Source organism: Acetobacter fabarum (assembly GCF_011516925.1).
GTDB lineage: Bacteria > Pseudomonadota > Alphaproteobacteria > Acetobacterales > Acetobacteraceae > Acetobacter > Acetobacter fabarum.
This window is the reverse complement of sequence record NZ_WOTG01000004.1, coordinates 56,910-113,959: the sequence shown is the minus strand read 5'-3', so window position 1 is coordinate 113,959 and position 57,050 is coordinate 56,910. Positions and strand designations below refer to the sequence as shown.

The window sequence follows — 57,050 nt, the reverse complement described above, 5'->3', positions numbered from 1 at the left end:
CACTTCTTCCAGCGCTTCTACCCCACCGGTGGATGAGCCAATGGCCACAAGGTCCACCGAGTTGCCCCACGTGGTCTGCGCGTGGCTGACCGGGGCCGAAGGCGTGCGCCGCTGAATGCGTGAAACCGGCTGAGAGCGGGCCGCCAGCACAACCAGCCGCCCAAGGCCTGCAAATGCATCTTCCCCCGGAGCCACGTTGTGTTTGGGGTAGCAGTCAAACGCCCCCATCTGGAGCGCCGTAATGGCCGTATCCGCTCCCTTGGCTGTCAGGCTGGACACCATGACAACGGGGATGGGGCGCATCCGCATGATTTTTTCCAGAAACTGCAGGCCATTCATCCCCGGCATTTCCACGTCCAGGGTAATCACGTCCGGCTGGTCTTTAATAATCAGGTCGCGGGCTTCCAGCGGGTTTGCCGCTTCACCACAGACTTCAATATCAGGGTTCTGTGCAAAGGAACGCTTGATCAGCGCGCGGATCGTGCGTGAATCATCAACAATCAGAACTTTTACTGGCTGGGCCATTAATCAGCTTGCTTTCCGGTAAATGGTCGGAGCCACCTGCTCCAGGCCGCACTGGCGGGGATTGGCCACTTTTTCGGAATGACCAACATACAGGAACCCACCGCTTTCCAGCTTGTCGGCCAGACGGCCCCACAGGCGCTCCCGCGTGGGTTCATCAAAATAAATCACGACGTTCCGGCAGAAAATAACCGAAAACTGCCCCCGCATTGGCCAGTCGGCATTCAGGTTGAGCACCTTGAACACCGGAAGCGAGCGGATATTGCCGACAAAGGTCAGGTTTCCCCGGTCATCGGCCTGCATGAACTGGTTTTTCTGGGTCGTGGAAATCCCATCCGTCTCGCTGGCAACGTAGGTTCCCGCAGCGGCCTGCGCCACCACGTTGGAATTGATGTCCGTTGCCAGAATACGCATGTCATACGATGCGGCCTCTGGAAAAGCCGACAGAACAGACATGGCAATGCTCCACGGCTCCGGGCCAGTGGAACATGCGGCAGACCATATGCGCCCACGCCCGCCACTACGCAGCTTGGCTGCAAGTGCTGGCATGACATTCTGTTCCATATGCACAAAATGCGGCCGCTCACGGAAAAAGCTGGTGACGTTGGTTGTTAACGCACAGACCAGCTTTTCCATTTCCGCCCGGCCAGAGGGGCTTTGCACATAGTTAAGGTAAGCGTGGAAGCTCTCCATCCCGCTTTCGCGCACACGGCGGGAAACGCGTGAATACACCAGCGTACTTTTGGAATCGGGTATAAAAATCCCGGCTTCCTGCTTGGCGATCCGCCGCACCATCTGGAAGTCGGCGTCCGTATACTCCGGTTCGGCAGTAGAACGCGCGTCAACCATCAGGAGGTCATCCCGCCTACCAGCTGGCCGACCACAACTTCCAGCCGGAGCACGCCAATCATGCGGTCCGCAATCATGACCAGACCGCTCAGGCTGCTATCTTCCTCCGCCACGGCCTGAATATCGGCCAGATTAACGTCAGCCATGTCGATCACCCGGTCCACCAGCAGGCCACACACGGTGCCATTGCGGGATTCCACAATAATCACCACGCGGCGCGGGTTGTCGGGCTGCGGTTCCACGTTCAGGTACACCGCAAGGTCGATCACGGTCAGGATAATGCCGCGCAGGTTGATTGCACCGCACACATAATGCGGGGCAAACGGCAGGGCTGTTGTTTTTTCAAACCCACGAATTTCGCGCACGCTCAGGATAGGAATACAATATTCCTGATCACCCACCGCAAACACGATCATCTTGACAAGTTTGGCGTCCGCGCCGGCTTCGTCCGTCATATCCATTTTCCTACTCAAATACAGATCGGCTGATGTGGTGTTGGGTTTTATGCCGCAAGCCCTGTGCGAACATCCGACGGTCGTGTGTCAATCCGCCCCAGAGCATTCGCAACCAGTGCGGGAACATCCAGAATAAGGGAAACGCTCCCATCGCCCAGAATGGTGGCAGCGGAAACACCGGCCATCTGCCGGTAGTTTTTCTCGATGCTCTTGATCACCACCTGTGCCTGATCGCGAATATCCTCCACAATCAGGGCCGCACGTGCGCCGGACTCGTTTTCCACAACCAGGATCACGTCCTCCTCGGACAGGCTGGCTGTGCCGCCGCCGCCAAGCCCCAGCTCGGAGGCAAGCGGAATAAGCGGCATACATGCCCCGCGGATAGACACCACATTGGCGCCATCGGGCAGCATGTAAATGTCCTTGTGGTTGACCATCATGGTTTCCACCACGGAGGACACGGGAACAACCATGGTGGACCCGGCCGCAACAATCAGCATGCCATCAAGCACGGCCAGTGTGAGCGGCAGGCTCAGGCAGAAGGTTGTACCCTGCCCTTCCACACTGCTGATTGTCACACGCCCGCCAAGACCCAGAATGGCCTGCTTGACCACGTCCATCCCCACCCCACGGCCCGAAAGGTCGGACACGGTCGCGGCGGTGGAAAAGCCCGGAGCAAAGATCAGGTTATTGATCTCATCATCCGTCAGCACGGCATCGGGGGCAATAATACCGCGCTTGACCGCAGTGGCCAGAACGCGCTCGCGGTTGATCCCGCCCCCATCATCCTTGATGGTGATGAGAATACGGCCAGAGCGATGCCCGGCAGAAAGCAGGATCTGCCCCGTGGGGGATTTGCCAGCGGCAATCCGGGCCTCGGCACTTTCAATCCCGTGGTCCACGGCGTTACGCAGCATGTGGGTCAGCGGGTCGGACAGTTTTTCAACCAGAGTGCGGTCCACTTCCGTGTCCTCACCCTCCAGCGTCAGCACCACGTCCTTGCTGGTCATGGAGCAGGCCTCGCGCACAACGCGCTGCATGCGCTGGAACACGCTGCGCACAGGCTGGGCCCGCACGGCCATGACAGCGTCCTGAATATCTCGCGTCAGGGCCTTCATGCTGGCGATGCGCTTGATCATTTCCTGCTGGGCATCGTCTTCACGCTGGCCAATGGATTCCAGAGCGGCCTGTGCAATCACCAGTTCGCCCACAAGGTCCATCAGGTCGTCCACGCGGTGCAGGTCCACGCGGATGGTCGCCTGTTCTACCGGGCGGCGTGTGGCCGCAGCATTACCAGCGGCAATAGGCGCCGTAGCGGCGGGGGTTGGCGCGGGCGGCATTTCCGCCATAATTTTTTCCGCAACCGTACTGGGCGCAGGCGCAGGGCTGGCCGCCACAGGGGCCGGTGCGGGGGCTTCTGCCACGGGGGCGGGCTGTTCGGGCTCGGCCGGGGCAGCCTGTTCCTCGGCGGGCTGTTCCCCGCCGCTAGGACCGGGGCCACCGTCGCGCGTGATGGTAACATCACACACATCGCTCACCCAGTCGAAGACCGTGTGCACGCTTTCCTCCGGCACGGCGGCGGGCAGAACCACACGCCATGACAGGTAGGATTTTTCGGTTTCCAGAGCGTCCAGCGCAGGCAGGGCCGCGGTTTCGCAGGTGACCGTGCTTGCCCCACCGTGGGCCACGGCCACATCGGCCAGACCGATCAGCAGGTTACGCGCGTCATCCCCACGGTCATACATGGCGGTATGGGGGCTGAAGGTCACAACAAGCGATGCCGCTTCTGCCGGAGTTTCTTCCTCAAAGCCAAAATCGCCGAAGTCAAAATCGGCCATGACCGGCTCAAAATCCACCGGAACAGGCGTAAAATCAGCCGGGACGGTTTCTTCTTCCTTCTGCCCTGCAGTGCCGCTGCCTTCGCCAATAATGGCCTGAAGTTCAGCGCGGCTTTCGTCTATGCGGGCCGTATCAACCGTGGCGCCACCCTGAGCCTCGGCAACCAGATCGCTCAGAACGTCCATGGCCTTGAGAAAGGTTTTGACGATCTCTGGCGTTGGGGCAACACGGCCGGAGCGCAGGCCGTCAAGGGAACTTTCGAACACATGCGCAAAGCGGACAAGGTTTTCCAGACCGAACGACGCGGCCCCACCCTTGACCGAATGCACGGCACGAAAAACGGCGTTGATTGTCTCCTTCCCGGATTCACCATCCGAAAGGGCCGACAGACCACGCTCCAGTTCCTGAAGCTGCTCTTCACACTCCTGGAAAAAAACCAGAAGGATATCGTCCATGTCACCACTCATGCTGGTCTCTCTCCTTCAGGCGGTCACCCGGCGGATAGCCGCCACAAGGCTGTCTGTGCTGAACGGTTTGACAATCCACCCTGTCGCGCCAACGGCACGGGCACGGGCTTTTTTCTCGGGATCGCTTTCCGTTGTCAGAACGATCATTGGCAGATGTTTGTACTGCTCCAGCGCCCGGACTGCCTCGATAAACTCAAAGCCATCCATGCGGGGCATGTTAATATCCGTAATGATCGCATTGGGCGTGGGGTCAGCAGCCTGAAGGACTTCCAGCCCTTCCACGCCATCCCCACCCTGAATAACGTCGTACCCCGCCCCTTCCAGGGCTTTGCGGAGCATACCCTGCATGGTGCGCGAGTCATCAACAGTCAGGACACGAATGCCCACTTTTTCCACCATAGTCCTCATTACTCCTTCAATGGCGCCAGCGGCTCAGTCAGATACGCACTTACGCCAAAAAGGCCGTACGCCTCCACGACTGGCTCCGAAGGCGCCACAAGGGGGCATCTGCTGGCGAGGAGAACCTGCAAGCACAGACCTCCGAGGTACGTCACGCCAGAGGCATCCAGAGAAACCTGCTCGCCTCCCGCATTTTTAACAGCCTGTTCGATCTCACTCTTCAGGGCAAACGCCGCAGAGGTGTCCAGACGTTCAGGTAAGGTCACACTAGCCAACGGTCCGCTCCCTTGTCAGCCGCACAGGCAGGGGCCGAGCGGCCCCTGACATGCTGGAATAATGGCCATTAAAATTCTTCCCAGCCTGCATCGGAAGATGTGGTGGGCATGGACAGCGCGGGGGCAGCCGGGGCCTGGGGCGCCGGAGCCGCCACACGGGCCGGGCTCGCGGGTTTGGGCCGGGGGGCGGCAGAGCGCGGTGCGGCAAGGGCCGGACGGGACGGGCGGCTTGCGCGCACGCCGGACGTATCCATTTTAAAGCGGCTGAGGGTTGCTGCCAGTGTCCGGGTTTCGGCGGTCAGGTTGTGGCTGGCTGCCGTGGTTTCTTCCACCATGGCGGCGTTCTGCTGGGTCACCTGATCCATGCCGCCAATGGAGGCGGTTACTTCGGACAGGCGCTGGGCCTGATCCTGTGTGGAGGAGGAAATTTCCTCAACACGGATGGCAATGTTCTGGGTGCTGCCGGCAAAGTCGCTCAGGTAACGCCCGGTCTGCTGCACCAGATCCACACCCTTGGCCACCTGCTCGGCAGCAACGGAGATCAGGCGTTTGATCTCGCTGGCGGATGTGGCGGACTGTTCGGCCAGCGAGCGCACTTCCTGCGCAACCACGGCAAACCCGCGCCCGGCTTCACCCGCACGGGCGGCTTCCACGCCTGCGTTCAGGGCCAGAACGTTGGTCTGGAAGGCAATGCCGTCTATGACCGAAATAATTTCACCAATCGCATCGGAGGAGCTTTTGATCCCGTCCATGGCCTTGGTGGTCTCGGTCATGACCGTTGTTGCGGCCTTGACCTTTTCCAGCGCCTGCTGGCTTTCGGCATTGGCATCGGCACAGGCTTTGGCGTTGCTCTGCACACCTTCGGTAATGGTCCGCACGGAAGATGCGGCCTGCCCAAGGTTGGCGGCCTGCTTTTCTGTCCGTTTGGCAAGATCGTCCGACGCGGTGGAAATTTCTGCCGCACCGGTGGAGATCAGGTCCGAGTTGGAGGCAACGGCACTCAGCGCTTCGTTCAGGCGGGAAGCGGAATGGTTGAACGCATCACGCAGGGGGGCGAACTCGCCATCAAAAATCGGGTCTTCAATGCGTGCGCGCAGGTCACCTTGCGCCATGTCGGCCAGTGCCTGACCCAGACGTTCGATAACCAGATGGGTGTGCTTGTCGCGTTCCTGGCTGCCGGTCAGGGCGCCCTGAATTTCGGACGCCATTTTTTCCTGCCGCTGGCGGGCTATGGCCTGCTCTTCCACCATACGGGAGAAGCGCGCCATAATGCGGGCAAGGCGGCCAACGCAGTCTTTGTTTTTGAGGAAGGGAATGTTGTTGTGGGCGACACCGTCGCCGAGTTCTTCGCCCATCGTGGCCAGTTTTTCAACCGGCTCGGTGATCAGGCTTGTGAACCACCGCCAGATCTGCAGAACAACCAGCTGCCCGAAAACAAGAGCCGCCATGTTGATGATATACGTGTAATGCGCTGGCGCGTGCCAGAAAAAGCCAACTGTCTCCACAATGATCTGGAACATGAAGTATGCTTCCAGACACAGCATAACAACCCGAATCTTCTCGCGGAACGGAGCGTCCTTGTTCAGCCATTGCAGCATATCAGTGCAACTTCCTTCATATTATTGGGGCACCTTGCGCGGCAACTCCTGACCATTCTTCCCGCACATGGAAAAAACGCCAGCCAGCCGTGGCCTTAATGGCCCCCCTTGCACATTTACAAAAACCAGGAAACGCCAGTGGACGCCCCTTGAGATAAAAAGCAGATAATCTGTTCTCATCCAGACACACGGACCAGACAAGCAAGGGTCTTCATACCGCGTTCGTGACTAGATGTCTTTACAGAAGATCGTATGATCCGCAGACAATCGGCTTTGCGCTCCTGATAGATAAAATACCTAAAAACAATACCATAGCGGCCACCACCCCCGTTCCGGCCATAAAGCCGGGCGGAACAGGTGCCTGCCCTGCGAGAAATGATAGCTTTTTCTTGACAATGAGCAAGCCTGTAACCGCACTGCGGTTTCTAAAAACCTTGCAATATTAAAGGCTCAAACGCTCTACTTGCGACTATTTATTATTATGGGGAAACAAAACCGGCAGACTCCCCCCGTGCCGGAACACAGGGGCTGAGCAGCACCCCTGCTCAGCCGCCAAAACTGCGGACAAGCCCCCCGGCCACCATCTGCCAGCCGTCAACCAGCACAAAGAAAATCAGCTTGAATGGCAGGGATATGGTTGCAGGTGGCAACATCATCATCCCAAGGCTCATCAGCACACTGGATGTGACAATATCAATCACCAGAAACGGCAGGTACAGCAGGAACCCCATCTCGAACCCGCGGCTGAGTTCACCCACCATAAAAGCGGGCATCAGCACACGCCACGGCGTATCTGCCACGTTTGCAGCGGGGGTTACGTTGGCCAGACGCTCAAACGTAGCCAGATCAGCCGACCGGACATGGGAGAGCATGAACGTGCGAAAAGGCTCCGCTGCCGCCTTCAGCCCTTCCATCTCCTCCACCTGTCCGTCCATCATGGGGGCAATCCCCTGATCCCATGACTGCTGGAACGTGGGCTGCATGACAAAAAAGGTGAGGAACAGAGCAAGCCCGATCAGCACCGTGTTGGGCGGTGTCCCCTGCGAGCCAATAGCCCCGCGCAGCAGCGAGAGCACCACAATAATACGGGTAAAAGCCGTCACCATAACCAGCAGGCTGGGCGCAAGCGAAAGCACCGTCAGCAGGGCGGTCAACTGGATAATGCGGCTGGTCGTACCCGGGTCCCCACCCTTGCCCAGATCCAGTGCTATGGACTGGGCATGGGCCACAACCGGCATGCCAGCCAGCACGCCTACCGCCAGAGTACATAGCGCAAGGCTCGCAAACCACACGCCACGTCTTGTAAAGGCAGGAACTGTCAAGGCTTGGGGCTCCGCTTGTGCATCAGATATGGGGGGCCGGACCGGGCGCAGGCTGCCCGCCGGGCAAAGGGGGAGCGGGGGGGGGCACGGCATTGCCATCATCTACCCAGCCCATAAACACGTCATTGCCGCCGCCGGTCAGGACCAGCCCTTTTTTCTGCCCGTAACGGATAACGCTTACCCGCCTGCGCTGGTCCACGGCCACACTTTCCATAACCGCCAGATTGGGCGTCTGCCGCCCTTTAAGCAGATACGGCTCCATGAACTTGAGCCCGTAACGGGCCAGAAAAATAAGCCCGATAACAAGTACAAACGCCACAATGCAGGTCAAAACCGGCACAACAAACGCCCCTGCCCCCAACCCGGCAGCGGGCTGGGCAATGCTTGCGGCGGCTGTACCGGGTGCAGGCAAGGATTTTAACCGTTGGTCGCGGAGGAGGACAGGATTTCCGTCATGGTCACGCCAATATGGTTATCGTCCACCACCACCACTTCGCCACGGGCGATCAGGCGGTTGTTGGCGTAAATGTCCACAGCCTCGCCCAGCTTGCGGTCCAGCTCGACCACAGCCCCACGCCCAAGGCGCAGCAACTGGTTGACCGGCATGGTGGCCGTACCAATAACGGCCGTTATCTTGACCGGAATATCGTAAACGGCTTCCTTCTGGACGTCGTCCACATCCTTGCCATCAGCAGCAGGGGCTGCACCGGGGGCAGCCGTGGCGGAGGCATCCGGCGCTGGCGCGCTGGTGGCGAAATCCTCAAGCCCGATATCGGTGTTCTCTGTTGTCATGGTTGTCTCCGCCTGCTTATGCCTGCCCAGTGTTGTGCTGCATGCGCTGGCGCGCAAGGGCCGTTACACTGGCAACTATTTTTTCAGCCATGTTTTTGCGCCACTGCACTGGGTCAATGACAATGGTATTGGCTGCCGTGGAAATCCGTATGATGCCCGGCGTAAGGTCGGACATGGATTCGACCTGCACACCGCCCTCATTCTGTAAGGCAGCTTGCAGGCGCTGTATATCGGCCGGGCTGCACTGCACGGTTACGTCGCCCTCGCACTCGCGGGCAAAGCTCGCGGCATCGGTCAGCAGGTCGCGCTGCATGCCTTGCAGTACGGTGCCATCCAGCGCCGTCAGGCTCCGTACAATGTCTATTACCGTTGCCACAAAAACCTGCGATGCCTTGGCCAATGCCTGATCCCGCCGGGCGTTTTCCGCCTTGAAGGCATTGGTCAGCTCGGCCAGGCACCCGGTGTAAAAGGCCTGTAGCTCCGCATCTTTTTCGGCAGCGCCGGCTGCGTAGCCCTCGTCCCGCGCCTGCTGCTGCACGGCAGCCAGCTCGTCACGCGTGATGCTGAGCAGGTTGGGGTCGGGTGGAGGTGGCTCGGGAGGGGCTTCCTCCTCCGGGTCTTTTTCGGGGGTGGGTTCCACTTCCGGGAGGCCAAAATCCTCCAGATCCATCACCCGTGGGTATGTGCGCACAGGCGCATCCGGCACCCCGCCAGAGGAGGCACCATCCGCCATACGGCACAGACCAGACCGGAAGAGTGCCCGCTCCAGCATTATGGAATGATCTCGTCGTTACCGCCGTTTTCGGTCAGGTCGATTTCACCCGCATTGGCCATGTTCTTGATGATGGTCACAATATCAACCTGTGCCGCATCAGCATCCTTCACGCGCACAGGGCCAAGGGCGGAAATTTCTTCGAGCAGAATGCTGCCTGCACGCTTGGACATGCATTGCAGGAACATCTTGCGCACGGTTTCGGACGCGCCTTTGAGGGCGAGCGGCAGTTTTTCGCGGTCCACCTGCGCCACAATACGCATGAGGGCTTCGTGCGGCAGACGCTTGATGTCCTCGAAGGTGAACATAAGCGCCTTGACCTTTTCCATATCGGCGTGGTTGCGCTTGTCCATGGACGCCATAAGGCGCGTTTCGGTCTTGCGGTCGAAGTTGTTGAACACTTCGGCCAGCAGTTCGTAACTGTCGCGCTTGGACGAACGCCCAAGGGAGGAAATAAACTCGGACCGCAAGGTGGCCTCCACGCTGTCCAGCACCTCGCGCTGCACCGTTTCCATGTGCAGCACACGCATCATCACTTCGGTTGCGTAGTCTTCTGGCAGCAGGGTCAGCACACGCGCCGCGTGGGCGGGTTGCAGGCGGCTGAGAATAACAGCGGCGGTCTGCGGGTATTCGTTGCGCAGGTAGTTGGCCAGAACCATCTCCTGCACATTGCCCAGCTTGTCCCACATGGTGCGCCCGGCCGGACCACGGATTTCTTCCATGATCTTGTCGACCTGTTCGCCCGACAGCGCCTTGCGCAGCAGTTCCTCGGTGGTTTCGTACGTGCCCACCAGCCCTTCGGAAGATTCGAAGTTCTTGGTGAACTGCGCGCACACTTCCTCCACCACGGAAGCGCTGATCAGCCCCAGCCCGGCCATGGCGACCGATACATCGCGGACTTCATCTTCCTGCAACTGCTTGAGCACCTTGACCGCGCGCTCACGCCCTGCAGCAAGCAGAAGAATGGCAACACGCTGCTTGCCGGTCAGGTGTCTGGTTTCATCATGCACAACGGGAGAAGGGGCTTCCGGCGGCCGTGCCTCGGGGGCTGCTGCGGTCTCGGACATGGCCTAGGCTCCCTTCTTCGGATCCGGGGCGGACAGCCAGCTCCGGATAATCAGTATGGTTTCATCAAGGTTGTTTTCAAAGCGATCGGCCACCCTATCCAGTGCTTCCTGCCGCAGCTTGCCCTGAACACCATCCAGATCGACCCCATGGCCATCTTCGCCCACAGGCAGGCCACTGCTGGCATGGAGCATCTGGCCGTTAGCACCCATAACAATGGAGCCACCCTCCACACCTTCGAGCAGTTTTTCCTGCCCGTGCAGTTCCTTGGAAATAAGGGTAACCAGCCCGGTGCGGCGCAGCATGGGGCGCAGGCCAATAAACAGGGCACCCAGTACCAGCAGGATGGGAATAACCCACTCCGCCATGTAAATGAGCATTTCGCGGCTGAAGTAGTCGATGCTGCCGCCAGCAAAATCAAACCCGCCATCGGGCATGAACCGCATGGACACAACGCGCACTTCATCCCCACGGGCCTTGTCAAAGCCTACGGCGGTCTGGGCGAGGGTGGTAATCCGCTCCAGCTCGGAGTCGTCCAGCGGGGTCCAGACTTCCTTGCCGCTTTTGTCCTTGGTCATGGTGCCATCAACCAGCACCGCCATGCTCACCCGTGCAATGCGGGGGCGCGACTGGCTAACAACCCGCACGCGCTTACCAATTTCGTAGTTATTGGTTTCTTCCTCGCGGTCGTTGGTCGAGCCGGTTTTGTTGTCCTGATTGGCATTGGCGTTGGGCAGGTTGTTGCCCACCGTGGTGCTGGGGCTGGATTCGGTGTTAACGCTCTTGTCCGAGCTTGTCTGCTGCGACCGCAAAACCTGCTGGTTGGGGTCGTAGCTTTCCTCCGTTTCGTGCACTTCCTCGGTGGACATGGTCACGGCGGCACGGGCACGCACATGGCCTGCACCCAGTGTGGGCACCAGCATGTCCTCCACCGCCTGAGCAAGGCGCTGCTCTTCCGCATGACGGATTTTTTCCATCTGCGATTCCTGCCCGGCCAGGCTGTCCGGGTCACCCGGTTTGACCAGCACATCACCGCGCGTATCCACGATGGAAATATTCTGCGGGCGCAGGCCCGGCACGGCAGCGGCAACAAGGTTCTGGATCGCCTGAATACCATCGGGCGCCATGCGGCCAGCGCGGCCAATATCCAGCACCACACTGGCCTGCGAGGGATTTGTCTCGGTCGAGAACAGGTCCCGGTGCGGCAGAACCAGATGCACACGCACATTCCGCACCCCATGCAGCAGGCGGATGGAGCGTTCCAGCTCGCCTTCCATGGCGCGGGTCTCGTTGATCGACTGCTCAAACTGGGTGCTGGTCAGGGTGCCGCTTTTGTCAAACAGCTCATACCCGACAGCACCACCGCTGGGCAGGCCGTCCTTGGCCAGCAGCAGGCGCGCACTGGCGACCTTGTCCTTGGCCACAAAAATGCGGGTACCGTCCTGACTGGTGGTAAAGGAGATATGGGCCTTGGCGAGGTCATCGGCCATTTCGGCCGCTTCGGTCAGGTCCAGTTCACCATACAGCAGGGCGCTGGCCCCGGCTCCGGCATAAAAAGAAAAATAGGCCAGAGCACCCAGCAGGGCAGCCCCCGCAACACCAAGTGCGATCTGCTGCGTGCGGCCCAGAGCCTTGAGACTTGTAAGAAAATTTTTCATGCGGGAATGGCTACGCTGTCACGATGGAAAAATGGGGAACCACACAACTCTCCAGACGTTTCAGCATCCAAACACTCCGCGCTCCGCCAAACCATGGCCTTGCCATCGCCTTATCATGCCAGTCAAGGCAAACTGGCTGCTGTATAGCCATAAACACATCATGGGCACGTTGTGCCACAGTAAAAGAACAGCCTTGCAACACCAGACCCACTCCAGCTTGTATTGTAACCCGGTCCGGTGCACCAAACGAACCCCGTTTTATGGATAATACGCGTTTGTCGGCGGAATTTTTTTGATCGACATGTTCAACCGCTGTGCGTTCTGGTCCTGCGTCAGCCCTGTTGGGCCTTCTGCCACCTCACGCGCCACATTGGGCATCAGGTCCGGGCGGGCCCAGCAGTCCACACCATTCCAGCTTTGTGTGCAGTACGGCTGCGGCGCAGGCGGACGCTCGGGGGGAGCACACCAGTCCTCCCCTTCCTGAATATAACCGGCGCTGCACTCACGTCCCGTTATTTTGCTGGCAATATGGTCGGGTGAACACCCCGCAACCGCCAGAACCAGGGCCACCATTATTCCGCGCCTGATCATCATGCCTTTTGTTCCCGTCCTTCAAGCCCACACGCGCACCCTGCGTCCGACCTGGTCGATCTGGGTGCCTGATGCCGCCAAGCCCGGCAAGCGGGCCATGGCTGCCAGATGACGTGTTATTTTAAGCCATTTCCCATGCAAATGCGAGATAAGAGCCGCCCTTGCGCCAAAAAACCCGAATAGGCCAGTGGCTACTGGGAAGACTGCGCCCCTCCCGCACGGTTACCTGCCGCAGGGGTGGCACTAACACTGGGCTTGGCCCACCATGTTGCCGTGCCTACGTTCTGCGCGACCCGGTCCCCGCCATCTCCCCCATCGGACGGTGCCCGGAAGCTCCGGACCCCTGCCATGAACTGGGAGATAAGGTTCACACGTTCGGGCGACATGTTGCCCATAATGGCCGACACCTTGCGGGTGTTCATTTTGCTGGCCACGGCAATAAGCACGTGGATGTCCATGATATTGAAGACCGCCGCTGCCTCCTTGGGGGGCATGTCCTCGTAAATCTTGACCAGCCGGTCTGTCTCGGCGTCCATCACCTCACGGTGGGCGGCCTGCTTCTGCTCCAGCGTGGCCATGGAGGCATCCAGCGTGTTCATTTTCTGGTCCAGCACGGCGCGGGCGGCGTTCAGCACATGCTTCTGTTGGTCAAGCTGCTGCTGCTCACCCTCAATGGTGGACTGGCGGGCCAGAATATCCTTGACCAGATCGGCCTCAGCCTTGCTGACCTCCGGATCGGGGTCGGGGCCAAGCCCCGCCGTTCCGGTTTTGACCTGTGCGCAGGAAATACCCTTGGCGCAGTCATCTGCCGCAACAGACACCTTTTTTTTGCCGCCACCTGCCGCATCGCCCACATCGGGAGACATTTCCGCCGCCTCGTTGGCGTCCAGCACGGAAACCCAGCCCTCCAGCGCATCCTTGTCGCTTTTGGTCTTGCTGCTGGAATCGTTGACGGAAGGCATGTTCTCGGCCGCTGCCGCCTGCGCGACAGAAACCAGAGGCTGCGCAGCCGTCTCCGCACTATCATCCTTCATGTGTCCGGCGATGGTGTGGATATTCATCGCCAGAAGAAGAGTCATCAGGCTTGATGAAATATGCACAAGTTTCCCGAACGACAAACGGGGTATCAGCATCACAACCTACGACATCTCTTCATAAAAACACTCTGGCGGTCGGGCATGGCGGCAGAACCGGCCACATAAAGGGGAGTGCAGCCAGCCACACACCCCACCCACAAGCCTGACCCCAGACCAGACACAGACTTACGGCTGCGTATCGGACATACCCATCAGGGACGCATGGCCATCTTCCGTTTCCGCCGTGGAGCGGATGACCTGATCCACATCCCCCCAGACCGAACCGTTATCCGTGCTGGCCGGTGCAGACTTGGAGGATTCCGTGGTGGTGGACTTGGAAGACACGGCAGCAGCCGGGGAGGGCTTGACCTCAACCTTGACGGGCTTGGCAGATGCGGGAGCAGCAGCGGCCGGAGTAAAGCTTGCAGGGGCGGCAGCAGGTGTTACAGGCGCTGCCGGAGCAGCCGGGGCTGCGCCAAGGGCTGCCGTGGTGATCTTGAAGTCACCCGTCAGTTCCGCACCCTGCTGGATGCTGCACCCGCTCACGCCTTCAAGGAATAGCGTGCAGTTCTGAATCTTGGCGGTGCCGGTTGCAAAAAAGCGCTTGGCGCGGACAACCACGTTTTCCGCCGTGCCACGAATAACCACTTCCTCGGCCACCAGTTCGCCCGAGACCACACCGCTTTCCAGAACATCCACAATCGGGGCCTGCAGATGCGCGCTGCGTACCGTGCCACCAATAGCAATGGGGGCGTCGGTTTCACACTTCAGGCTGGCAACATTCAGCCCCTGTACAAGTATGGTCTGGTTAGGCTCGGCCAGGGTGCCGAATGCGTTGTCACCGTTATTCATGCTTATCTCCCGTGGTGTTACCTGCCGATAATGCCAGCATCGCCATCCATGCGCGATCCGGCTACCGCCAGGTTCCTTCTGGCCGCAGCACCCCGCCCCGGCATTGATGGCCATGCAACACACAGAAAACAGGCATTGCACAACTTGTTGAATGGGGTGAATTGAACCCTTATGTCAAGTTATGCGTTGGGGAATGCCCCACCTTTTTGGAACCTTCATCCCAACGCAACATAAACGCGGTGTCCGCCCGATTAGAACGGCAGGACATTGTCCAGAATCTGCTGGCCGTAACGCGGCGTCTGCTGCTTGGTCAACTGGCCACGCCCACCGTAGGAAATACGGGCTTCCGCAATGCGGTCGTGGGTTACGGTGTTGTCTTCCAGAATGTCCTGCGGGCGCACAACACCGCTGACCATAAGCTGGCGCAGCTCCCCGTTAATGCGCACTTCCTGGCGGGCTACCACCACAAAGTTACCGTTAGGCAGCACCTGCGTAATGGTGCCTGCCAGTGTAAGCGTGACCGCTTCTGTCCGGCGGATGGTGCCGGTGCCGGCGTTAGCACTTGCGCTGCTCGTGTTCAGCGCATCGGACTGGGTCAGGTGCGACAGGGCCTTGCCCTTGAGCCCGAACAGGCTGGGAATACCAAAATCTTCCGACCCGCTGGACGAGGCGGACGTGTCATTCGTGACATCCGCGTTATCCGCAATCTCGACCTTGATAGTCAGCAGATCCCCTACCTGAGAAGCACGCTGGTCCTTGAAGAAGGCACGGCTACCCGGCCGCCACAGGCTACCCACCTCGGTTGGCGGCGCCTGCAAGGGCGGCATGGGCATGGTCACGGGCCGGTAATCAGGCGTTTGCGTGGGGTCCGATGTACGGGTCATGCGCGGGGGGTGCCCCAGCTCGCTCGTATCCGCCAGCCCGGAGCAGGAGGCAAGGCCCAGCAATCCGACCATAATGGCGCCAGACAGACGGTGTTGGGTCAATAAGTCTCTCCAAGTCATTCAGCTACTACCGGGGGTATATGCCGCCCTGCCCACCGGAGCGGGAGGACGAACTGAGGCGACGCAGGGCGTTCCCATCCGATGGCACGGCGCCCGATGTGGTGTCCACTTCCATTTCTGACCCGTTGATCACCCGCCCTGTCAGAATCATTTTGCTGGCGAGGTTGAGCGCATGCACATACTGGCCCACGCCCCCATCTTCCAGCGCACGCCCCGTGGCCGACAGCCGCAGGCCCGGCGCAATATAGGAGAGCATGATGGGGTCCCCCTTGTGCATGACAATCGTCCGCCGCAGGTCCCGCTCCAGCACGGGTTCGTCCACCATAACGCTGTGCAGGAGGGTCATGCCCGCAACATCCGCATCCGCCGTATAGGCCTTGGAGCCACTCCGCCCCGTATAGGAGTCGTCCACCCGCACGTCTGCTGCGGCCAGCACCGTACCAGCCGAGAGCGCATGGGTGTAAACCAGCACACGCTGCGCCGCATGGACCACCCCGGTCAGCAAAAACGAATCCTGCGTAATATCGCCCAGCGGGTGAGTGCGGTACACGGTGGCGGAAAAACGACCACTCTTCTGGTCCCAGTCCAGATCGGACATGACAACAGGTTTGGGGTCATCCGCCGCAACGGTCATGGGGTGAAAATCCCCCAGCTCAACCGTTACAGGGCCTTCGCCCAGATCAGGCAGGTTCTGCTTGATCATATGGATAAAAAAATCACGGTCCAGCACGCGGCCAGCGCGTGTAACGGTGGTCTGCGCTGTTGCGGACTGGTCCATCCAGTCCACACCATACTGGTCGGCAATAGCCAGAAGCTGCCGCCCGCCCACAACAAAACTGCTGCCCGGCAGGGGGGCTGGCCCAAGCACGCGGTCCTGCCCGGGTTCGAGGTCCATGAACAGGTCCGACAGCCGCACCGTATCCGATGTAACCGTGGTTGCCGTGCGCAGGGTTGCGGCAAGGCAGGCTGCGGGCGGCAGAACCGCAAAAACCGCAGCCAGCAGCGGCAGTATGGCTGCCCGCAGGGACATGTTATTTCAGATTCGTAAGTGTCTGAAGCATTTCATCAGAAGCGGTGATGACCTTACTGTTCATTTCATACGCACGCTGCGCAGTAATGAGGTCGGTAATTTCGGTCACGACGTTCACGGCCGATTCTTCCACAAAGCCCTGCCGGATGTCCCCAAAGCCCGTGCTCTGCGGTGTGCCCGTAATGGGGTCACCCGAAGAGGTGGTGGAGGTAAACAGGTTCTGCCCCATGGCGGCCAGACCGTTTTCGTTCTGGAAGGTGACGAGCTGGATCTGCCCGGCAACCTGCGCCGTGGTCTGCCCGGACAGGGTGTACTGCACCTGCCCGCTCTGATCGACAGTAATGTTTTCAGCGTTGTTTGGCAGCGAAATATCGGGGCTGAGCGGATAACCGTCTGCCGTTACGATCGTCCCGTCGTTGGAGAGGGAGAACGTGCCGTCGCGCGTATAGGCGTATTCGCCCGATGGCAGGGTCACGCGGAAGTAGCCGCGCCCTTCAATGGCCATATCCAGCGCATTGCCGGTCTGTTCCAGAGTGCCCTGCTCGTTAATGCGGTAAATGCCTGCGGTACGCACGCCCAGACCAACCTGCGCGCCGGATGGCACAAGGTCACCCGTATCCGAGCTCATGGTCCCCGCGCGGCGCAGATCCTGGTAGATAAGATCCTGGAACTCCGCCCGACGCCGCTTGTAGCCAGTGGTCGTCATGTTGGCGATGTTGTGGGAAATTGTCTCGACGTTCGTCGTCTGGGCCTGCATGCCCGTACCGGCGATATCAAGGGAACGCATCATAGGATGACAAGCCTCCGGGTGTGCCTTGCACCACGCTCACCCCAGCAACAGCACGATGATGGGAGCATGGGCGGGAACTTACATGGCCATACGCACAGCCGCTAGCTGCCACACCATGTATTGCCAGCAAGAGGTAAGACGACAGCATGGCCATTGCAAGAGGTTTTGTCTGGCCAATTCCTTACCACTTATACATTAAGCCACGTTTTGTTGTATATGCCACACATCCTCTGTTGCTGTATTATGGTCAATCCAATAGATTTCCTGCACGGAAAACCATATTATGCCCCGCATGATTCGGGGCCTGCCGTGCGTAAGCAGCCCAAACCACCCAAATCACCCGCCGGAGTCAGAAGCCATGGACAACACGACCTACATCGCCTTGTCCCGCATCAATGCGCTAACGCATGACCTTGAAGTCACGTCCAACAATCTGGCCAACGCCAATACAACGGGCTTCAAGTCCTCCCGCGAGCTGTTTTCGGATTATATCGTCAAGCAAAAAGACATTCACGGCATCCCCGGTGAACGCACGGAAGCTTACACGCAGGACCGCGCCACCTATCAGGACCACGGGCAGGGCCAGTTGCGCCAGACCGGCAACCCCACCGATTTTGCCATTAACGGGGAAGGGTTTTTTGCCGTGCAGACCACGCAGGGCGTGCGGCTGACGCGCAACGGCCAGTTCCAGCGCCGCTCTGACGGGACAATTGTGGATATTAACGGCAACCCGATCCTCAACCGTTTCCAGCGCCCCATTGTTATCCCGCGTGAGGACGATGTTCTCTCCGTTGCCTCCGACGGGACAATCTCCACGCAGGATGGGGCCATTGGCACGCTGGACCTGATGACGGTGGACAACCTGAACACCCTCCAGCCCGAGGGCAGCTACCTGCTCAAGCCCACCACCCGCACGCGGGTTCTGCCCCACAAGGAAATCCGGCAGGGCATGCTGGAAAGCAGCAATGTCAACGCTATTACGGAAACCACCCGCATGGTGGAAATCCAGCGCGATTACGACCTGAACTTCCAGCTTGTGCAGACCGAATCCACCCGCCGGACCAACGCGATCGACAAGATCACGCAGGATTCCAGCAGCTAGGCAGCTGCCTGACGGGGTGTTTTGCGCAGCGCGTTAACCTTCTAAAAACCATTGCGCCGTAAGACTTCTTTAACTGCTGCCAAATGGCTGCTATGCGTGACCAGATTTTTAAAAACGCCGTGATGGACGGACGAGGAACACAATGGATCTAGGATCAGCTCTATCAATAGCCTCCAGCGGGCTGAACGGGATTGAATACCAGTACTCCGTCGTTTCCCAGAACGTCGCCAACTCCAGCACCACCGGCTATGCCTCCGAATCGGCCAGCGTGACCTCGGCCGTTGCGGGCAATCAGGGTACGGGCGTGCGCATTGGCAAAACGGTGGTCAATGTCAGCCCCTTCCTGCAATCTTCGCTGTACACGCAGAATGCCAAGGTTTCGGCCCTGACATCCTCCTCCAATTCGCTGGCAGCGGTAGAATCCGTTCAGGGCTCCACCTCCGCCACATCGGGCGATACCCAGACCCTGTCGGACGAGCTGGGCAATGTGCAGAGCGCCCTCACCTCCCTGACCTCCACCCCGCTGGACAGCTCGGCACAGACTGCGGTCATTACGGCCGCCACATCCCTGACCGACACGATCCACACGCTGGCATCCACCTACACACAGCAGCGGCAGACGGCGGAAAACACCATTGTTTCCACCGTGTCCACCATCAACCAGAACCTCACCCAGATCGGTCAGCTTTCCAAGCAGATCATGGGTTTGCAGGCCGTTGGGTCCGACACGTCCAGCCTGGAAAACAGCCGTCTTGAGGTCATGAACGACCTCTCCTCCGAACTGGGGGTAAAGTTCACCGAAACGTCCAAGGGCGATATGATCGTCACGACCGAGGATGGCACCCAGCTGCCAACCCGCCCGGACCAGATCGGCCTGAGCAACAACACCCAGACCCTGCCCAGCAATACCTGGCCGCTCTCGGCAACCAACGGTGGCACAGCCAGCACCACCATTACCGATTCCATGTATTACAAGGCGGGTGACCCGGCCAATTCCCCCATTGCGGGCATTACGGTTGCGGATGGCACGACCAACACCTCCACCACGGATATTACGTCCCACCTGACCAGTGGCACGCTGGGTGCCAACATTACCCTGCGCGACACGACCTACCCCACCATGCAGGCGCAGCTTGATTCGTTCTCCGCAACGCTGATCAACCGCTTCAACAACGCGGGTATGTCCCTGTTCACCAACGGTACGAATACCGCGCAGTCCTACGACACGACCAAAACCACGCCTGACGGTATTGTTGGCCTGTCCTCCGCCATCAGCGTGAGCGACAGCTACGCCACCACCCCATCCCAGCTTGCCCCGGATGGCAGCATCAGCACCATTACCAAAGTACTGAGCACCACCTTCGGCACCTCCAGCGATGATGTGGACGATGGCGGTACGCTCTCTGCCCCCACCACGGGCCTGGGGCCAAGCGGGACACTCCAGACCGGGTATAGCGGCACGCAGGGGCTGGTTGCCCTTGCCACCTCCCTGACCTCTGCTCAGGGCGCGGTTATTGGCACGGCCAGCACCAACCTGACCTACGCAACCGCCGTGCAGACCACCATCAATACCAAGGTGACCAACGTATCGGGCGTGAACGTGAATAACGAAATGTCCAAGATCGTGGCGCTGCAAAATGCCTATACGGCCAATGCCAAGATCATTTCTTCCGTCCAGACCATGTTCAGCGCTCTTCTTAACGCCATCAACTAAGCCTTGAGAGAGGGAGATACTTTATTATGAGCACTTCTATCGGGCAGTATGGCGCGAGCGCTGCAAACCTTGTTCTTTCTTCCGCTGTGCAGGAACTCACCAACGCCCAGACCACTCTGGCGTGGCAGACCTCCAGCAACGGCATTACGGCAGAAACCTTTGCCGGTCTGGGCTCTTCGCGCTCCAATGTTTTTGAGCTGACGCCAAAGATCACGCAGGTTAAAGCCTGGCAGACCAACATTACCAATGCCCAGAACAGCCTGACCGTTACGGCCAGCGCACTCAAGCAGATTGTCTCGCTCGCCCAGAGCATGGCCACAAACCTGCTGAGCATTGGCGGGTCCAGCTCCACCTCCACGGTCAACTCTGTCTCGACCGAGGCAACAAGCAGCCTCAGCCAGCTGGCAACCATCCTGAACACCTCCAATGGTACGGGCTATGTTTTTGCCGGGCAGTCCGCGACTGAAGCACCGGTCAAGGACCCGTCCAGCGTTGCCAGCGGCACCACCAGCACTCAGGTTGCAGATACACTCAGCCTTCTGGCATCGGGGTCGAGCATGGACTCTGTCCTGCAACAGGCCACCTCGCTGATCAATGCGGACAGCTCCATTTTTTCGAGCACCATTTCCAGCGCCACCAGTGCCACGGATTCGCTCAGCCAGGCCAAAAGCCAGCAGACCAGCATTGTTACGGGGGACAGCACCTCCAGCAGCTACGGGGTTGTGGCCACACAGGGCAATACAAGCGATGTAAGCAGCACCTCCACCGGGTCGCCCATCAAGGACCTGATGCGGGACATGATGCTGGTTTCGGGCATGCAGGGCATGTCCTCCACCAGTGCTGGCTATTCCGACATGATCACCCAGCTCCATACCTCGCTGGTGAACACGACCAACCAGCTGATCAGCATGGAAACAGCCGTAGGGGCACAGCAGAACGCCCTGACCGCACGCTCCACCCTGCTGACCAACACGACAACAGCGCTGCAAACCCAGCTCGACAACGCCCGCACGACCGATATCGGGCAGGTGGCCATCCAGTCCGCCAACGTGCAGACCAGCCTGAAGGCGTCGTTCATGCTGATCGCGGACATGAAGGACATGTCGCTGGCCAACTACCTCTAAACCGCCAGCGCAGCTTTTACACATATCCGCAGCAGCCTGATGGTCCGCACCATCAGGCTGTTTTTTTATGCTTGCAGGGCATAAAAAGCGGACAGGAAAACCGAGGTTTTGAGCTGGGTCTTATACGCGGCCACCAGTTGGGGGGCGCACACCACCACCATAACCTCAAGCGGCTCCCCCACACCGCGCACCCGGCTTTGCGCCTGCGCCAGCAAAAACTGGTCCAGCCCACCCCGCCCCACGCAGCACAGGCAGTGCCCGCCATGGGTAGCCCCCCCTTCGGGCCCGGACCATTCCAGCACACACCGCCACCCCTGAGTTTGCGTAGGTGTAGGGGCTATACCGGCAAACACCACACCACCTTTGCCCCGCCATGCCAGCCCCTGTGGGGCGTCCTCCAGCACAAAAAGCGGCATGCGCCCGCCGCGCATTTGCGGTGGGGCACGCATGGCGGTGGACAGGGTAGCCTCTGTCTGGAATAAGGATGTGGCTTTGGCCCGTTCCTGCGGCTGAGGCGTATCCTCCCCACTATTCCGGTCTTGTGCTGTCATGTCTTCTCGTCTGCCGCTTCTTGATGCCCTGCGTGAACAGGTTCTGCTCTGTGATGGAGGGATGGGGTCCCGCATCCAGATGCTCGACCTTGATGTGCAACGTGATTACTGGGGACAGGAAAACTGCACCGAAGTCCTGACCCTGTCACGCCCTGAACTGATCCGCGAAATCCACCGTGGGTATTTTGAGGCCGGGGCCGACATGGTGGAGACCAACACGTTTGGTGCCTCCCCCATTACACTGGGCGAGTTCGGGCTGACAGACCGCACGCGTGAGATTAACCGTGCCTCCGCCATTCTGGCGCGTGAGGCAGCGGACAGCTTTGCCGATGGCCGCCACCGTTACGTGCTTGGCTCCATGGGTCCGGGCACCAAGCTGCCCTCCCTTGGCAATATTGATTACGACACCCTGGAAGCCGCCCTTGCCGAACAGACCCGTGGCCTGATTGAAGGCGGGGTCGATGCGGTGCTGATTGAAACCTGCCAGGACACGCTCCAGATCAAGGCAGCCGTCAATGGCGTCAAGATCGCGCGGGCTGAAGCGGGCGTCAAACTCCCCATTTTTGTGCAGGTTACGGTAGAAACCACCGGCACCTTGCTGGTTGGGCCAGACATTGCCGCCGCCGCCACGGTCATTAACGCGCTGGATGTGGACCTGATCGGCCTGAACTGCGCCACCGGCCCGCAGGAAATGGCCGAACATGTGCGCTGGCTGGCCGAAAACTGGCCCCGCCTGATTTCCGTCCTGCCCAATGCAGGCCTGCCCGAACTGGTAGACGGCAAAACACACTACCCGCTCAGCCCCGAAGACATGGCCACGTGGGTCGAACGCTTTGTGCACGAAGACGGCATTAACATGACCGGCGGGTGCTGTGGCACCTCCACCCCACACATTGCAGCGCTGGACGCCATGCTGCGCCGCCGGGCAGAAGCCACGGGCCGCCACCGCCCGGCCCCTGTTGCCCGTACGGCCGTGTGGGTGCCCTCCGTTGCCAGCCTGTACTCGCAGGTGCCCCTGCGGCAGGAAAACGCCTATTTTTCCATCGGGGAGCGCTGCAACGCCAACGGTTCCAAAAAATGGCGCGAACTCCAGGAAGCGCATGACTGGGATGGCTGCGTAACCGTAGGCCGCGAACAGCTGCGCGAAGGCTCCAACGCGCTGGATGTCTGCACCGCCTTTGTCGGCCGCAACGAACGCGAGGAAATGGATGAGGTAATCAAGCGCTTCACCTCCTCGGTCAACGCGCCACTGGTCATTGACTCGACCGAAACCCCGGTCATCGAGGCAGCCCTCAAGCTGCATGGTGGCAAGCCGATTATCAACTCCATCAACTTCGAAGATGGGGAAGGCCCGGCCGCCGACCGTATGGCGCTGGCGCGCAAGTTTGGCGCAGCCGTTGTCGCCCTGACCATTGATGAAGTGGGCATGGCCCGCAAACCCGAGGACAAGCTGCGCATTGCCAGCCGTCTGGTGGAGTTTGCCTGCAACAAATACGGCCTGCCCCAGTCCGATCTGATGATCGACCCGCTCACCTTTACCATCGCCACCGGGGCGGAGGACGACCGCAAGCTCGGCCAGTGGACGCTGGAAGGTATTCGCATGATCCGCGAGGCCTTCCCCGATATCCAGATCGTGCTGGGCCTGTCCAACATCTCCTTCGGGCTTAACCCGGCAGCCCGTGCGGTGCTGAACTCGGTTTACCTTGACCTCGCGGTCAAGGCGGGCATGACGGCGGCTATTGTGCATGTCTCCAAAATCCGCCCGCTGCACCTGATCGCCCCGGAAGAAGTCAAGGTTGCCGAAGACCTGATCTTTGACCGCCGGACCGAGGACTACGACCCCCTGCAGGCCCTGCTGGCCATGTTCGCGGACCGCAAGGCCTCCGAGGCGGTCAAGCGCAAACAGGCCGAAACCGCCGAAGAACGCCTGAAGGACCGCATTGTGGATGGCGACCGCAAGGGGCTGGAAGCCGACCTTGCCGAAGCCATGCAGACCATGGCCCCGCTGGACATCATCAACACCGTGCTGCTCGATGGCATGAAGGTGGTGGGCGAACTGTTTGGCGCGGGTAAAATGCAGCTCCCCTTCGTGCTTCAGTCCGCTGAAACCATGAAGGCCGCCGTGGCATGGCTTGAACCGCACATGGAACGTGCCGAAGGCCAGCAGCGTGGCACCATTGTTCTGGCCACCGTCAAAGGCGATGTGCACGACATTGGCAAAAACCTTGTGGACATTATCCTGACCAACAACGGCTACCGTGTGGTCAACCTTGGCATCAAGGTGCCTGTGGCCGACATGATCGACGCTGCCCGCAAGGAAAAAGCGGACGCTATTGGCATGTCCGGCCTGCTGGTGAAGTCCACCGTGATCATGCGCGAAAATCTGGAAGAAATCGCCCGCGCGGGGTTGGATACCCCAGTGCTGCTCGGCGGGGCGGCCCTGACCCGCAATTACGTGGAAGAGGACTGCGTAGCCGCTTACGGCGCCACCGGCCGCGTAGCCTATGCGCGTGATGCGTTTGATGGCCTGACCCTGATGGACCAGATCGCCCAGAGCGGGTTTGACGGGTATCTGGCCGCCATTCAGAAACGGCGTGAGGGCAAGGCCACCCGCAAAAACGCCCGTTCGCCAGAAGTGGCGGAAACACGCGGCTACGGCCCGGTGGACAAGGCCGAGGTTGCTACCCGCCGTGCACGCCTGACGGCGGATGAACCCCGCCTGACGCCCCCCTTCTGGGGTGCCAAGGTGCTGCAGGCCACCCCCGAGGCCGTTCTGCCCTTCCTGAACGAGCGCGCCCTTTACCAGTTCCAGTGGGGCTTCCGTAAACAGGGGCGCTCTCTGGACGAGTTTCTGGTCTGGGCACGGCAGGAGCTGCGCCCCATTCTGCAACGCATGCTCAAGCTGGCAGCGGATGAGCAGATTCTCAAACCACAGGCCTGCTATGGCTACTGGAAAGCCGCGGGCGATGGGAACGACCTTGTTCTGTTTGAACCCGATGGCACAACCGAGGCCGCCCGCTTTGCCCTGCCCCGCCAGCCCCGCGCGGATGGGGAGTGCATTGCAGACTTCGTGCGTGACATAAACGACCCCGAGCGTGATGTAGTGGGCCTGCAGGTTGTAACCGTAGGGCAGAAAGCCTCCGACATTGCCCGCGACTGGTTTGAGGAAAACCGCTACCAGGACTACCTCTACCTGCACGGCCTTTCGGTGGAGATGGCAGAAGCCATGGCCGAATACACGCACAAGCGTATCCGCGCCGAACTGGGCTTTGCCGCCGAAGACCCGCGGAACATGGAAGACCTGCTCCAGCAGGGCTATCGTGGCTCGCGCTATTCGTTCGGCTACCCGGCCTGCCCCCGGCTGGAAGAGCAGAGCAGCATCCTTAACCTGCTTGATGCAGAGCGTATTGGCGTTTCCCTGACCGATGGGGACCAGCTCCACCCCGAGCAGTCCACCTCTGCTCTGGTGGTGCTGAATAAACACGCCAAATATTTCACGATCTGATCAGCCGGGCATTGACCAGTTGGGATGGTGCAGCGCATCATCCCATAATGGTCTATTCCCGCCCGCATCTGCCGCCTCCGCTTACTCAGGAACGCAAGGACCTGTACATGCAGGTGGGGCTACACGCGACCGGGTGCACAACTGCCTTTATTGCTGCCAGACGCGCAGACCTTGTGCGCGAGAGTGCCCTGTTCCTGCAAACCCTGAGCCATATGTGGGTGCTGGACGGAGTGGATGAGGCCGATGTCTGGACCGAACTCCTGCGCCGGGTGGAAGTGTCCGAGCTGCTGCACAAGCTCAACCAGCCCCCCCACCGTAAAAAGAAAAACGGCAGCCCCAGCAGGCCATGGCGCGTTACCACAAGCAAGCTGCCATAGGCGGCGCGGGCTTTATGCGTTTTTCCCTCTTTCCCCCACCCCACTGGGGGCTGTAAGCCTGCGCTCATGGCAGCCATAGATGCACTATCCCTGATCATTGTGGCCCTTTCCACCCTGCATGGGATGTGGCGGGGGTTTACGCAGCTTGCCCTGGGCCTGCTGAGCTGGGCTTTGGCATTTGTGCTGGCTTTTCGCTTCCATACTGTGCCCACGCCCTGGCTGGCGCGGTTCATTCACTCCCCCATAGGGCTGCAACTGGCCAGCTTTGCGCTGGTGCTGCTGTTTTTTCTGGTGGCTGGTTACCTGCTGGCCGCCGCCATTGTGCGGCTGGTGCGCGCCACCCCGCTGGATGGGCTGGACCGCACGCTGGGTGGGCTGTTCGGGCTTGCGCGGGGTGTGTGCGTGGTTGTGCTGCTGTTCATGGCCGGGCAATGGCTTTTGCAGCCCGAGGACATGGAAGCCATAGAGGCCAACGGGCGGCTGACCCCTTATATTCGCTCCGCGACAACCTATATCCAACCTTATCTGGCTGAATTTGACGCAAAAGGGGTTGCGCCAAAGCGTTCAACAGGTCATGACGCCACCTTGTAATCCCCATACGGCCAGTACCAGCCATTTGCGGAGGCCCTGCGCGCTTATGCACCCCCACTCCACGCCGTCCGTTTCCCTCCCCGATCCTGTCCGTGCGGACGAGGACCACCTGCAAGAGGAATGTGCCGTCTTTGGCATATGGAACGCCAAGGACGCAGCAACCCTGACAACCCTTGGACTGCACGCCCTCCAGCACCGTGGGCAGGAAGCAGCGGGCATTGTCTCCTTCGATCCGGCTCATCACCGCTTCAATTCCCACCGTGGGTTGGGCCTTGTGGGCGATGTGTTCAGTGATTCGCGCGTTATGGCCACACTGGCTGGCACACGCGCCATTGGCCATAACCGTTACGCCACAACAGGGGCTACCCTGCTGCGCAACGTGCAGCCCCTGTTTGCCGAATTCGCCTTTGGCGGTCTGGCGGTGGCCCATAACGGCAACCTGACCAACGCTGACACCCTGCGCCGCGAGCTGATCCGCCGTGGCTGCCTGTTCCAGTCCACCACGGATACGGAAGTGTTCGTGCACCTGATTGCCATCTCGCTTTACGCCACGGTGGAAGACAGGCTGATTGACGCGCTCAAGCGGGTCACTGGTGCATACTCCCTTGTTGTTCTGTCGCAGGATGCGCTGATCGGCGTGCGTGACCCCATGGGTGTGCGCCCGCTGGTGCTGGGCAAGCTGCCCGGCGAAGGCAGCAAGGACGGCGCATGGGTTCTGGCATCCGAAACCTGCGGGCTGGATATTATTGGCGCGGAATTTGTACGTGATGTGGAACCGGGCGAGCTGATTGTCATCAATGATGACGGTATTCGCTCTCTGCGCCCGTTCGGGGACACGCAACCCCATTTCTGCGTGTTTGAATACATCTACTTTGCGCGCCCGGACTCCGTGCTTGAAGGCCTGCCGGTCTATAACGTGCGCAAGGAAATCGGGCGTGAACTGGCGCAGGAAAGCGGGGTTGAGGCCGATGTGGTCGTGCCCGTACCCGACTCCGGCGTGCCTTCCGCCATCGGTTATGCGGAGGCCAGCGGCATTCCTTTCGAGCTGGGCATCATCCGCAACCACTATGTGGGCCGCACCTTTATTGAACCCACCGACCAGATCCGGCATCTGGGCGTGAAAATGAAGCACTCGCCCAACCGCCCGATTCTGGACGGCAAGCGCGTTGTGCTGGTGGACGACTCCATTGTGCGCGGCACCACATCCCGCAAGATCGTGGACATGGTGCGTGCGGCCGGGGCGCGGGAAGTGCATATGCGCATTTCCTCCCCCCCCACCAAGCATTCCTGCTTCTACGGGATCGACACGCCAGAACGCAGCAAGCTGCTGGCCGCCCAGAACGACCTGCAGAAAATGGCTGAACTGATTGGTGTGGACAGTCTGGCCTTTATCTCGCTCGACGGGCTGTACCGCGCCATGGGGCATGAAAGCCGCAAGGCCAGCCGCTCCACCTATTGCGATGCCTGCTTTACCGGCGAATACCCCATTGCGCTGGTTGACCATGATGCGGAATTTGGCCCCGACTCAGCCTGAGCCACGGCCTGCCGCCCTGTTATAAAAAACCCCGCCAGAGGCACACTCTGGCGGGGTTTTTGTTAGGCGGTGCGCGCAGGCTGTGCCCCTTAGCGGTACACCATACCCCCATCAATCAGGATCGACTGGCCGGTTACGTAATCGGAATCGGGGCCAGCAAACCAGGACACAAGACCGGCCACATCATCCGGTGTTTCGGCCCGGCCAAGGGCTATGCCGTCCACGAACTTCTTGTACGTCTCACCCACAGGAGCACCGGTCAGCTTGGCGAATTCCTTGTCAATTTCCACCCACATATCCGTCCCCACCACACCGGGGCAGTAGGCGTTTACGTTAATGCCGTGGCAGGCATATTCCTTGGCCGCAGCTTGCGTAAGCCCACGCACCGCAAACTTGGTGGAGGAGTAAACGCCCAGCATGGCGTACCCTTCGTGCCCGGCAATGGAGCAGGCGTTAATAATTTTGCCGCGGCTTTTGCGCGCAATAAACTTGGCCGCAGCAAGCTGGATGCCCCACAGAGTGCCTTCCACGTTAATGCGGTAAATGCGCTGGATTTCCTCAGGCGTTACATCCGCCAGCGGCTTGATCTGGGCAATGCCTGCGTTGTTGACCATAATATCAAAACTGCCCAGCGTAGCCTCGGCATGGTCAATCGCTGCCGCTACCTGCGCGCGGTCGCCAATATCGGCAATAAAGCTGGTGGCCTTGCGGCCCAGTGCCTCGATTTCCTTAACCACACCTGCCAGACGATCCTCGCGGATGTCCACCAGGGCTATGTCCGCACCGTCCTTGGCCAACCGTAGGGCTATGCCACGGCCAATGCCTTGCCCGCCGCCGGTAACCAGCGCCACTTTTCCTGTAATGTCCGCCATGAGAACCTCTCGCATGTGATGAGAAACGAGGCGAGCGTAGTGCAATAACAAAAAAAAGCCATCACCAAAAAAACAGCCCCCGCACGGCACATGCGGGGGCTGGCATAAAACACCAGACAGGGGCCGGAGCACCCCTTATTTGCGGTGCCCCTGCGCGGAGGAGGGAGCAGACTGGGCTGCATCCTGCGCCGCAGCGGCGGCCGTGGCATTGGGGGCATCGGGCGGGAGCAGGCGGATCTGCCCGGCCGCCACATCCGCCAGTTGGCCCAGAAGCTGGCTAAGGCCCTGCACCATGCTCATGGTGCTGCCACCGGCAGGGCCACTCAGGCTAATGCGCTGAAGCGTGCCCTGCCCGTAAGGTGCCCCCGCCGCCGCAGGCTGGACCGAGAGCATGGCATCCAGTTCCACATGACCAGACGGCCCGGTGGAAAAGCGGCTGACCGAAAGCTCCACATAAACCTGCGGGTCCGCAGCAGCGGCATCGTTTTCCACAAACACGCCGGTACCGGGCAGGCGCTGGGCCAGATCCCCCGCCAGTGCGTGGCCGATCTGGCTGGCAAGGGAATCGCTCCACGCATCGGTGCTGGAAACGCTCAGCCTATAACCACTATCGGCCGTAACAATGCGGTCACGGTCCAGGCCGGAGGCAATGCTGGGCAGGCGCACCTCCACAAAGCGCGGGCCACCAGCCTGTGCCTGCCCCGGCACAACTGCCAGCGTGTAAAGCGAGGCCCCACTGCTGGCACAGCCTGCAAGGGTAAACGCCATAAGCCCCAACGAGGCCCCGCCGACCAGAACGTTGCGGCGGCAAAGACCAGCCCCAGCCAGTCCGTAAGGTTTAACGCGAGCCATGATCTTATCGTCCCGATATGAGCGCAGAGGGGTGGTTGGTCAGGAAGTCGGACAAAAAGCGCAGGGAACGCGCGGTTTGTCCAAGCTGGATAACCATGGCCTGAAGGCTGCGCTTGAAGTCGCTGTTGCCCCCATAGCTGGCCAGCAGGCGGTTGGCGTTGTGGAGCATCTGGTCCAGTTGCTCGGCCATGGCAGGCAGGCGCTGGCTAAGAGGTGCCAGACCTTTTTGCAGGTCCTGCGTTAAAGCCTGAAAATGCTGCATGGACACACGCAGGCTGGCCAGAGACTGCTTAACATCCGGGCTGGTCAGCGTTTCGTCCGCATGGGCCAGCAGGTTGTTGGCGTTGGTGCCAATCTGCTCAAACGGCATGGCCGCCAGACGGTCGGTTACGGTGGAAAGCGATTCCATAATCCCGCTCATACCCCCCGGCTGACCGGGGATAACAAGCGTTGTGCCCTCCATGCTGGTAGTGCCCTTGCCTGCGTTCTTGACAAAGTTGAGCGAGATCAGCCCTTCCCCCGTCAGCAGGCTTGCGCTGTCGGTGGAGGCCCGCAGGCCGTTGGCCACCAGTGTCCGCAGCATGGCCGTAACCTCCTCGTGCGAGAGTTCCTTGGAGGTCATCACCCGTTCGGGCTGGATTTCCATGCCAATACGCACGCGCGGGTGGCCGGGGGTGGAGGTCATGTCCAGTTTAACACTGGTCACGTTGCCCACCTGAATCCCAAACATGCTGACCACAGCCCCCGGAGCCAGCCCCTTGACGGAGGAGGTCAGGTACGTGGCAACGGGAACACGCTCATGGTACCCGGCGTTCTGGGCATCTTCCTCGCTCTCATAGAGCTTGAACACGGTATTGGCCTCAGCCATGGGCAGGTCACGCTGGAGTTTGCCCTCCTCCAGCGGGGGCAGGCCAAACGCCACCCCACCGGAGAACAGCGCCTGAAGGGACTGCAACTGAACCTTGAGCCCACCGGCCCCAAAGCCCACCTTAACGCCCGAGACGTTCCAGAACCGTGTGCTCCCATTGAGGTAATGGTCGTAGGGTTCCTTGACAAAAATCTGGATCAGCACCGGCCCGCGCCCACCGGGCGGCATGGTGTAGCCCAGCACTTCCCCCACATCCACATCGCGGAAAAAGACAGGGGCCCCCTGCCCGATTGAACCAATATTGTTGGCCACCAGCGTATAGGTCTGACCCGGCTGGTCCGAGCGCATGCCCGGTGGGGCTTCAAGCCCTTCAAACTGGTCCATGTGCTGGCCAGAATTATGCCCGCTTTCATCCAGCCCGGGGTCAAAGGCGATGTACGCGCCAGACATCAGCGTTTCCAGCCCGGTAATACTGGCCCCGTTAATGCGGGGGCGCACAACCCAGAACCGTGCCTTGTCGGTCAGCATGTCATTGGTGCCCTTGTTCATGCGAATAAGCACACGAACATGGCGCAGGTCGGGGGTGAGGGAGATGTTCTGCACCGTTCCCAGCACCACGGACTTGTTCTTGACCTGTGTCTGCCCACTGGTCAGGCCATCGGCGGTATCAAAGATAACGGAAATTTCCGGCCCGTTATCCATAAAGCTACGCCAGACCAGAAAGCCCGCGATCAGTACCGAAATAATGGGAATAACCCAGATAATGGAAAACCGGATCCTGCGCACCAGCGCATCCTGATTGTCACTTTCACCATGTTTTGGAGAATTGTGCCTGTCGTTCACGCCCTGTCCGGCTCCATATTGTTCAAATACGCGGCAGTTGTCTGCGGCGCGGGGGCGGGTGTTGCCCGCCCGGCAAGGCCGCAATCGGAGGATGTCTCATTGTCGCCCACCACGTCCCACATAACGCGGGGGTCAAACGCATGCACCGCAAAAATGGTCAGCACCACCACGGCGGCAAAGCAGACCATGCCCCCATTGGCGGTAATGCTGGCCATGCTGTTAAAGCGGACCATGGCCACCAGAATGGAAACCATGAACACGTCAATCATGGACCACCGGCCAATAATGTCGATCACCCGGTAAAGCTTGGTCCGTGCCACCAGCCAGCGCTCCGAGCGCCGCCATGTGGTAAAGAGCATGAACAGCAGACCAAAAATCTTGAGCACGGGCACGGTTACACTCGCAAACAGCACCAGCAGCGAGAGCGGGATCATCCCGTCCTGCCACAGCTCCACCGCCCCGGCTATAATGGTATGCCCCGTGCCCCCACCCAGGCGGATGACGGTCATGACCGGGTAGATATTGGCTGGCAGGTAAAACACCACGGCAGAAATAAGCAGTGCCAGCGCGCGCATGCGGCCATTGGACTTGCGCCTGCGCACCACATGGCCACAGCGCGGGCAAAAGCCCAGAGCCTCAGTTGTGGGCATGGCCTCGTCAAACGCCAGCACAGCCCCGCAGGACAGGCACGATGCCATGTGCGAAGGCGGCGGTAGAGGGGTGTGGCGCGCCACACTCTCGCATGTCAGGCGGACGCGCCTGTTATCCATGCGGCGCAGGCTGTGGTCTGTCTGCCTGCGTTCCCAGATCAGCTCCGTATCCAGCGTGGCATCCGTGGCGGACATGGTCAGCATCAGGCCCGAGACCAGAAACACCGCAGCCCCGATCTGCACATAAGCCAGATCGGACAGTTTGGTGTACGCCACGAACACGCCCAGAATATACACCTCCACCATGGACCACGGGCGCAGGCGTTCGTACCATTTGAGCAGATGCGGCACCCAGAAGGGCAACCGGGGCTGCAACGCCCCCACCAGAATGGACAGCATCATGCCAATAACCAGACCGGGCACAATAATGGTGGCAATGGCCACCAGCACGCCAACCTCGCCCCAGCCTTCGTGCAGCAGTTCAATCGGGCCGGTCAGGATATTGACCGTGCGCTGGCGGCCGTACAGGTCCAGCATCATCAGGGTTGAGGCCAGCATGGCAAGGTAGAGCGCAGCCGAACTGATGCAAAAAGCCAGTGGCGTTGCTATGGGGGATGTGCGGTTACGCCGGTCCAGCAACTGGTTACACCGGCAGCAGCGCGCCTGTGTACCGGGGTTAAGCTCTGGCAGAATCTGGTAATGCCCGCAGCACGGACACTCCACCACCCCGCGCAAAAGCCGGACGTGCCGTTCCTCATCAACCGGGACATCCCGGCCGGGGAACAGAGCCTCCCGCAGCAGGGCCATGACTTGCGTTGCGTTCATCACTTCTGTTCTTAATACCAACCGCCCCCCCTGTAACTGAAAAAACCGTATGGCACCCCTGCCATACAGACCTGCGCCCAGCGCTTTTGTGCTCCGCCCCCCAAAGCAAAGAAAAAAAAACCGGCCCACACCGGAATATGGGGGAGAAAAGCCCCCTTTCCTGCCGTAATGGATGTTGCATGCTCTGAATGATCATGATAGTCAGCCTACCGCACACACTGCTGTGCCCGCTTAGCTCAGTTGGTAGAGCACATCATTCGTAATGATGGGGCCGATGGTTCGAATCCGTCAGCGGGCACCACCTTTTTCCCTAAATTGTCATATGCTTTGCTGCACGCCACTGGCGCGTTTACAGCGTTACGCAGGCATGCCCGCATGACCAAAGCACCAGACGACGCACATCCCGCGTGCTCCGCAGGTGCCTCCAAAAAGCGGGAGAGAGCAAACTCTCCGGCAGATAAGCCAGACAGGCACCTTTACCCGCCCCCATCGCCCCGATGGCGAGATTTAGTGTGGTGTTTTATCCACCGCCGGAGTGTCCAGCGTGTAAAGGCTGATCGCCATGGCGTGGCCGTTGGAATAGTTCAACCCTGCAACCGTGCCACGGCTGAACGCCTTTGGTGCTTCCGCGCCCAGTGCTTCCATAAACGCCTTGCGTTCACGCACATCCACAAGGGCTGCGGTGCAGGCCGGGTGGTCGCGCATGGCCTGTGCGGCCTGTGCGGGGCTCCCCAGCACCACCTTGCCCCCGATCAGGAACACCAGACTGGGCTCGGTAAAGGAAACGGAATAAACCTGTGTCTGCGCGCAGGGTTTATGCGCCTGCACCAGTGCTACCAGACGGGGTGCCAGCCAGATGCTGCGCAACTGCGGCACCACAACCGTAAACAGCCCCACATATAACAAGGCCGCTGCAACACAGCTGCTCAATGCTGCATAACACAGTTCCGCCCGCCAGATCTGCCACACCGCCAGCCCGACCAGCGGCAGAACGCCACCCGCCAGCACAAGGGCGGGAACACTAAACTGGCGCTCCAGCGTCCACAATAAAAGTGGCCCTGCTGCAGCCAGCACACAGCCGGCAAAACCCCACAAAACGGCATAGGCCCCAAGCAGCAGACGGCCCCAGCGGGTTTGCGGGCCGTTCCGCCACACCACACCACTTTGCGCCAGCAGGCCCGCACTCAGTATGGCAATGGCGGGATATGTGGGCAGCACATAATGGGGCAGCTTGGTTGCTATGCTTTCAAACACAACCCAGTGCGGCACAATCCAGCACAGCAGGTAACGCACCGGCAGAGTGCGCCGCTCCCGCCATGCCTGCGGCAGCACACTGGCGGCAAAGTAGGAACCGGGCCAGAATGCGATCAGGAACACAAGCAGGTGGTAGCCCGGCGGCAGGCCGTGCGCCTCCTGCCCGGACGCCACCTTGCCCAGGAAGTTCCCCCCCACCGCGCGCCGGAAGAACTCGCCATGGCTGACCACCCCAATGGCCACGCACCACGGCAGCACCACAGCGGCAGCCACAAGCCAGCCCCATGCCGGGCGCAGCCTGCGCCACAGGTCCAGATTACGCTCCACCCAGCCCATGGCCAGCGGCGTTGCAAGGGAGGGAATAAGCACAACCGGGCCTTTGAGCATAAGCCCGCAGCCCACAGCGCCCCAGAACAGCAGCGCCGTGCCCGCAGGTGTGCCGCGTGCTGCCTCCCTGTCTGCCAGTGCCCGCACCAGCGCGTACTGGGCCACCAGCACACTGAGCAACAGGCACGAATCAATCGTGCCCATACGGCTTTCCGCCGCCACCAGCACCGAGGCCATCAGCAGGACCGCAGCCCCGACCCCGGCCATGGCCCCAAACAGGCTGGCCCCCATTATGGCGGTCAGCACCACCGCTCCGGTCATGGCCAGCAGGGAAGGAATACGGTACGGCCACACCGTGCGGGCATACTCCATGCCCACGGCCTTAACAGCCATGGATTCCAGCCAGTAAATACCGGCGGGCTGAAGGTAGCGCGGCTTGTCCTGAAAGCGCACATCTATGTAGTTGTGCGTCTCCAGCATCTGGGCCGATGCTTCCATGTAGCGTGGTTCATCCCGGTCAAACGGGGGAGTTGTCATGCGGCCGGGCAGAAACAGCACAAAAGCCGCCAGACCGATCAGCACCAGCACACGCCACGGCAGGGAACGGGCCCCGCGTGCAGGCCCTAGCATTCATCAACCGTTCTGGGCAGCCGGGTGCGGTTACGCAGCCACATAACACCCAGCAGGTCCCGCACACCCACGACAGCACGGTTGAAATTAGTATATTTGGACTGCCCATGCAGCCGCGGCCGATGCGAAACCGGATGACACACCAGAGGCACCCCATAAGAGGCAAAAAAGGCGGGCATAAACCGGTGCAGGCCCTCAAACTGGGGCAGGCGCAAAAAATCGGCGCGCTGAAAAATCTTGATCGGGGCACCCGTATCCGGGCAGTGGTCCTGTAGCAGCCTCTGGCGCAGGCCATTGGCAAAGCGCGTGGCAAAGCGGCGGGACCAGCCATCCTTCCGTTTGGCACGCACCCCAACCACAAGCGGGGGCGTACCCTGTGCCGCCCGGGCCAGAGCCACCAGTGCCACCAGTTCACGCGGGTCGTCCTGCCCGTCCCCATCAATCGTGGCAATCCACGCGCCTTTTGCCGCGGTAATGCCCGTACGCAACCCGGCGGACTTACCACAGCACCGATCGTGCGAGAGAATGCGCAGGTTGGGCAGGCAGTCCTGCCGAAGCTGGCGCAGCACGGCCACCGTGTTATCCCGGCTGCCGTCGTTTACAAACACGACTTCCGATGGAGGGAGGCTCTTGCAGGCTTCGGCCAGTTCGCGGCAGACCTGTGGCAGGTTATCCTGCTCGTCCAGAACAGCAATAACGATGCTCAGCACGGGCTGAACATCGTTTGCCTGCGACACAGAGGTTTGCACCGTTTGTGTCATACATATGCACCCTGAAGGGAGATGGGCTTAAGCTGCCTGACGGGAGAACGCGGCGGGCAGGTCTGCCAGTGCCTGATCAACCAGTGCAGAGGCTTTCTGCTCATCGATGGTCTGGGGGATAATGCTGTGTGCAGCATTGACCGCCACATCAATAGCAAGCTGGCGCACTTCCTTTACGGCGGCGCGCTCAACGGCGGCAATCCGGTCACGCGCCATCTGCTCGTGGCGGCGCACGGCGGCCTCGGCTTCGGCACGGGCCTGCTTGGCCATTTCGTCCGCCTTAATGCGGGACTGCTCGATAAGGGACTTGGCTTCCGCCAGAGCCTGTTCACGCTCACGCGTTGCATCTTCGAGCATCTGCTCGGCTTCGCGGCGCAGGCGGGCTGCCTCGTCCAGTTCCTCACGGATCAGGTTGGCGCGGTTGTCCAGAATGGACGCGATAGGCGTCCACAGCTTTTTACCAGCCAGCACAAAGAACAGAACAAACGAAACAGCGACCCAGAAACCCGCCACATGAAAAATGTCAGTCATGACCAAAATTCCCCTGAGTACGGATTTCAGATAATGCTGCGATGCGCGGATGCGCTCTCAACACTCTGGGCAACAAGCTGGGCGTCTGGCGCAACACCTGTCAGCCGCTGGACCAGCGCCTGTGTGGTATCGGCCGCAATTTCTTTAAGCGCGCTCAAGGCCCGCGCTTTTTCTGCCGCAACATTCTTTTCGGCGTCCGCAATTTCGGAAGCCAGACGTGCGTTGATTTCCTGCATCTGCTGCTCGGCCGCACGGTGCTCTTCGTCCAGAACCTTCTGAAGATGCGCCTGGGCTTCTGCCATGGCATCTTTGCGGGCCTGCTGGAGTTCGGCTACGGCTTTGTCAGCATCCTGTTTAGCGGACCGGGCGACCTCAAGGTCACCTGTAATACGCTGGCTACGGTCATGCAGAACGCGGGCAACACCCGGCAGCATGGCCTTGCTGAGAACAAGATAGAAGACGAAGAAAATAATTGCCCCCCACATGACCTGACCGGTCACGAGTGGGTTGGCAAAGTCAAGCTGAGGCATTCCCGTGGCGTATGCACCAGGTGCCGAAACGGCCAGCAAAGAAACGCCGCAAACCGTTGCAAGCAGTCCGGCACGAACTGTCTTCGTAATCACACCCACAGGAATGTCTCCTCTTGTTTTCCCGATCTCAGACGAAGAGGATCAGGAATGCGATCAGCAGCGCGAACAGGGCGATAGCTTCTGTCAGTGCGAAGCCGAGCATGCCCAGACCGAACACGTGCGGGCGAGCCGCCGGGTTACGGGCAATGCTGCTGACCAGCGTGGAGAAGATGTTGCCGAGGCCGATACCAACGCCGGCGAGGGCGATAACGGCGATACCTGCACCGATTTCCCGGGCTGCAGCGATGTCCATATCAGTCACTTCCTTGTTTCAAGACAGTTTCAAACGAAACGGGCAAAGCAGCTCAGTGAGCCACGGCCTCCCGCAGGTAGATGCACGTCAGGATGGCAAACACGTAGGCCTGCAATACCCCAACAAGCAACTCAAGAGCCATAAGCGCCACGTTAATGGCGATGGGCCCGATCGCAAACACGTCACCCACTACGCCAAAACCGGCGAGCATGACAACAAAGCTTGCGAAAATATCGAACATGACGTGCCCGGCAACCATGTTGGCGAACAGTCGAATGGACAGGCTGACCGGGCGGGAAAGGAACGAGAGAATCTCGATCGGGATCAGCAGGGGCGCCAGAAAGGGGCTGGCGCCGTCCGGCATGAAGTGGGCGAAAAACCGCAGGCCCTGCACCTTGAGCGACACAACAACCGTCAGCAGGAACACCATGAACGCCATGGCGAAGGTGACAGCAATATGGCTGGTAAAGGTGAAGGAGAACGGCAGAAGGCCGATGTAGTTCCCCGCCAGAATGAAGAAGAACAGGGTGAAGATGAACGGGAAGAAGGCTGCACCTTCCGGCCCGATCGTATCCACGGCCATGTTATGAATGAACTCGTAGCAGACCTCGGCTGCGGCCTGAAGCCGGCCGGGTACAACTGCTGCGGGGCGCATGCCAAAATACAGGAACGCAAGAACAAGGCAGACTGCCGCGATCATGTACAGCGGAGACTGGCTGAAGCGCAGGGCCTCGCCCAGCCCACCAAGAACGGGGTGGAGCTCAAACTGTTCAAGTACGTTAATGCTGGAACCGCCCGCCACAACCGCTCTCCTAGACCTTGCCCCGAATCGAATATCCGGGCTTCAGCTTCTTACTTTACGTCCATCGTCCTGACCAGACGCCAAACATTCAGCATTCCGGCGCTACCGCCCAAAAGTGCAAAGATGACAAGGAACAACGCCCGGGTATGGAGCCAGTGATCCAGCCCCCACCCTATGGCAACCCCTACAATCAGCCCCGCGAGCATTTCTGTCCCGGCTCTGAACGCCAATGCAGCCAGAGACCTGTCGGCCTCCATGTTTGCATCAACCTGAGGTTTTTCCTCCTTGACCAGACCGTAGCGGCGCTCTGCCGACTGCAATCTGGCGTTGAAGGAATCGTCTTTTTCCTTACACATACCTCGCACCTCCCAAGGGGGTGCAGGCGCTTGCTAACGGGGCTGCCATATCCTGTCAAGAAACCTTAGCAGGCTTATGGGCCAAAATATTGCTCCGCAGCATTTGCGCCACCCCGCCGATCACTCTGTTCCGGGCAGGCCAACCAGCCCGCGCGCGTAGTCCATAGCGGAAAAAGGCCGCAGATCCTCTACCTGTTCGCCCACGCCAACGGCATGCACCGGCAGGCCGAACCCATCGGCCAGTGCGACCACAATACCACCACGTGCCGAGCCATCCAGTTTGGTCACGACCAGCCCGCTCACGTTCACAAGTTCGCGAAAAACCCGCACCTGCTCCACGGCGTTCTGCCCCGTTGTGGCATCCAGCACCAGCAGGACCGAATGGGGGGCACTTTCATCAAACTTGCGCATGACGCGAATAATTTTTGCCAGCTCTTCCATCAGCGCCGACTTGTTGTGCAGGCGGCCGGCCGTATCCACGAACACAAGGTCCGCCCCTTCGGCCTTGCCACGCTTGAGCGCTTCGTATGCAAGGCCTGCGGCATCAGCCCCGGGGGGGCCAGCAATAACCGGGCAGCCCGTGCGCTCGCCCCAGATCTGGAGCTGCTCTACGGCTGCGGCACGGAACGTATCGCCCGCCACCATCATGACCTTGCTGCCCTGAGCGGAAAAAAAGCGGGCCATTTTGCCAATGGTGGTTGTTTTGCCCACGCCATTAACCCCCACAACCAGCACCACGTGCGGTTTGTGGGCGGGGTCGGGGGTAAACGGTACGGCTACCGGCTCCAGAATCCGGGCAATTTCTTCGGCCAGAGCCAGCCGGATTTCCTCATCCGTGACTTCGGTACCAAAGCGGCTGGATCGAAAAGTCTCAATCACCTTTTCCGCAACGCCGGGGCCAAGGTCTGCGGTAATGAGCAGTTCCTCCAGTTCCTCCAGCGCCTCGTCATCCAGTTTGCGGCGGGTAAAAATACCCGTAAGCCCGCCACCCAGCTTTTGGGTGGAGCGAGACAGCCCCTCCTTGAGACGAGAGAAAAAACCAAGCGCCATTCTAGATCCTTTCCGCCACCAGTCCGCCCTCTTCCACCGCGATGGGCAGAAGGGAGAGAATATCCCCGACCGAGGCTTCGGCCCCGCTCAGGCGGACGGGTGCAAACTGCTCGCTATGTCCTGTTGTGGGGGTTTCCATCAGCACACGCTGGGGCTGGCCCAGCAGGCTGGCATAGTACCGCGCCGCAGATGCGGCCCCCACCGCACGCAGGGCCGCTGCACGCGCCTTGCGCTGGGGCACGGGCACCGCACGCATGCGCGCTGCCGGGGTTCCCTCACGCTCGCTGTAGGGGAACACATGCAGGTAAGGCAGCGCCATGTCTGCCACAAAGGCGCGCGTCTGCTCGAACAGGGCGTCATCCTCGGTGGGGAACCCGGCAATAAGGTCGGCACCAATGCCAATATCGGGCCGCAGGCTTCTGGCACGCGCCACAACATGGGCGGCATCTTCCACCAGATGGCGGCGCTTCATGCGTTTGAGAATAAGGTCCGCCCCGGCCTGTAGGGAAAGGTGCAGATACGGCATGAACCGGGGCTCGGCCTCCAGCAGCTGCCAGATGTCCTCATCAATTTCCACCGGATCGACCGAGGACAGGCGCAGCCGCTCCAGCTCGGGCACCAGCCGCAGCACACGGCGGCATAACTGCCCCAGCACGGGCTTGCCCGGCAGGTCCGTGCCCCAGGAGGTCATGTCCACCCCGGTCAGCACCACCTCACGGTAGCCAGCCCCCACCAGTGCGCGCACCTGCTCCACCACGGCCCCAACCGGCACGGAGCGCGAAGGCCCGCGCCCGAAGGGAATGATGCAGAAGGTACAGCGGTGGTCGCACCCCTGCTGAACCTGCACAAACGCACGGGTGCGGCCTGCAAACTCGGTGACCAGATGGGCTGCCGTTTCCCTTGCAGCCATAATGTCGGATACGGCTACAGGCTCGGCCAGTGCCGCGGGGGACCAGCTTTCGGCCTTCAGTTTTTCCTCATTCCCCAGCACGCGGGTCACGCCGGGCAGGGTGGACCAGTTTTCGGGGTGGATCTGGGCGGCGCAGCCGGTCACGACAATGCGGGCATCGGGGTTTTCACGATGTGCGCGGCGGATGGCCTGCCTTGCCTGCCGCTCCGCCTCCCCCGTAACCGCGCAGGTGTTGACAATGATCACATTGCCCAGCCCCTGCGCGTGGTCCCGCATGACCTCGCTCTCCCACGTGTTCAGGCGGCAGCCGAAGGTCAGGATTTCTGGCCGGGTGGTCATGATGGATAGGCGGCCAGATCGACCGTCCCTTCAAAAGCTGTGGTGACGGAGCCGGTCATGAGTACATGGCCCGTCTGCTCGGACCAGACAATGTGCAGGGTGCCGCCATCCAGCTCCACCGTGCAGGTCCGTGCGGCAAGGCCACGCCGCACGGCATTGACCACGGCGGCACATGCACCGGACCCGCAGGCCTCGGTCACGCCGGCACCCCGTTCATGCACCTTCAGGCGCATGTGGTGCGGCCCGTCCATGCGGGCAAAACCGATATTGGCACGTTCGGGAAAAATGGGGTCGTGCTCTAAGGCATGCCCCTGCGCCACCATACCAAAATCGGAAACAAAAAACGTGGCGTGCGGATTGCCCATGGAAGCCGCCGCCGGATCACCCGGCAAGGGCAGGTGCAGTGTATCCACCGCCATGGCCAGTGGCACATCCTGCCAGTGGGTGCGTGGAGCGCCCATGTCCACCGTAATCAGCCCGTCGGGGGTTCTGCTGGTGGGCAGCACGCCTGCGCGGGTTTGCAGCACAGGTGTTGCATTACCGCTACAGCGCCACACAAGATCGGCCACACAGCGCGAGGCATTGCCGCAGGCCCCGGCCTCCGACCCGTCGGGGTTGAAAAAGCGCACAAGCACATCTGCCCCATCCGCCGTAGGCGCGCGCAGGGTTACAAGCTGGTCGCAGCCAATACCCCGGCGGCGGTGCGCCAGAGCTGCAATGCGGCCGGGGGTAAGGGGCAGGTCGCCCGTCCGCTCGTCGAGGATGACAAAATCATTCCCCAGACCGTGCATTTTGTAAAAAGAGGTCAGCATTGCGCGCCTTATATGCCAATTCAGACCGGGATGCCATGCCCCACCCGCACGGGTAGGCGCTGTACTGGCCCGTAAGGCATAGCATGGCGCGGCCCCTGCTGTCCCGGCCTGTATGCGCCGGGTGGGGTTAGATAAAGCGGCCCGGCGCGCCGCGCTGGAGCACCTCGATCTTATAGCCGTCCGGGTCGGTCAGGAAGAAGAACTGCCCGATCACCGTGCCCTCGTGCTGCAGGGTTTTAACCGGCGTAACCGGGTGGCCTGCTGCGTGCATGCGCGCATGCTCGGCCACCACATCCGCCACCGAAACTGCCAGATGCCCATAGCCATCCCCCAGAGCATAAGGCTCCGTGCGGCCGTGGTTGATGGTGAGTTCCAGCTCAAAACTCTGCTCGTCATTGGCCAGATAGACCAGTGTAAAACTGTCAAACTCAAAGCGCCCGACCGGGGCAAGCCCCAGCGTATTAGCGTAGAAGGCGACAGATTTCTGTTCATCCAGCACACGCAGCATGCTGTGGATCATTCTGGCCATAAAGACTTCCTTTTCCCCAATGCTCTGTTTTTTTCAAACTCTATTGCGCCTTCTTTAACGGCAAGCGCGTTTGTTCTGAAATTATTTTTTAAGCATGTCTCTCTTTACTAAGGGGGGGCTAAAATGGTTCTGATCAAAACAGGTTCCCGCGTAACACTTGCCAGAAAATGAAGAGAGCATGCGCATCTTTAAGTCCCTGCACGCCTCTTGGGCGCACTGCATGAAAGCCAGCCTGTGTATGGGCACAATGCTGGCCTCCGGCCCGCTGCTGCTGTGCCTTGGCACGCCAGCCATGGCCGCAGGGGACGAAGCCGCGCTTGATGCGCTGGAACAGCAGATTACGCGCATCCAGTCCGAACAGCGGGCTTTGCAGAAAGCTCTGGTAAGCGTGCAAAAGCAGATTGCCGCGCACCGCTCGGTTGCCCATGCGGGGAGTGCCGCGGCCCATCACGGACTGGCCACCCACCAGATTGCCAGCATGGATGACGCCGACCGCGAGGCCGGCATTGCCGTACACTCCGCCGACCATGAGGAAGAACCCGGAGTCCACCACCTTGGCGGCAGCGGGCACTTCCATACCGGCGGCCCGGACGCCCAGCCCGTATTTGGCAGCGCGGATGACATCCCAACCGTAGAATCCGTTGTTGGCCACCGCGCGGAAGACGTGATCTCCCGCCTGGCGGAAAACGGCGTTGGCCCCCACTCGCGCGAAACGGCGGGCGCACAGGCGGCAGGCGCACTGGGTGACCACGGCGTATTCCACATCGGCCCCGTTACCCTGATCCTTGGTGGGTTTATTGATGCCTCGGCCGTGGAGAGCAACCGCCACACCGCCAGCGGCACCTTCAACTTCTGGCAGGACACACCATTCAAGAACGAACCGCGCTACCATACCGACAACTTTGAGGGCAGCGCGCGTTACAGCCGCCTCTCGCTTATGGCTCGTGGGAATATTGACAAATACTCCACCATTTCCGGCGTGTTCGAAATGGACTTTGGCGCAGGTGCCGCCACCACCGATGCGTATGAGAGCAACAGCTACGCCTTCCGCATGCGTCAGGCCTACCTTGCATATGACAACAGCAAGGAGAACTTCCACTTCCTTGCCGGGCAGGCGTGGAGCATGCTCACCCCCGGCCGCGTAGGGATTATCCCCCGACAGGAAAGCCTGCCTGAAACCATAGAATCCTCCATGCTGGCAGGGCAGACATGGGCGCGGCAGCTCCAGTTCCGCTTTGTAAAGGACTTCCTGAGCCACCGCCTGTGGACCGGCCTTTCGATTGAAAACTCGGCAACACTGTACAGCACCAACTCCTTCCGCAACGGCACATCGGACGGGCAGGTGATCATGCCCGGCGGGCAGACCGTTACCGTGGGCTCCAGCGGCACAGGCCTGACCAACGACGCCCTGTTCCCCAACGAAATTGCCCCTGATGTGATCGGCAAGATCGCCTGGGACCCGCACTGGGGCCATTACGAAGTGGAGGGGATTCTCCACTTCCCGCATGACCGTGTTTCCACCCTTGGGGCGGGCAAAAACCATACCGCCGTGGGCGGTGGTGGCGGCGGGTCCATGATTCTGCCGGTTATTCCGCACAAGGTGGAAGTACGGCTGGCGGGGCTGGCGGGTTATGGCATTGGCCGCTACGGCTCCGTGCTGCTGCCCGATGCCACGCTCAGGGCCAATGGTGCGCCCTCGCCCCTGTTCTCCCTACAGGGCACGGCGGGAATTATCGCTCACCCCAACCCGCTCATTGACGTGTATGGCTATTTTGGCTACCAACAGGCCGGTCGCAGCTACTTCTCGGAAGGTGGTCAAGCCTACGGTTACGGCAACCCTGCCTATAACAACACGGGGTGCTATACCGAGCTGAGTGGTAATTGTGCGGCTGGCAGTAACATCCATAGTGTTATGGAAGCCACAATCGGAGCGTGGTATCGTTTCCTTAAAGGCCGTTATGGTACGGTGGAAGCTGGTGTGCAGCTTGCCTATTCGCGCATTCATGCGTGGGAGGGCAACGGTGGCGCGCCAGACACCAGCCTGAGCGAACTCTTTATGGATTTCCGTTACCTACCCTTCCAGTAAGGATGTCTTTTACAGGTTGCCGGGGCACTGCGGGTCAGCAGTACATCCCCCCGACACGAGAGAGAGGTCTTTCCGGACAGGACGCTTTATTCCCTCTCTCATACCTGTTTGTCTGGACCTCTTTATATGCCTTTCCAAAATGCTCCCGCCCCGCTCGCCCAGGCTCTGGCCGCGCGCGGGTTTGAAGCCCCGACCTCTGTTCAGGCCGCCATTCTGGCGGATGACGCCAAAGGCCGCGACCTTCTGGTTTCCGCCCGCACAGGCTCGGGCAAAACGGTCGCCTTCGGCCTTTCCCTTGCAGATACACTCCTTAACGGCGCGGACCGCTGCGGCCCTGCTGGCGCACCAATGGCGCTGGTCATTGCCCCCACGCGCGAGCTGGCTCTTCAGGTCCGCAGCGAGCTGGAATGGCTCTATGCCAAAACCGGCGCACGGATCGTGTCCTGCGTAGGGGGGATGGAACCCCGCACAGAAGCCCGCCACCTGTCCGCTGGCTGCCACATTGTTGTAGGCACGCCCGGCCGCCTGTGCGACCACCTCAAGCGCGGTAACCTCGACCTGTCACAGCTCAAGGCCGCCGTGCTGGACGAAGCAGACGAAATGCTCGACCTCGGCTTCCGCGATGAGCTGGAAACCCTGCTGGACGCCACCCCCAAGGACCGCCGTACCCTGCTGTTCTCCGCCACCATTGCGCGGGAAATTGCAGGCCTTGCCAAGCGCTACCAGCATGATGCCCTGCGGGTGGATACGGTTGGCCCCAACGCCGCCCATACCGACATTACCTACCGTGGCGTACTGGTGGATCAGGGCGACATGGCCCGCGCCGTGGTTAACGTGCTGCGCCTGATTGAATCACCCTCTGCCATTGTGTTCTGCCACACGCGTGAGGCCGTGCGCCAACTCCAGAGCATTCTGACCGAGCGCGGTTTTGCCTCTGTCGCCATTTCGGGCGATCTGGGCCAGAACGAGCGCACCCGCGCCATTGAAAGCCTGCGCCACGGTCAGGCCCGCGTTTGCGTGGCAACCGACGTGGCCGCACGCGGCATTGATATTCCGGACCTCGGGCTGGTTATCCATGCCAGCCTGCCGTCCAACCCGGCTACCCTGCTGCATCGCTCGGGCCGTACGGGCCGTGCGGGCAAAAAGGGCACCTGTGTTCTGCTGGTTCCGCCCTCACGCCGCCGTCTGGCCGAACGCCTGCTACAGGCCGCCAAGGTTACGGCAGAATGGAGCGGTGCCCCCACCCCACAGGCCATTGCCGAGGCCGATGCCGAGCGCCTTCTGGGCGCGCACTTCCTCTCGCTCCCCCCTTCGGAGAACGAGAACATTCAGGCGCTCACCGCACGCCTTGTGGCCGAGCATACGCCTGAGCAGCTTGCCACCGCCCTTGTGGGCCTGTGGCGCAAAAGCCTGCCCGAACCCGCACAGCTGCGCGTGATTACGCCTGACGCCACCCGCACCCGCGGCCCACGGGACGAAAACGCCCCCCCGCGTGAGCCGCGTGAACGCGCACCCGACATGAACGGGAGCTGGTTCCGCCTTTCCGTCGGCCGGGCAGACCGGGCAGACCCCAAATGGCTGGTGCCTGTTCTGTGCCGTCTGGGCGGCATTAAAAAGCAGGATATTGGTGCAATCCGCATTGTAAACGACCACACGCTGGTTGAAATCGCACAGGACAAGGCCGAGCGCTTTGCCGCCTGCGCAGCCGCTGCCGATGCGGATGAAATGACCGTGGAACCCGCAACAGCACCCCGCAAAGGTCCGTCTGGTGCAGGTGGTGGCCGCCCCCCGTTTGGCGAACGCCGTGGCCCGCCAAAAGGCCGTGCCAATTTTGACCGCAAAGGCCCACCGGCTGGCAAAAGCGGTGCATCCTCCCGCAAGCGCAAGTAAATTGCGCGCCCCCTTCTTCGGTTGAAGAGGGGGCCTACAAAAAAGGCTGCCCCCGGTTAGGGAGCAGCCTTTTTTTGTGACCTGATACGCTTAGGCCCGCAGCCAGCCTTCCCCTTACAGGGAGGGAATGGACGGCAGGGTGGTGGCGTTGTTCACATCCGACTTAAGCTGGTCTTTTTTGCTTTTCCATGCGTTTTTGGTGCTTTCGGACGCGTTGTTCCAACGGTCCTTCACATTTTTTTCCGCATTGGTCACGTTATTGGTGGCGTTGGTCAGCTTGTCACGCTGGGCCAGAATTTTCTGCCGTTCGGTCGTGCTGGCGTTGTTCCAGCGTTCTTTAACGGTTTTTTCCGCGTTGTTCAGTTTTTCCGTAGCATTCGCGCCCTTGCTGGTCAGCGCGCCGCCCTTGGCCAGCAGTTTTTCACGCTCGGCTTCGGTTGCGCTGTTCCAGCGCTGCTTGGCCTGGTCGCGCACACTGGACGTAAACTGGTTGCCTGCGTTTTTGGCGGACTCCACCTGGTTGTTCACACCCTGCTGGACACAGCCACTCAGGGACAGGCACGGATCGGCATGCGCAACAGATGCCGTGCCAGCAAAGGCAAACAGAGGCAGGCCAAGAAGCGCAATTTTCCGAATAGAGAGCATAAATATTCCTTTCCTGTGTTCCACACCCTCACAGTGCGAACATCGGTTATGTGTAAGACATGGGATTGGGGCAAAAAATAGTCCAGCCCACCCTTGCAGGAACACGTTTGCACAAGCAGCATGGCTCCCGAGCAAAAGCCTGCAAAGGAAGATACAGCCGTGACCACACGCCCAGCACCTTACAACCCCACCCGCGCCCGCGCTGGCCTGTGGCCCGGTCTGCCCCTCTGCCTTGCCCTTTGCCTGTCCACCACATCCGCACTGGCGGCTACAGCCCCCGCCCCCACCCGGGCCGAGGCAGGCCAGCCCGCCCAGACCCCCGATGCCCCCGATACCTTCCATGACGCAGCCGCCCTGCTGCCCAAGGATTCGGTCACCCACCATAACGGGACCTTTGGCGGGCAAAAAATGACCTACACCGCCACGGCAGGCACACTGACCCTGCGTGACGATGCCGGCAAACCCACAGCGCGCATGTTCTATACCGCCTACACGCGCGATGGGGCGGACCCTGCACACAGGCCGGTTGTGTATTTTTTTAACGGTGGTCCCGGTGCGGGTACCGCCTACCTGCACCTTGGGGCGGCTGGCCCGGTCATGCTTGATTTTCCCACAGGCAACCCGGCCGATGGCGCCAATGCACAGATCAAACCCAACCCCGAAAGCTGGCTGGGGGCTGCCGATCTGGTTTTTCTGGATGCACCGGGCACGGGCTGGTCAGTCCCGACCGACCCCAAACAGGCGGACAAGCAGTTTTATGGCGTCAAGCAGGATGCCAAAACCTTTGCCAAGGCCATTCAGCTCTGGGCCAATGCCAACAAACGCCTGACCTCCCCCCGCTACCTTGCGGGGGAAAGCTATGGCGGCCTGCGGGCCATAGAGGTGGCCAATGCGCTGGCCGAGGACCAGCACATTCTGCTCAACGGCATTATCATGGTCTCCCCCGCACTGGACATGACCCTGCTGGATACGGAAAACGACATTCTGGCCGAAGCTTTTGTGTTGCCCACGCTTGAGGCCGCAAATCTGGCTCTCCAGCACAAGCTGACCCCTGAAAACACCGCCCAGCATCTGGACAAGGCATACCAGTACGCCATGGGGCCATACCTGAGCACACTGGCAGGCACGCCCCCCACGGGTGATGATGCGGAAGATTTTTACGAGGCCGTTGCCAACCATACCGGCATTGAGCAGGACATTATTGCCAAGCAGCGCGGCATGCCCCGGCCAGAGGCACACGACATACGCAGCCGCGATGGCCGCTTGTATTCGCTGTATGACGCCACATTATCCATTGCCGACCCCTTCCCCGAAGGGGTGGATAATGGGGAAAGCCCCGAACCCACGCTGGACGGGTTTGGCCACGCCTATGGCAGCGCCTTTGAGCATTATGCCACCACCGAACTGCGCTACCAGACAGAGCTAAGCTACAACCTGCTCAACTACGCCATAAGCCAGGCATGGGACTACCGCGACACAAACGCCCCTATTGTACGCCCCATTCCCACCCTGCGCCGCCTGCTGGCCCTTAACCCCACCCTGCGGGTGTTTATTGCCAACGGCGCGTATGATCTGGTGTGCCCCTATGCTTCCTCCCGCTGGGTGGCGGAGCATATTCCCGTGGGCCGCAGCCGTATTGGCCTGCATGTTTATCCCGGTGGGCACATGCTCTACACCCGCCCGGACAGCCGTGCAGCCCTTGCGCGCGATGTTCGCACCTTTCTGGCTCCCTGAGCCAGAGGGCACGTAACGCCCGCCCCATCAAACATACGGGGGCCGGGCACGCGCCCTAGCCCGGTCCAGCCCCAAGGCTGCAACGGCTGGCCCACGTAGAGGGCACAACCACTCCCGCAGACCCCAAACGCAAAACGGGCGGGGGGACCAAAATCCCCCCGCCCGTCTGCCGAACGAAAAACCGAAGTCCGAACCGGATCAGCGCTTGCTGAACTGGAAGGAACGACGTGCTTTTGCGCGACCGTACTTTTTACGTTCAACCTGACGCGAATCGCGGGTCAGGAAGCCAGCAGCCTTGAGGATGCTGCGCAGTTCGGGTTCGTAGTGGGTCAGCGCGCGGCTGATACCGTGACGAACCGCACCAGCCTGACCGGACAGACCGCCACCGGTTACGGTGCAGACCACGTCAAACTGGTTGTAACGATCGGATACGAGGAAAGGCTGGGTGAGCAGCATGCGCAGCACGGGGCGTGCGAAATACTGAACAACCGGACGGCCGTTAACGGTGACTTCACCTTTACCCGGCTTGATCCATACGCGAGCCACGGCATCCTTACGGCGGCCTGTGGCGTAGGAGCGGCCCTGTGCGTCACGCTTTGCTTCGTAAACCGGAGCGGAATCGGCCAGAACCGGTGCAACGGTCTTCAGATCGGCCAGCGTGCCTGTGCGTTCCTGAGTTTCAGACATTGTCTCAGCCCTTCTGAGCGTTAACGACGTTTTTGCGGTTCAGCGCCGCAACGTCAAGCACCTGGGGGGTCTGACCACCGTGGGGGTGTTCAGCGCCAGCATACACATGCAGGTTGCGCATCTGCTCACGCTGGAGCGGACCACGCGTGATCATGCGTTCAACTGCCTTTTCGACCAGATGGCCGGGGTGCTTGCCGTTCAGGCGCTGCGAGACCGTGCGGGTCTTGATACCGCCGGCATAGCCGGTGTGGTAATGAAAGAGCTTCTGGTCCGCTTTGTTGCCGGTCAGCGCCACTTTTTCGGCGTTGATGACAACAACGTGGTCACCGCAGTCAACATGCGGTGTGAACTGAGGCTTGTGCTTGCCGCGCAGGCGCGTGGCGATGATGACGGCGAGACGACCCAGAGCGAGACCTTCGGCATCGATCAGGATCCAGTTCTTCGTCACCTCCGCGGGCTTCAGCGAGAGGGTGGTCTTCATGACACTGATTCCATATGAGAACAGTTACGTATTGATGGCGCGTTATGATGGGTGGCGCACGGGCAGTCAAGAGGTATTGCAGTTAATGACCGTATTTTCAGGCAGTTTTCTCTAGGTAACATGTTACCGTGGCGCCGCTTGCCCCCCACCCCCGCATGCACTAAAGCTGAAGGCTGTGGTGAAAACAGCAGGATTTCCAACGCGTGAAGAAGAACGTTCTTGTCACGGTCTCCGGCATTGCCATTCTTGGCGGGATCGCATGGTTTGGCGCCCACCACGCAGAACGTGTGATGGTTGATAAAGGGATCGAGCGGTTCAAACAGGCGCTGGGGCCGGATGTCTCCTTCACCTACACGCGGGCCAAGCCCGGCCTGCTGGGCCGCAGCGTGCGGTTTAGTGGCCTGGTGTTCCGTCAGGGGCCGGAAACCATGACCGCCGATGAGGCGGAACTGACCAAGCCCGACACGCAGGATTCCGACGTTACCCGGATTCACCACCTGAGCTTCCGTAACTTCCAGCTTGCAGACCCCGCAGGCAGCCTGCACCTGAAAACCATGGAAATGGACGATCTGGCCCTGCCCACCAAGGCCGAGGACCCCACCGCCCCCGGTGTGCAGACCCTGAGCATCGGCCACGCACAGGCAACCGGCCTGCACGGCTTTGTCAGCGCCCTGCAATCCGACCTCTCAGCCGATAGCGCCAGCATGGACGATTTTGGCGCGAACGAAACATCGCACCTGCAGGCACGCAACGTGCAGCTTTCCACCGATGTTGCTCCGCCGCGCCATATAAAGGCCGAATCCATTAACGTGGATGGCGTTGCCCTTGCCGACCTGTACAAAACCCTGACCACGGGCGCGCCCTACACCACCCATGCCAATACGCGCGACATCACCATTGACCAGCTGAGCATGGATGGCACCACCCCACTCATGCGGGCAAAGCGTGTGCTGTCCCACGCAACCCATACCGAGTCCACGGAGCAGGAAGTCTCCAGCATACAGGGGCTGGAACTCTGGCCGAGCGTGCCCAACATGGGCTGGATGCCCTCACTCGGGTATGACCATTTTGTGGGCAATGTGGTGCTCAATGACACACACACCCCCAAAACAGGCGCGCTGCATCTGGAAACCCTCAGCATCGATTCCGCCAATATGGGGCGGCTGCATATTCATGGCGAACTCGGGCAGGCAACATCCGCCTCCGTGCTGGTGGACAGCAATACGGACATGCAGGTGATCTCGCTCTCGCTCGATTACATAGATCACGGGCTGGTCCCCAAAGCTCTTGGGGCCATTGCCGCAGCCCGCGGCCTGCCACCGCAAGGCCTGCTGGCCTATGTACAGGCCCAGTCCGCCACGGCGCAGAACCCCGCCTTTGCCAGCTTCTTCCACTGGCTGGCCAACCCCGGCAAGCAGACCCTGAGCATCACCCTCAAGCCCGTGCAGCCCATGCCGCTCATGCTGGTTGCCGCCTCGCTGGGTGAGCTGACCTCCATGCCCGAACTGGCACAAAAAATCGGGCTGTCCGTTCAGGCGCACTAACGCCGCATAACCCGAGCAGCCAGCAGGCACACACCATGCGCTCCCCCCAGACACCCCCGCACCCCGTGCATGTTATTGGCGCATCCGGCCGGTCGGGGCGGGCGGTGTGTCAGGCACTGGCCCTGCGGGGCACACCCATTGTGCCCGTTATACGCAACCCCGCCCGCGCCACCGGCCTGCCCACCCCCCGTATTGCGGACCTGAGCGGCCCAACCGGGCCGCTGCGCGCCGCACTGGCTGATGCAACGCGTATTATCTGCACAGCCCATGCCCGCCATATTCCCGCACTGCTGGCTACGGCCCCCGCCACAGCTAGGCTTGTGTGTCTTGGCAGCACGCGCAAGTTCACCCGCTGGCCGGATGCACACGGCAAGGGCGTGCTGCTGGGGGAGCAGGCCCTGCTGGCCTCTGGCCACTCAGGCGTAATCCTGCACCCCACCATGATTTACGGCGCACAGGGCGAGAACACCGTACAGCGGCTGGCCGCCGTGCTGCGCCTGCTCCCGTTTACGCCCCTGCCCGGTGGGGGGCGCGCTCTGGTGCAGCCCATCTGGCAGGGGGATGTAACCGCCTGCATTCTGGCCGCCCTGAACAAAGCATGGGATGGCCCGCACAGTCTGGTTATTGCGGGGGCAGATGCCGTGCCCTACCGCCAGTTTGCCGCCATGGTGGGTGCAGCCGCAGGGCTTGCGCCACGCCCGACCATACCCGTGCCAGCAGGCCTGCTGATGGCCCTTACCAAGCTAAGTGCCTGCGTGCCCGGCCTACCCCGCATTGGCCCGGACGAAATCCGCCGCCTGCTGGAAAACAAGAATTTTGATATTACCCCCATGCAGACCACGCTGGGGGTACGGCCCATTGGGCTGGCCGAAGGGCTGCACCATACGTTTTTTGCGCTGGGGCCAAAAACCCCGCAGGCCTGAAGCCCACGCGGTGGTGCCAACAAAAACGGGCACCCTGACTTTTTAAAGCCAGAATGCCCGATCCTGCGGCAAACCCTGCGGTGTTAGTGCCCACCCCTGCCGGGGGCTGGCTTATTCAGGCTGTTCAACATTGGTACGGGCCGCACCGCCGCGTGGGCGAACGGATGGCAGCATTTCCCCCGTAACCGCATAGTACACACGCTCGGCAATATTGGTGGCGTGGTCCCCGATCCGCTCAAGGTTTTTGGCAACAAACAGCAGATGGATGCACGGCCCGATCTTGCGGGGGTCTTCCATCATGTAGGTCACCAGTTCGCGGAACATGGTGGTGTACAGTTCGTCCACCGCCGTATCGGCCTTCCACACTTCCTGCGCGCGCTCGGCATCATTCTCGACCATGGATTCCACGGCCATGTGCAGGTTTTCCTGCACCAGACGCGCCATGGCCCGCAGAGCACTGAAGGAAACAGCCCCGTCCAGCACTTCCACCTTGCCCGCACGGCGCGCAATGGAGGAGGCGTAATCCCCGATCCGCTCAAGGTCGCCGCTCATTTTGAGCACGGCCACAATAACGCGCAGGTCCACCGCCATGGGTGCGCGCAGGGCCAGAATGCGAATGGCCAGCATTTCGGCCTCACGCTCCAGCGCGTCCACTTCGGGGTCCAGCTCCGGGGGTTCCAGAGCGGCTTCTTCATTCTGGTTCACCACGGCGGCTATGGCCTGAGCGGTCTGCCGCTCCACCAAGCCACCCATGCGCGCCACAATGCCACGCAGCCGGTCCAGCTCCTGATCGTAGCGGGTAATGGTATGTGCGGGTTCGTTGCCCATAACGCTTTCCTCCGTGCCCTGTGCTCGGCGTTTAGCCGAAGCGGCCTGTAATGTAGTCCTGCGTCTGCTGTTCACGCGGGGTGGTGAACATACGGGCGGTGCTGTCCACTTCGATCAGGCGCCCCATGTAGAAAAACGCCACCTGGTCCGCACAACGGGCAGCCTGCTGCATGTTATGCGTGACAATGGCAATGGTGAACTCGGTTTTAAGCTCGTCGAGCAGTTCCTCGATCCGAGCGGTGGAAACCGGGTCCAGCGCACTGGTTGGCTCGTCAAGCAAGATTACTTCGGGGCGTACGGCAATGGTGCGGGCAATGCACAGGCGCTGCTGCTGCCCACCGGACAGGGCCGTGGCCGAAGCGCTCAGCCGGTCCTGTACCTCTGGCCACAGGGCCACGCGGCGCAGGGCGTCCTCCACCCGTCCGTCCATTTCGGAGCGGGAGACACGCTCATGCAGGCGGATGCCAAAGGCAATGTTGTCATAGATGGACATGGGGAATGGCGTGGGCTTCTGGAACACCATGCCAATGCGCGAGCGCAGAACGTTAAGGTCCACCCCGGAATTGAGGATGTTCTGCTTATCAAAGATCACCTCACCCGTGGCGCGCTGGCCGGGGTACAGGTCGTACATCCGGTTGAGCACACGCAGCAGGGTGGATTTGCCACAGCCTGAAGGGCCGATCATGCCCGTAACACTACGCTCGGGGAAGTCGAGCGAGATGTCATGCAGCGCGTGGGACGTGCCGTAATAAAAGTTCAGCCCCCGGACCTGCATGGCTACAGGGTGCGGTGCGTCCTTGCTTGTGGTGGCGCTGTCCAGCGGTTGGGTCATGCCTGTCGCTTTTACGGGAACCTCTACGCTCATGACCGTCCTCCGCGGGTTCCGACCCGCACTACAATATTGATAATAAGCACACCCAGTGTCACCAGCAGCGCGCCGGTCCATGCCTGCTGCATCCAGTCCTGATAAGCAGAGCCGGCATACTGGTAGATGGCCACGGGCAGGCTGGCCATGGGGCGCCCGAGGTCAAGCGACCATTCGGAATTGCCCAGCGAGGTAAACAGAAGGGGGGCTGTCTCCCCCGCAACGCGGGCGATGGACAGCAGCACGCCGGTCATAATACCCGCACGCACGGCCCGCACACAGATAAACAGGATAACCCGCCATTTGGGCGCGCCCAGCGCAATACCTGCCTCACGCATGGCAACAGGCACAAGGCGCAGCATGTCCTCGGTCGTGCGGACCACAATAGGCATGGCCAGAATGGCCAGCGCCACAGCACCCGAAAAACCGGAAAAGTGCCCGAACGGGACAACCAGCATCATGTAAATGAACAGGCCGATCAGGATGGAAGGGGCAGAGAGCAGCATGTCCGACACAAAGCGCACAATGCGCGCCATGCGGCTGCCAGCCCCGTATTCGGCCAGATAGATGCCTGTCATCAGCCCTGCTGGCGCACCGATCAGAATCGCAAGCCCGGTCTGGATAATGCTGCCCATAATGGCGTTGGCCAGCCCACCGGGCTGCCCCGGTGCTGCCATGGACAGGGTGAACAGGTGCACGCTCATGCCCGCCAGGCCATTTTTGAACAGGGTCCACAAAATGGAGCCGAGCATGAACACCACGATCAGCATGCCCAGCCAGCTCAGGCCCGTGGCAAGCTTGTCGCACATGTGGCGCCGCCAGAGCAGCGAGGCGGAGCGGTCAGCCCGCATGAGGGTATTGTTCGCCTTCATCCTCAATGTCCTGCTGCCTGTTCGCCACGGGCCAGCAGCCAGCGGGAGAACCAGAGTGTTACAAAGGAGATGGCCATAAGAATGGCCCCCAGCGCCATGAGGGAAGCCAGCTTGAGGCTCCCTGCCGGGCTTTCGGGGAATTCAAGGGCGATCAGCGAGGCAATGGTGTTGGCCGGTGCAAACAGCGACCAGCCAATGTGGTTGCTATCCCCGATCACAAAGGTCACGGCCATGGTTTCACCCATTGCACGGCCCATGCCCAGCACAATGCCGCCCACAACCCCCTGACGGGACCAGGGCAGCACAACATGGCGCATGACCTCCCACCGGGTAGCACCCAGCCCGTACCCGCTCTCACGCAGAACAGCGGGCATGGACAGGAACACATCACGCATGACGGCGGTAATGGACGGGGTGATCATGACCGCCAGAATAAGTGCTGCCGTAAACAGCCCCGTGCCAAACGGCGCACCCGCCACAAGGGCGGACAGGCCGGGCACATGGCCAAAAAGCTGGCGGGCAGCGGGCTGCACGTAATGCGCCACCACCGGCACCACCACAAAAAAGCCCCACATACCAAAGATAATGGAAGGCACGGCGGCCAGAAGCTGCACGGCCATGCCAATAACCGAGGCGGCGGCGGGTGGCGCAAGGGCGGTCAGCCAGAATGCGGTACCAAAGGCCAGCGGCACGGCCACAAGGAGTGCCAGCGCACTGCTGATAACGGTGCCAAAAACCGGGGCGGCGGCCCCGAAATGCTGCGTGACCGGGTTCCATACCGCGGAAACCAGAAAGCCCGGACCAAAGGTTGCAAACGCCTTCCAGCCACCTGTTACCATAACGGCAATAATGGCGCCCAGAACAACCAGCACGCCAACACCTGTTGCCGTTACCAGAAGCCTGAAGGCGGGGTCGCCCTTCTGCCCTCCCTGATGGGAAGGGGCCTGTTTCATCGCGGGCAGGGACTGCCGTGCGGGAATTTCCATCTGCTCTCCGTTCCGAACTATCAGCCGGATGGGGCGAGAAATACTGAACGCTGTGCGCTCCTGCAACACGGAGACCCCATGAAAGTCCCTTTAAACAGAGTTTTGTCACAAAACTGTAGTGTTATCAGGGACATTGGTGGACAGCGGACCGGCACCTCGCGCATTCAGCCCCCGGCAACCGGGAACCTGCCCGGCCATTTCTGCATAATCCGGCCCTGACAGCCAGCACAATGTGGCGTAATGTGCCCAAGCCCATGCCGGTGGACCCACCGCGCATACCCCACGACCCGATGCTTTACCCAGCACCATAGCAGAAGAGACCCCATAATGGCCGGCTACCGATCACGCACCACCACCCACGGGCGCAACATGGCGGGTGCCCGCAGCCTGTGGCGCGCAACCGGTGTAAAAGACTCCGATTTTGGCAAACCCATTATTGCCGTCGCCAACTCCTTTACCCAGTTCGTGCCCGGCCATGTGCACCTCAAGGATATGGGGCAGCTTGTGTGCGAGGCCATTGCCGAAGCCGGTGGCATTGGCCGCGAGTTCAACACCATTGCGGTGGATGACGGCATTGCCATGGGCCACGGCGGCATGCTGTACAGCCTACCCTCGCGCGAGCTGATTGCCGATGCCGTGGAATACATGGTCAACGCCCACTGCGCGGACGCCATTGTGTGTATCAGCAACTGCGACAAAATTACGCCGGGCATGCTCATGGCCTCCATGCGGCTGAACATTCCGGTCATTTTTGTATCCGGCGGCCCCATGGAAGCCGGGCGCGTGACACTGGATGACATTGAACAGCGCGCAGACCTTGTGACCTCCATGGTCGCAGCCGCAAGCCCGGGCGTGAGCGAGGCCGACTCCCTTGCCATCGAACGCTCCGCCTGCCCCACCTGCGGCTCGTGCTCGGGCATGTTCACCGCCAATTCCATGAACTGCCTGACCGAAGCCCTTGGCCTGTCCCTGCCCGGCAACGGCAGCCTTGTGGCCACCCACGCCGCACGCCGCAACCTGTTTGTGGAGGCCGGACGCCGCATTGTGGACCTTGCCCGCCGCTACTACGAGCAGGACGATACCTCCGTGCTGCCGCGCAACATTGCCACCATGGCCGCGTTTGAGAACGCCATGTCGGTCGATATTGCCATGGGTGGGTCCACCAACACGGTGCTGCACCTGCTGGCCGCAGCGCATGAAGGCGAAGTGCCCTTTACCATGAAGGACATTGACCGCCTCTCCCGCAAGGTGCCGCATCTGTGCAAGGTCTCCCCCTCCCGCCCGGATGTGCACATGGAAGACGTGCACCGTGCTGGCGGTATTCCCGCCATTATGGGCGAGCTGGACCGGCTGGGCCTGCTGCACCGTGATGTCAACATGGTCCACGCCGCCAACCTGCCCGAAGCACTGGATAAATGGGACATCCGCGCCCCCGGAGCCGAAAGCCGGACGGCAGCACGGGAGTTCTTTAGCGCAGCACCCGGCGGGGTACGCACCACGGTCGCGTTCTCGCAGTCCAGCACCTACAAAACGCTGGATACGGATCAGGCCAACGGGGCCAT

55 protein-coding genes and 1 tRNA gene (2 of these 56 cut by a window edge) are annotated in these 57,050 nt (G+C 60.8%); 14 read left to right on the top strand and 42 right to left on the bottom strand.

From position 1 onward, the window contains the following. From GOB83_RS07455 to flgG, 19 genes are all read right to left on the bottom strand, one after another. Window positions 1-525: the 5' portion of a protein-glutamate methylesterase/protein-glutamine glutaminase gene (locus tag GOB83_RS07455; protein WP_165925670.1), read on the bottom strand. It extends 516 nt beyond the left edge of the window; the window shows 525 of its 1,041 coding nt (coding positions 1-525); it begins with the start codon at window positions 523-525; its stop codon lies off the left edge, out of view. Window positions 526-528: 3 nt separating this feature from the next. After that, a complete protein-coding gene (locus GOB83_RS07450) occupies window positions 529-1,371 on the bottom strand; it encodes a CheR family methyltransferase (RefSeq protein WP_086646081.1) in 843 nt (280 codons plus the stop codon). Next, window positions 1,371-1,826, bottom strand: a complete 456-nt coding sequence (locus GOB83_RS07445; RefSeq protein ID WP_086646175.1) for a chemotaxis protein CheW — start codon at window positions 1,824-1,826, stop codon at window positions 1,371-1,373. Before GOB83_RS07445 ends, GOB83_RS07450 begins: the two co-directional genes overlap by 1 nt. Window positions 1,827-1,873: 47 nt before the next feature. Further along, window positions 1,874-4,132: a chemotaxis protein CheA gene (locus GOB83_RS07440; protein WP_165925669.1), complete on the bottom strand. Its 2,259-nt coding sequence runs from the start codon at window positions 4,130-4,132 to the stop codon at window positions 1,874-1,876. A 15-nt stretch (window positions 4,133-4,147) separates the two neighbouring features. Next, on the bottom strand, window positions 4,148-4,531 hold the full coding sequence (locus GOB83_RS07435) for a response regulator (RefSeq protein ID WP_086646083.1): 384 nt from the start codon (window positions 4,529-4,531) through the stop codon (window positions 4,148-4,150). A gap of 8 nt (window positions 4,532-4,539) precedes the next feature. Further along, window positions 4,540-4,797 carry an STAS domain-containing protein gene (locus tag GOB83_RS07430; protein ID WP_233129091.1) on the bottom strand — a complete coding sequence of 86 codons (258 nt, stop codon included), beginning with the start codon at window positions 4,795-4,797 and terminating at the stop codon, window positions 4,540-4,542. 77 nt (window positions 4,798-4,874) lie between these two features. After that, window positions 4,875-6,404, bottom strand: a complete 1,530-nt coding sequence (locus GOB83_RS07425; RefSeq protein WP_165925668.1) for a methyl-accepting chemotaxis protein — start codon at window positions 6,402-6,404, stop codon at window positions 4,875-4,877. A gap of 545 nt (window positions 6,405-6,949) precedes the next feature. After that, a complete protein-coding gene (gene fliP, locus GOB83_RS07420) occupies window positions 6,950-7,642 on the bottom strand; it encodes a flagellar type III secretion system pore protein FliP (RefSeq protein WP_086646176.1) in 693 nt (230 codons plus the stop codon). 106 nt (window positions 7,643-7,748) lie between these two features. Continuing rightward, the gene (locus GOB83_RS14945) at window positions 7,749-8,138 is read right to left on the bottom strand and encodes a flagellar biosynthetic protein FliO (protein WP_086646086.1); all 390 of its coding nucleotides are present in this window, start codon (window positions 8,136-8,138) and stop codon (window positions 7,749-7,751) included. Between the two features lie 5 nt (window positions 8,139-8,143). Further along, on the bottom strand, window positions 8,144-8,518 hold the full coding sequence (gene fliN, locus GOB83_RS07410; RefSeq protein ID WP_086646087.1) for a flagellar motor switch protein FliN: 375 nt from the start codon (window positions 8,516-8,518) through the stop codon (window positions 8,144-8,146). 16 nt (window positions 8,519-8,534) lie between these two features. Next, window positions 8,535-9,290 (bottom strand): FliH/SctL family protein, encoded by a 756-nt coding sequence (locus tag GOB83_RS07405; protein ID WP_165925667.1) that lies wholly within the window; start codon window positions 9,288-9,290, stop codon window positions 8,535-8,537. Further along, complete coding sequence (fliG, locus tag GOB83_RS07400) at window positions 9,290-10,357, bottom strand: flagellar motor switch protein FliG (protein WP_086646089.1); 1,068 nt, start codon at window positions 10,355-10,357, stop codon at window positions 9,290-9,292. The genes GOB83_RS07405 and fliG overlap by 1 nt, the downstream gene beginning before the upstream one ends. A 3-nt stretch (window positions 10,358-10,360) precedes the next feature. Next, entirely contained in the window at window positions 10,361-12,013 is a 1,653-nt protein-coding gene (fliF, locus tag GOB83_RS07395; protein WP_095349710.1) for a flagellar basal-body MS-ring/collar protein FliF, read from the bottom strand. 258 nt (window positions 12,014-12,271) lie between these two features. Next, window positions 12,272-12,586, bottom strand: coding sequence for a hypothetical protein (locus GOB83_RS07390; RefSeq protein WP_233129092.1), 315 nt, complete (start codon window positions 12,584-12,586; stop codon window positions 12,272-12,274). 209 nt (window positions 12,587-12,795) lie between these two features. After that, entirely contained in the window at window positions 12,796-13,683 is an 888-nt protein-coding gene (locus GOB83_RS07385; RefSeq protein ID WP_143296457.1) for a MotE family protein, read from the bottom strand. A 183-nt stretch (window positions 13,684-13,866) separates the two neighbouring features. Beyond that, window positions 13,867-14,532 carry a hypothetical protein gene (locus tag GOB83_RS07380; RefSeq protein ID WP_086646093.1) on the bottom strand — a complete coding sequence of 222 codons (666 nt, stop codon included), beginning with the start codon at window positions 14,530-14,532 and terminating at the stop codon, window positions 13,867-13,869. Window positions 14,533-14,783: 251 nt separating this feature from the next. Then, entirely contained in the window at window positions 14,784-15,488 is a 705-nt protein-coding gene (gene flgH, locus GOB83_RS07375) for a flagellar basal body L-ring protein FlgH (RefSeq protein WP_233129099.1), read from the bottom strand. A 55-nt stretch (window positions 15,489-15,543) separates the two neighbouring features. After that, window positions 15,544-16,566, bottom strand: coding sequence for a flagellar basal body P-ring formation chaperone FlgA (gene flgA / locus GOB83_RS07370; RefSeq protein WP_165925666.1), 1,023 nt, complete (start codon window positions 16,564-16,566; stop codon window positions 15,544-15,546). 1 nt (window position 16,567) lies between these two features. Next, on the bottom strand, window positions 16,568-17,356 hold the full coding sequence (gene flgG, locus GOB83_RS07365) for a flagellar basal-body rod protein FlgG (RefSeq protein ID WP_086646096.1): 789 nt from the start codon (window positions 17,354-17,356) through the stop codon (window positions 16,568-16,570). A gap of 358 nt (window positions 17,357-17,714) precedes the next feature. On the opposite strand from flgG, the gene flgF reads away from it, so the two are divergent. The 3 genes from flgF to GOB83_RS07350 all read left to right on the top strand — a co-directional run bounded on the left by flgF (window position 17,715) and on the right by GOB83_RS07350 (window position 21,296). After that, entirely contained in the window at window positions 17,715-18,458 is a 744-nt protein-coding gene (gene flgF / locus GOB83_RS07360) for a flagellar basal-body rod protein FlgF (protein ID WP_086646177.1), read from the top strand. Between the two features lie 142 nt (window positions 18,459-18,600). Continuing rightward, the gene (gene flgK / locus GOB83_RS07355) at window positions 18,601-20,172 is read left to right on the top strand and encodes a flagellar hook-associated protein FlgK (RefSeq protein WP_095349709.1); all 1,572 of its coding nucleotides are present in this window, start codon (window positions 18,601-18,603) and stop codon (window positions 20,170-20,172) included. Between the two features lie 26 nt (window positions 20,173-20,198). Beyond that, complete coding sequence (locus GOB83_RS07350; protein WP_086646098.1) at window positions 20,199-21,296, top strand: flagellin; 1,098 nt, start codon at window positions 20,199-20,201, stop codon at window positions 21,294-21,296. A gap of 65 nt (window positions 21,297-21,361) precedes the next feature. On the opposite strand, the gene GOB83_RS07345 is transcribed toward GOB83_RS07350, so the two are convergent. After that, complete coding sequence (locus GOB83_RS07345) at window positions 21,362-21,847, bottom strand: hypothetical protein (protein WP_165925665.1); 486 nt, start codon at window positions 21,845-21,847, stop codon at window positions 21,362-21,364. Between GOB83_RS07345 and metH the strand changes: the two genes are divergently transcribed. From metH to purF, 4 genes are all read left to right on the top strand, one after another. Beyond that, a complete protein-coding gene (gene metH, locus GOB83_RS07340) occupies window positions 21,846-25,352 on the top strand; it encodes a methionine synthase (RefSeq protein ID WP_095349706.1) in 3,507 nt (1,168 codons plus the stop codon). The two genes, GOB83_RS07345 and metH, sit on opposite strands and share 2 nt — an antisense overlap. A 47-nt stretch (window positions 25,353-25,399) precedes the next feature. Continuing rightward, window positions 25,400-25,729: a phosphoribosyl-ATP pyrophosphatase gene (locus GOB83_RS07335; RefSeq protein ID WP_233129093.1), complete on the top strand. Its 330-nt coding sequence runs from the start codon at window positions 25,400-25,402 to the stop codon at window positions 25,727-25,729. Between the two features lie 66 nt (window positions 25,730-25,795). Beyond that, window positions 25,796-26,320, top strand: a complete 525-nt coding sequence (locus GOB83_RS07330; RefSeq protein WP_095349705.1) for a CvpA family protein — start codon at window positions 25,796-25,798, stop codon at window positions 26,318-26,320. A gap of 46 nt (window positions 26,321-26,366) precedes the next feature. Beyond that, window positions 26,367-27,854, top strand: coding sequence for an amidophosphoribosyltransferase (gene purF, locus GOB83_RS07325; RefSeq protein WP_086646102.1), 1,488 nt, complete (start codon window positions 26,367-26,369; stop codon window positions 27,852-27,854). Window positions 27,855-27,943: 89 nt separating this feature from the next. Here purF and GOB83_RS07320 read toward each other — a convergent pair whose 3' ends face one another. The 4 genes from GOB83_RS07320 to GOB83_RS07305 all read right to left on the bottom strand — a co-directional run bounded on the left by GOB83_RS07320 (window position 27,944) and on the right by GOB83_RS07305 (window position 32,764). Further along, entirely contained in the window at window positions 27,944-28,726 is a 783-nt protein-coding gene (locus GOB83_RS07320; RefSeq protein ID WP_095349704.1) for an acetoin reductase, read from the bottom strand. Window positions 28,727-28,861: 135 nt separating this feature from the next. Further along, window positions 28,862-29,578, bottom strand: coding sequence for a PqiC family protein (locus tag GOB83_RS07315; protein WP_165925664.1), 717 nt, complete (start codon window positions 29,576-29,578; stop codon window positions 28,862-28,864). 4 nt (window positions 29,579-29,582) lie between these two features. After that, the gene (locus tag GOB83_RS07310; RefSeq protein WP_086646104.1) at window positions 29,583-31,289 is read right to left on the bottom strand and encodes a PqiB family protein; all 1,707 of its coding nucleotides are present in this window, start codon (window positions 31,287-31,289) and stop codon (window positions 29,583-29,585) included. Continuing rightward, window positions 31,286-32,764 carry a paraquat-inducible protein A gene (locus GOB83_RS07305; RefSeq protein WP_086646105.1) on the bottom strand — a complete coding sequence of 493 codons (1,479 nt, stop codon included), beginning with the start codon at window positions 32,762-32,764 and terminating at the stop codon, window positions 31,286-31,288. Before GOB83_RS07305 ends, GOB83_RS07310 begins: the two co-directional genes overlap by 4 nt. Before the next feature lie 225 nt (window positions 32,765-32,989). Here GOB83_RS07305 and GOB83_RS07300 point away from each other — a divergent pair. Beyond that, window positions 32,990-33,065: transfer RNA gene (locus GOB83_RS07300), tRNA-Thr, on the top strand. 206 nt (window positions 33,066-33,271) lie between these two features. Here the strand turns inward: GOB83_RS07300 and GOB83_RS07295 are convergent. The 11 genes from GOB83_RS07295 to GOB83_RS07245 all read right to left on the bottom strand — a co-directional run bounded on the left by GOB83_RS07295 (window position 33,272) and on the right by GOB83_RS07245 (window position 41,947). After that, on the bottom strand, window positions 33,272-34,975 hold the full coding sequence (locus GOB83_RS07295) for an ArnT family glycosyltransferase (protein WP_165925663.1): 1,704 nt from the start codon (window positions 34,973-34,975) through the stop codon (window positions 33,272-33,274). Further along, window positions 34,969-35,736: a glycosyltransferase gene (locus GOB83_RS07290; protein WP_086646108.1), complete on the bottom strand. Its 768-nt coding sequence runs from the start codon at window positions 35,734-35,736 to the stop codon at window positions 34,969-34,971. The genes GOB83_RS07295 and GOB83_RS07290 overlap by 7 nt, the downstream gene beginning before the upstream one ends. A gap of 27 nt (window positions 35,737-35,763) precedes the next feature. Then, complete coding sequence (gene atpF, locus GOB83_RS07285; protein ID WP_369823033.1) at window positions 35,764-36,258, bottom strand: F0F1 ATP synthase subunit B; 495 nt, start codon at window positions 36,256-36,258, stop codon at window positions 35,764-35,766. 35 nt (window positions 36,259-36,293) lie between these two features. Continuing rightward, window positions 36,294-36,896, bottom strand: a complete 603-nt coding sequence (locus GOB83_RS07280; protein ID WP_086646110.1) for a F0F1 ATP synthase subunit B family protein — start codon at window positions 36,894-36,896, stop codon at window positions 36,294-36,296. A 28-nt stretch (window positions 36,897-36,924) separates the two neighbouring features. Beyond that, window positions 36,925-37,149, bottom strand: coding sequence for an ATP synthase subunit C family protein (locus GOB83_RS07275; protein ID WP_025828682.1), 225 nt, complete (start codon window positions 37,147-37,149; stop codon window positions 36,925-36,927). Window positions 37,150-37,201: 52 nt separating this feature from the next. Beyond that, a complete protein-coding gene (locus GOB83_RS07270) occupies window positions 37,202-37,951 on the bottom strand; it encodes a F0F1 ATP synthase subunit A (protein ID WP_086646111.1) in 750 nt (249 codons plus the stop codon). A 50-nt stretch (window positions 37,952-38,001) separates the two neighbouring features. Continuing rightward, complete coding sequence (locus tag GOB83_RS07265; protein WP_086646112.1) at window positions 38,002-38,307, bottom strand: AtpZ/AtpI family protein; 306 nt, start codon at window positions 38,305-38,307, stop codon at window positions 38,002-38,004. Window positions 38,308-38,427: 120 nt separating this feature from the next. After that, complete coding sequence (ftsY, locus tag GOB83_RS07260) at window positions 38,428-39,357, bottom strand: signal recognition particle-docking protein FtsY (RefSeq protein ID WP_086646113.1); 930 nt, start codon at window positions 39,355-39,357, stop codon at window positions 38,428-38,430. A gap of 1 nt (window position 39,358) precedes the next feature. Further along, entirely contained in the window at window positions 39,359-40,606 is a 1,248-nt protein-coding gene (gene mtaB / locus GOB83_RS07255; protein ID WP_086646114.1) for a tRNA (N(6)-L-threonylcarbamoyladenosine(37)-C(2))-methylthiotransferase MtaB, read from the bottom strand. Next, window positions 40,603-41,418: a diaminopimelate epimerase gene (dapF, locus tag GOB83_RS07250; RefSeq protein WP_165925662.1), complete on the bottom strand. Its 816-nt coding sequence runs from the start codon at window positions 41,416-41,418 to the stop codon at window positions 40,603-40,605. Before dapF ends, mtaB begins: the two co-directional genes overlap by 4 nt. A 127-nt stretch (window positions 41,419-41,545) precedes the next feature. Then, a complete protein-coding gene (locus GOB83_RS07245; protein WP_086646116.1) occupies window positions 41,546-41,947 on the bottom strand; it encodes a VOC family protein in 402 nt (133 codons plus the stop codon). Between the two features lie 178 nt (window positions 41,948-42,125). Between GOB83_RS07245 and GOB83_RS07240 the strand changes: the two genes are divergently transcribed. Together GOB83_RS07240 and GOB83_RS07235 are read left to right on the top strand one after the other, a co-directional pair. Further along, on the top strand, window positions 42,126-44,033 hold the full coding sequence (locus GOB83_RS07240; RefSeq protein WP_242005775.1) for a hypothetical protein: 1,908 nt from the start codon (window positions 42,126-42,128) through the stop codon (window positions 44,031-44,033). Window positions 44,034-44,159: 126 nt separating this feature from the next. Further along, window positions 44,160-45,923 carry a DEAD/DEAH box helicase gene (locus GOB83_RS07235; protein ID WP_165925661.1) on the top strand — a complete coding sequence of 588 codons (1,764 nt, stop codon included), beginning with the start codon at window positions 44,160-44,162 and terminating at the stop codon, window positions 45,921-45,923. A gap of 114 nt (window positions 45,924-46,037) precedes the next feature. On the opposite strand, the gene GOB83_RS07230 is transcribed toward GOB83_RS07235, so the two are convergent. Continuing rightward, entirely contained in the window at window positions 46,038-46,568 is a 531-nt protein-coding gene (locus GOB83_RS07230; RefSeq protein ID WP_165925660.1) for a hypothetical protein, read from the bottom strand. 207 nt (window positions 46,569-46,775) lie between these two features. On the opposite strand from GOB83_RS07230, the gene GOB83_RS07225 reads away from it, so the two are divergent. Further along, window positions 46,776-48,302 carry a S10 family peptidase gene (locus GOB83_RS07225; protein ID WP_242005782.1) on the top strand — a complete coding sequence of 509 codons (1,527 nt, stop codon included), beginning with the start codon at window positions 46,776-46,778 and terminating at the stop codon, window positions 48,300-48,302. A gap of 198 nt (window positions 48,303-48,500) precedes the next feature. Here the strand turns inward: GOB83_RS07225 and rpsI are convergent, their stop codons facing one another. Further along, a complete protein-coding gene (rpsI, locus tag GOB83_RS07220) occupies window positions 48,501-48,989 on the bottom strand; it encodes a 30S ribosomal protein S9 (RefSeq protein ID WP_086646120.1) in 489 nt (162 codons plus the stop codon). Between the two features lie 4 nt (window positions 48,990-48,993). Continuing rightward, complete coding sequence (rplM, locus tag GOB83_RS07215; protein WP_086646121.1) at window positions 48,994-49,470, bottom strand: 50S ribosomal protein L13; 477 nt, start codon at window positions 49,468-49,470, stop codon at window positions 48,994-48,996. 203 nt (window positions 49,471-49,673) lie between these two features. On the opposite strand from rplM, the gene GOB83_RS07210 reads away from it, so the two are divergent. Together GOB83_RS07210 and GOB83_RS07205 are read left to right on the top strand one after the other, a co-directional pair. Further along, a complete protein-coding gene (locus GOB83_RS07210) occupies window positions 49,674-51,014 on the top strand; it encodes a hypothetical protein (RefSeq protein WP_165925658.1) in 1,341 nt (446 codons plus the stop codon). A 35-nt stretch (window positions 51,015-51,049) separates the two neighbouring features. Beyond that, on the top strand, window positions 51,050-51,937 hold the full coding sequence (locus tag GOB83_RS07205) for an SDR family oxidoreductase (protein WP_165925657.1): 888 nt from the start codon (window positions 51,050-51,052) through the stop codon (window positions 51,935-51,937). Window positions 51,938-52,048: 111 nt separating this feature from the next. Here the strand turns inward: GOB83_RS07205 and phoU are convergent, their stop codons facing one another. Genes phoU through pstC form a run of 4 tightly spaced genes read right to left on the bottom strand, consistent with a single transcriptional unit; the run spans window position 52,049 to window position 55,488 of the window. Then, window positions 52,049-52,765, bottom strand: coding sequence for a phosphate signaling complex protein PhoU (gene phoU / locus GOB83_RS07200; protein WP_086646124.1), 717 nt, complete (start codon window positions 52,763-52,765; stop codon window positions 52,049-52,051). A 31-nt stretch (window positions 52,766-52,796) separates the two neighbouring features. Beyond that, window positions 52,797-53,597, bottom strand: coding sequence for a phosphate ABC transporter ATP-binding protein PstB (pstB, locus tag GOB83_RS07195; RefSeq protein WP_165925700.1), 801 nt, complete (start codon window positions 53,595-53,597; stop codon window positions 52,797-52,799). A 29-nt stretch (window positions 53,598-53,626) separates the two neighbouring features. Beyond that, entirely contained in the window at window positions 53,627-54,502 is an 876-nt protein-coding gene (gene pstA, locus GOB83_RS07190) for a phosphate ABC transporter permease PstA (protein WP_086646126.1), read from the bottom strand. 2 nt (window positions 54,503-54,504) lie between these two features. Continuing rightward, complete coding sequence (pstC, locus tag GOB83_RS07185; protein WP_165925656.1) at window positions 54,505-55,488, bottom strand: phosphate ABC transporter permease subunit PstC; 984 nt, start codon at window positions 55,486-55,488, stop codon at window positions 54,505-54,507. Window positions 55,489-55,815: 327 nt separating this feature from the next. Between pstC and ilvD the strand changes: the two genes are divergently transcribed. Beyond that, on the top strand, window positions 55,816-57,050 hold the 5' portion of the coding sequence (gene ilvD, locus GOB83_RS07180; protein WP_086646128.1) for a dihydroxy-acid dehydratase. The gene runs 634 nt beyond the window's last position; only the first 1,235 of its 1,869 coding nucleotides appear in the window; the start codon lies at window positions 55,816-55,818; its stop codon lies beyond the right edge, outside the window.

Bases quoted from the DNA above. Each gene is read 5' to 3' on its own strand.
- GOB83_RS07450 (WP_086646081.1), bottom strand. From the start codon at position 1,371: ATGGTTGACGCGCGTTCTACTGCCGAACCGGAGTATACGGACGCCGAC.
- GOB83_RS07445 (WP_086646175.1), bottom strand. From the start codon at position 1,826: ATGACGGACGAAGCCGGCGCGGACGCCAAACTTGTCAAGATGATCGTG.
- GOB83_RS07440 (WP_165925669.1), bottom strand. From the start codon at position 4,132: ATGAGTGGTGACATGGACGATATCCTTCTGGTTTTTTTCCAGGAGTGT.
- GOB83_RS07435 (WP_086646083.1), bottom strand. From the start codon at position 4,531: ATGGTGGAAAAAGTGGGCATTCGTGTCCTGACTGTTGATGACTCGCGC.
- GOB83_RS07425 (WP_165925668.1), bottom strand. From the start codon at position 6,404: ATGCTGCAATGGCTGAACAAGGACGCTCCGTTCCGCGAGAAGATTCGG.
- fliP (WP_086646176.1), bottom strand. From the start codon at position 7,642: ATGCCGGTTGTGGCCCATGCCCAGTCCATAGCACTGGATCTGGGCAAG.
- fliN (WP_086646087.1), bottom strand. From the start codon at position 8,518: ATGACAACAGAGAACACCGATATCGGGCTTGAGGATTTCGCCACCAGC.
- GOB83_RS07405 (WP_165925667.1), bottom strand. From the start codon at position 9,290: ATGCTGGAGCGGGCACTCTTCCGGTCTGGTCTGTGCCGTATGGCGGAT.
- fliG (WP_086646089.1), bottom strand. From the start codon at position 10,357: ATGTCCGAGACCGCAGCAGCCCCCGAGGCACGGCCGCCGGAAGCCCCT.
- fliF (WP_095349710.1), bottom strand. From the start codon at position 12,013: ATGAAAAATTTTCTTACAAGTCTCAAGGCTCTGGGCCGCACGCAGCAG.
- GOB83_RS07390 (WP_233129092.1), bottom strand. From the start codon at position 12,586: ATGGTGGCCCTGGTTCTGGCGGTTGCGGGGTGTTCACCCGACCATATT.
- GOB83_RS07385 (WP_143296457.1), bottom strand. From the start codon at position 13,683: ATGACTCTTCTTCTGGCGATGAATATCCACACCATCGCCGGACACATG.
- GOB83_RS07380 (WP_086646093.1), bottom strand. From the start codon at position 14,532: ATGAATAACGGTGACAACGCATTCGGCACCCTGGCCGAGCCTAACCAG.
- flgH (WP_233129099.1), bottom strand. From the start codon at position 15,488: ATGGTCGGATTGCTGGGCCTTGCCTCCTGCTCCGGGCTGGCGGATACG.
- flgA (WP_165925666.1), bottom strand. From the start codon at position 16,566: ATGTCCCTGCGGGCAGCCATACTGCCGCTGCTGGCTGCGGTTTTTGCG.
- flgG (WP_086646096.1), bottom strand. From the start codon at position 17,356: ATGATGCGTTCCCTTGATATCGCCGGTACGGGCATGCAGGCCCAGACG.
- flgF (WP_086646177.1), top strand. From the start codon at position 17,715: ATGGACAACACGACCTACATCGCCTTGTCCCGCATCAATGCGCTAACG.
- flgK (WP_095349709.1), top strand. From the start codon at position 18,601: ATGGATCTAGGATCAGCTCTATCAATAGCCTCCAGCGGGCTGAACGGG.
- GOB83_RS07350 (WP_086646098.1), top strand. From the start codon at position 20,199: ATGAGCACTTCTATCGGGCAGTATGGCGCGAGCGCTGCAAACCTTGTT.
- metH (WP_095349706.1), top strand. From the start codon at position 21,846: ATGTCTTCTCGTCTGCCGCTTCTTGATGCCCTGCGTGAACAGGTTCTG.
- GOB83_RS07345 (WP_165925665.1), bottom strand. From the start codon at position 21,847: ATGACAGCACAAGACCGGAATAGTGGGGAGGATACGCCTCAGCCGCAG.
- GOB83_RS07335 (WP_233129093.1), top strand. From the start codon at position 25,400: ATGGTCTATTCCCGCCCGCATCTGCCGCCTCCGCTTACTCAGGAACGC.
- GOB83_RS07330 (WP_095349705.1), top strand. From the start codon at position 25,796: ATGGCAGCCATAGATGCACTATCCCTGATCATTGTGGCCCTTTCCACC.
- purF (WP_086646102.1), top strand. From the start codon at position 26,367: ATGCACCCCCACTCCACGCCGTCCGTTTCCCTCCCCGATCCTGTCCGT.
- GOB83_RS07320 (WP_095349704.1), bottom strand. From the start codon at position 28,726: ATGGCGGACATTACAGGAAAAGTGGCGCTGGTTACCGGCGGCGGGCAA.
- GOB83_RS07315 (WP_165925664.1), bottom strand. From the start codon at position 29,578: ATGGCTCGCGTTAAACCTTACGGACTGGCTGGGGCTGGTCTTTGCCGC.
- GOB83_RS07305 (WP_086646105.1), bottom strand. From the start codon at position 32,764: ATGAACGCAACGCAAGTCATGGCCCTGCTGCGGGAGGCTCTGTTCCCC.
- GOB83_RS07295 (WP_165925663.1), bottom strand. From the start codon at position 34,975: ATGCTAGGGCCTGCACGCGGGGCCCGTTCCCTGCCGTGGCGTGTGCTG.
- GOB83_RS07290 (WP_086646108.1), bottom strand. From the start codon at position 35,736: ATGACACAAACGGTGCAAACCTCTGTGTCGCAGGCAAACGATGTTCAG.
- GOB83_RS07275 (WP_025828682.1), bottom strand. From the start codon at position 37,149: ATGGACATCGCTGCAGCCCGGGAAATCGGTGCAGGTATCGCCGTTATC.
- GOB83_RS07265 (WP_086646112.1), bottom strand. From the start codon at position 38,307: ATGTGTAAGGAAAAAGACGATTCCTTCAACGCCAGATTGCAGTCGGCA.
- ftsY (WP_086646113.1), bottom strand. From the start codon at position 39,357: ATGGCGCTTGGTTTTTTCTCTCGTCTCAAGGAGGGGCTGTCTCGCTCC.
- mtaB (WP_086646114.1), bottom strand. From the start codon at position 40,606: ATGACCACCCGGCCAGAAATCCTGACCTTCGGCTGCCGCCTGAACACG.
- dapF (WP_165925662.1), bottom strand. From the start codon at position 41,418: ATGCTGACCTCTTTTTACAAAATGCACGGTCTGGGGAATGATTTTGTC.
- GOB83_RS07245 (WP_086646116.1), bottom strand. From the start codon at position 41,947: ATGGCCAGAATGATCCACAGCATGCTGCGTGTGCTGGATGAACAGAAA.
- GOB83_RS07240 (WP_242005775.1), top strand. From the start codon at position 42,126: ATGCGCATCTTTAAGTCCCTGCACGCCTCTTGGGCGCACTGCATGAAA.
- GOB83_RS07235 (WP_165925661.1), top strand. From the start codon at position 44,160: ATGCCTTTCCAAAATGCTCCCGCCCCGCTCGCCCAGGCTCTGGCCGCG.
- GOB83_RS07230 (WP_165925660.1), bottom strand. From the start codon at position 46,568: ATGCTCTCTATTCGGAAAATTGCGCTTCTTGGCCTGCCTCTGTTTGCC.
- rpsI (WP_086646120.1), bottom strand. From the start codon at position 48,989: ATGTCTGAAACTCAGGAACGCACAGGCACGCTGGCCGATCTGAAGACC.
- rplM (WP_086646121.1), bottom strand. From the start codon at position 49,470: ATGAAGACCACCCTCTCGCTGAAGCCCGCGGAGGTGACGAAGAACTGG.
- GOB83_RS07205 (WP_165925657.1), top strand. From the start codon at position 51,050: ATGCGCTCCCCCCAGACACCCCCGCACCCCGTGCATGTTATTGGCGCA.
- phoU (WP_086646124.1), bottom strand. From the start codon at position 52,765: ATGGGCAACGAACCCGCACATACCATTACCCGCTACGATCAGGAGCTG.
- pstB (WP_165925700.1), bottom strand. From the start codon at position 53,597: ATGACCCAACCGCTGGACAGCGCCACCACAAGCAAGGACGCACCGCAC.
- pstA (WP_086646126.1), bottom strand. From the start codon at position 54,502: ATGAAGGCGAACAATACCCTCATGCGGGCTGACCGCTCCGCCTCGCTG.
- pstC (WP_165925656.1), bottom strand. From the start codon at position 55,488: ATGGAAATTCCCGCACGGCAGTCCCTGCCCGCGATGAAACAGGCCCCT.